This window comes from Streptomyces sp. NPDC088194, assembly GCF_040702025.1.
Taxonomy (GTDB): Bacteria; Actinomycetota; Actinomycetes; order Streptomycetales; family Streptomycetaceae; genus Actinacidiphila.
The window spans coordinates 1-50,204 of sequence record NZ_JBFBIV010000065.1; the positions used below are offsets into that span (position 1 = coordinate 1).

General features: G+C 73.8%; 42 protein-coding genes and 2 pseudogenes. 29 read left to right on the top strand and 15 right to left on the bottom strand.

What is annotated here, in order from left to right; all coding sequences use genetic code 11:
• Positions 1 to 99 precede the first annotated feature (99 nt).
• Entirely contained in the window at positions 100 to 747 is a 648-nt protein-coding gene (locus AB0399_RS28845) for an NAD(P)H-dependent oxidoreductase (protein ID WP_329366928.1), read from the bottom strand.
• Positions 748 to 922: 175 nt separating this feature from the next.
• Between AB0399_RS28845 and AB0399_RS28850 the strand changes: the two are divergent.
• Positions 923 to 1,261: pseudogene (locus tag AB0399_RS28850) on the top strand (helix-turn-helix domain-containing protein); the annotation flags it as partial.
• Between the two features lie 159 nt (positions 1,262 to 1,420).
• Here AB0399_RS28850 and AB0399_RS28855 read toward each other — a convergent pair.
• Positions 1,421 to 1,882: a MarR family transcriptional regulator gene (locus tag AB0399_RS28855; RefSeq protein WP_328466715.1), complete on the bottom strand. Its 462-nt coding sequence runs from the start codon at positions 1,880 to 1,882 to the stop codon at positions 1,421 to 1,423.
• Positions 1,883 to 1,957: 75 nt separating this feature from the next.
• On the bottom strand, positions 1,958 to 4,906 hold the full coding sequence (locus AB0399_RS28860) for a SpoIIE family protein phosphatase (protein WP_366413342.1): 2,949 nt from the start codon (positions 4,904 to 4,906) through the stop codon (positions 1,958 to 1,960).
• A gap of 523 nt (positions 4,907 to 5,429) precedes the next feature.
• Here AB0399_RS28860 and AB0399_RS28865 point away from each other — a divergent pair.
• The 5 genes from AB0399_RS28865 to AB0399_RS28885 all read left to right on the top strand — a co-directional run bounded on the left by AB0399_RS28865 (position 5,430) and on the right by AB0399_RS28885 (position 9,965).
• Positions 5,430 to 6,209, top strand: a complete 780-nt coding sequence (locus AB0399_RS28865) for a J domain-containing protein (protein ID WP_328474297.1) — start codon at positions 5,430 to 5,432, stop codon at positions 6,207 to 6,209.
• Between the two features lie 127 nt (positions 6,210 to 6,336).
• On the top strand, positions 6,337 to 6,669 hold the full coding sequence (locus AB0399_RS28870) for a rhodanese-like domain-containing protein (RefSeq protein WP_329366923.1): 333 nt from the start codon (positions 6,337 to 6,339) through the stop codon (positions 6,667 to 6,669).
• Positions 6,670 to 6,899: 230 nt separating this feature from the next.
• Positions 6,900 to 7,682, top strand: a complete 783-nt coding sequence (locus AB0399_RS28875; protein ID WP_366413343.1) for a DUF5819 family protein — start codon at positions 6,900 to 6,902, stop codon at positions 7,680 to 7,682.
• Positions 7,679 to 9,070 (top strand): HTTM domain-containing protein, encoded by a 1,392-nt coding sequence (locus AB0399_RS28880; protein WP_366413344.1) that lies wholly within the window; start codon positions 7,679 to 7,681, stop codon positions 9,068 to 9,070. The genes AB0399_RS28875 and AB0399_RS28880 overlap by 4 nt, the downstream gene beginning before the upstream one ends.
• Positions 9,071 to 9,149: 79 nt before the next feature.
• Positions 9,150 to 9,965 carry a TrmH family RNA methyltransferase gene (locus tag AB0399_RS28885; protein WP_366413345.1) on the top strand — a complete coding sequence of 272 codons (816 nt, stop codon included), beginning with the start codon at positions 9,150 to 9,152 and terminating at the stop codon, positions 9,963 to 9,965.
• 54 nt (positions 9,966 to 10,019) lie between these two features.
• Here AB0399_RS28885 and paaN read toward each other — a convergent pair whose 3' ends face one another.
• On the bottom strand, positions 10,020 to 11,696 hold the full coding sequence (gene paaN / locus AB0399_RS28890; protein WP_366413346.1) for a phenylacetic acid degradation protein PaaN: 1,677 nt from the start codon (positions 11,694 to 11,696) through the stop codon (positions 10,020 to 10,022).
• A gap of 154 nt (positions 11,697 to 11,850) precedes the next feature.
• Here paaN and AB0399_RS28895 point away from each other — a divergent pair, with 154 nt between their 5' ends.
• Entirely contained in the window at positions 11,851 to 13,383 is a 1,533-nt protein-coding gene (locus tag AB0399_RS28895; protein ID WP_366413362.1) for a 3-hydroxyacyl-CoA dehydrogenase, read from the top strand.
• Positions 13,380 to 13,985: a TetR/AcrR family transcriptional regulator gene (locus AB0399_RS28900; RefSeq protein WP_329366912.1), complete on the top strand. Its 606-nt coding sequence runs from the start codon at positions 13,380 to 13,382 to the stop codon at positions 13,983 to 13,985. Before AB0399_RS28895 ends, AB0399_RS28900 begins: the two co-directional genes overlap by 4 nt.
• A gap of 88 nt (positions 13,986 to 14,073) precedes the next feature.
• On the opposite strand, the gene AB0399_RS28905 is transcribed toward AB0399_RS28900, so the two are convergent.
• Positions 14,074 to 14,598, bottom strand: a complete 525-nt coding sequence (locus AB0399_RS28905; protein ID WP_366413347.1) for an Lrp/AsnC family transcriptional regulator — start codon at positions 14,596 to 14,598, stop codon at positions 14,074 to 14,076.
• A gap of 183 nt (positions 14,599 to 14,781) precedes the next feature.
• Here AB0399_RS28905 and pdhA (AB0399_RS28910) point away from each other — a divergent pair, with 183 nt between their 5' ends.
• The 6 genes and pseudogenes from pdhA (AB0399_RS28910) (at position 14,782) to AB0399_RS28935 (ending at position 22,236) form a co-directional block, all read left to right on the top strand.
• Positions 14,782 to 15,882, top strand: a complete 1,101-nt coding sequence (pdhA, locus tag AB0399_RS28910; RefSeq protein WP_366413348.1) for a pyruvate dehydrogenase (acetyl-transferring) E1 component subunit alpha — start codon at positions 14,782 to 14,784, stop codon at positions 15,880 to 15,882.
• Between the two features lie 77 nt (positions 15,883 to 15,959).
• Entirely contained in the window at positions 15,960 to 16,931 is a 972-nt protein-coding gene (locus AB0399_RS28915; RefSeq protein ID WP_329374122.1) for an alpha-ketoacid dehydrogenase subunit beta, read from the top strand.
• Positions 16,931 to 18,361, top strand: coding sequence for a dihydrolipoamide acetyltransferase family protein (locus tag AB0399_RS28920; RefSeq protein ID WP_366413349.1), 1,431 nt, complete (start codon positions 16,931 to 16,933; stop codon positions 18,359 to 18,361). Before AB0399_RS28915 ends, AB0399_RS28920 begins: the two co-directional genes overlap by 1 nt.
• A 17-nt stretch (positions 18,362 to 18,378) precedes the next feature.
• Positions 18,379 to 19,415, top strand: a pseudogene (locus tag AB0399_RS28925) (DUF6457 domain-containing protein).
• A complete protein-coding gene (locus tag AB0399_RS28930) occupies positions 19,412 to 21,094 on the top strand; it encodes a molybdopterin molybdotransferase MoeA (protein ID WP_366413350.1) in 1,683 nt (560 codons plus the stop codon). The pseudogene AB0399_RS28925 and the gene AB0399_RS28930 overlap by 4 nt, the downstream one beginning before the upstream one ends.
• A gap of 155 nt (positions 21,095 to 21,249) precedes the next feature.
• Positions 21,250 to 22,236: a potassium channel family protein gene (locus AB0399_RS28935; RefSeq protein ID WP_329374120.1), complete on the top strand. Its 987-nt coding sequence runs from the start codon at positions 21,250 to 21,252 to the stop codon at positions 22,234 to 22,236.
• A gap of 74 nt (positions 22,237 to 22,310) precedes the next feature.
• On the opposite strand, the gene AB0399_RS28940 is transcribed toward AB0399_RS28935, so the two are convergent.
• Positions 22,311 to 23,849 (bottom strand): MFS transporter, encoded by a 1,539-nt coding sequence (locus AB0399_RS28940; RefSeq protein ID WP_366413351.1) that lies wholly within the window; start codon positions 23,847 to 23,849, stop codon positions 22,311 to 22,313.
• Between the two features lie 95 nt (positions 23,850 to 23,944).
• On the opposite strand from AB0399_RS28940, the gene AB0399_RS28945 reads away from it, so the two are divergent.
• Positions 23,945 to 24,877, top strand: a complete 933-nt coding sequence (locus AB0399_RS28945; RefSeq protein ID WP_366413352.1) for a LysR family transcriptional regulator — start codon at positions 23,945 to 23,947, stop codon at positions 24,875 to 24,877.
• An 11-nt stretch (positions 24,878 to 24,888) separates the two neighbouring features.
• Positions 24,889 to 25,854: an NAD(P)H-quinone oxidoreductase gene (locus AB0399_RS28950; RefSeq protein WP_366413353.1), complete on the top strand. Its 966-nt coding sequence runs from the start codon at positions 24,889 to 24,891 to the stop codon at positions 25,852 to 25,854.
• Positions 25,855 to 25,901: 47 nt separating this feature from the next.
• Here the strand turns inward: AB0399_RS28950 and AB0399_RS28955 are convergent, their stop codons facing one another.
• Complete coding sequence (locus AB0399_RS28955; protein ID WP_366413354.1) at positions 25,902 to 26,507, bottom strand: hypothetical protein; 606 nt, start codon at positions 26,505 to 26,507, stop codon at positions 25,902 to 25,904.
• A gap of 608 nt (positions 26,508 to 27,115) precedes the next feature.
• Between AB0399_RS28955 and AB0399_RS28960 the strand changes: the two genes are divergently transcribed.
• Positions 27,116 to 27,718 (top strand): hypothetical protein, encoded by a 603-nt coding sequence (locus AB0399_RS28960; protein ID WP_366413355.1) that lies wholly within the window; start codon positions 27,116 to 27,118, stop codon positions 27,716 to 27,718.
• Between the two features lie 125 nt (positions 27,719 to 27,843).
• The gene (locus tag AB0399_RS28965; protein WP_329366894.1) at positions 27,844 to 28,398 is read left to right on the top strand and encodes a bacterial proteasome activator family protein; all 555 of its coding nucleotides are present in this window, start codon (positions 27,844 to 27,846) and stop codon (positions 28,396 to 28,398) included.
• A gap of 100 nt (positions 28,399 to 28,498) precedes the next feature.
• Here the strand turns inward: AB0399_RS28965 and AB0399_RS28970 are convergent, their stop codons facing one another.
• Complete coding sequence (locus AB0399_RS28970) at positions 28,499 to 30,208, bottom strand: protein kinase (RefSeq protein WP_366413356.1); 1,710 nt, start codon at positions 30,206 to 30,208, stop codon at positions 28,499 to 28,501.
• Positions 30,209 to 30,487: 279 nt separating this feature from the next.
• Between AB0399_RS28970 and AB0399_RS28975 the strand changes: the two genes are divergently transcribed.
• Positions 30,488 to 32,098: a protein kinase gene (locus tag AB0399_RS28975; RefSeq protein ID WP_366413363.1), complete on the top strand. Its 1,611-nt coding sequence runs from the start codon at positions 30,488 to 30,490 to the stop codon at positions 32,096 to 32,098.
• A gap of 95 nt (positions 32,099 to 32,193) precedes the next feature.
• Here AB0399_RS28975 and AB0399_RS28980 read toward each other — a convergent pair whose 3' ends face one another.
• The gene (locus AB0399_RS28980; RefSeq protein WP_328474307.1) at positions 32,194 to 33,210 is read right to left on the bottom strand and encodes a phosphotransferase; all 1,017 of its coding nucleotides are present in this window, start codon (positions 33,208 to 33,210) and stop codon (positions 32,194 to 32,196) included.
• 416 nt (positions 33,211 to 33,626) lie between these two features.
• Here AB0399_RS28980 and pdhA (AB0399_RS28985) point away from each other — a divergent pair, with 416 nt between their 5' ends.
• The 8 genes from pdhA (AB0399_RS28985) (at position 33,627) to AB0399_RS29020 (ending at position 41,475) form a co-directional block, all read left to right on the top strand.
• Entirely contained in the window at positions 33,627 to 34,814 is a 1,188-nt protein-coding gene (pdhA, locus tag AB0399_RS28985) for a pyruvate dehydrogenase (acetyl-transferring) E1 component subunit alpha (RefSeq protein WP_328466753.1), read from the top strand.
• 1 nt (position 34,815) lies between these two features.
• Complete coding sequence (locus tag AB0399_RS28990) at positions 34,816 to 35,790, top strand: alpha-ketoacid dehydrogenase subunit beta (protein WP_329366891.1); 975 nt, start codon at positions 34,816 to 34,818, stop codon at positions 35,788 to 35,790.
• Between the two features lie 19 nt (positions 35,791 to 35,809).
• Positions 35,810 to 37,273 (top strand): dihydrolipoamide acetyltransferase family protein, encoded by a 1,464-nt coding sequence (locus AB0399_RS28995; protein WP_366413364.1) that lies wholly within the window; start codon positions 35,810 to 35,812, stop codon positions 37,271 to 37,273.
• Between the two features lie 107 nt (positions 37,274 to 37,380).
• Positions 37,381 to 37,575 (top strand): hypothetical protein, encoded by a 195-nt coding sequence (locus tag AB0399_RS29000; protein ID WP_329366889.1) that lies wholly within the window; start codon positions 37,381 to 37,383, stop codon positions 37,573 to 37,575.
• Positions 37,576 to 37,734: 159 nt separating this feature from the next.
• Positions 37,735 to 38,397 (top strand): hypothetical protein, encoded by a 663-nt coding sequence (locus AB0399_RS29005; RefSeq protein ID WP_329366887.1) that lies wholly within the window; start codon positions 37,735 to 37,737, stop codon positions 38,395 to 38,397.
• The gene (locus AB0399_RS29010; protein WP_329366885.1) at positions 38,382 to 39,407 is read left to right on the top strand and encodes a hypothetical protein; all 1,026 of its coding nucleotides are present in this window, start codon (positions 38,382 to 38,384) and stop codon (positions 39,405 to 39,407) included. Before AB0399_RS29005 ends, AB0399_RS29010 begins: the two co-directional genes overlap by 16 nt.
• Before the next feature lie 113 nt (positions 39,408 to 39,520).
• Positions 39,521 to 40,165, top strand: a complete 645-nt coding sequence (locus tag AB0399_RS29015; RefSeq protein WP_328466763.1) for a GntR family transcriptional regulator — start codon at positions 39,521 to 39,523, stop codon at positions 40,163 to 40,165.
• Positions 40,162 to 41,475, top strand: coding sequence for an MFS transporter (locus AB0399_RS29020; RefSeq protein WP_329366883.1), 1,314 nt, complete (start codon positions 40,162 to 40,164; stop codon positions 41,473 to 41,475). Before AB0399_RS29015 ends, AB0399_RS29020 begins: the two co-directional genes overlap by 4 nt.
• Positions 41,476 to 41,715: 240 nt before the next feature.
• On the opposite strand, the gene AB0399_RS29025 is transcribed toward AB0399_RS29020, so the two are convergent.
• The 5 genes from AB0399_RS29025 to AB0399_RS29045 all read right to left on the bottom strand — a co-directional run bounded on the left by AB0399_RS29025 (position 41,716) and on the right by AB0399_RS29045 (position 47,204).
• Complete coding sequence (locus tag AB0399_RS29025) at positions 41,716 to 43,317, bottom strand: cytochrome P450 (protein WP_366413357.1); 1,602 nt, start codon at positions 43,315 to 43,317, stop codon at positions 41,716 to 41,718.
• 102 nt (positions 43,318 to 43,419) lie between these two features.
• Positions 43,420 to 43,773 carry a DUF742 domain-containing protein gene (locus AB0399_RS29030; RefSeq protein ID WP_329366880.1) on the bottom strand — a complete coding sequence of 118 codons (354 nt, stop codon included), beginning with the start codon at positions 43,771 to 43,773 and terminating at the stop codon, positions 43,420 to 43,422.
• On the bottom strand, positions 43,770 to 44,201 hold the full coding sequence (locus tag AB0399_RS29035; RefSeq protein WP_328466770.1) for a roadblock/LC7 domain-containing protein: 432 nt from the start codon (positions 44,199 to 44,201) through the stop codon (positions 43,770 to 43,772). Before AB0399_RS29035 ends, AB0399_RS29030 begins: the two co-directional genes overlap by 4 nt.
• Positions 44,201 to 45,931 (bottom strand): ATP-binding protein, encoded by a 1,731-nt coding sequence (locus tag AB0399_RS29040; protein WP_366413358.1) that lies wholly within the window; start codon positions 45,929 to 45,931, stop codon positions 44,201 to 44,203. The genes AB0399_RS29035 and AB0399_RS29040 overlap by 1 nt, the downstream gene beginning before the upstream one ends.
• Before the next feature lie 445 nt (positions 45,932 to 46,376).
• On the bottom strand, positions 46,377 to 47,204 hold the full coding sequence (locus AB0399_RS29045; protein ID WP_366413359.1) for a maleylpyruvate isomerase family mycothiol-dependent enzyme: 828 nt from the start codon (positions 47,202 to 47,204) through the stop codon (positions 46,377 to 46,379).
• A gap of 135 nt (positions 47,205 to 47,339) precedes the next feature.
• Here AB0399_RS29045 and AB0399_RS29050 point away from each other — a divergent pair, with 135 nt between their 5' ends.
• A complete protein-coding gene (locus AB0399_RS29050; protein ID WP_366413360.1) occupies positions 47,340 to 48,116 on the top strand; it encodes a carbon-nitrogen family hydrolase in 777 nt (258 codons plus the stop codon).
• A 174-nt stretch (positions 48,117 to 48,290) separates the two neighbouring features.
• Here AB0399_RS29050 and AB0399_RS29055 read toward each other — a convergent pair whose 3' ends face one another.
• Positions 48,291 to 48,785 carry an LURP-one-related family protein gene (locus AB0399_RS29055; protein WP_329366872.1) on the bottom strand — a complete coding sequence of 165 codons (495 nt, stop codon included), beginning with the start codon at positions 48,783 to 48,785 and terminating at the stop codon, positions 48,291 to 48,293.
• 65 nt (positions 48,786 to 48,850) lie between these two features.
• Between AB0399_RS29055 and AB0399_RS29060 the strand changes: the two genes are divergently transcribed.
• Positions 48,851 to 50,204, top strand: a 1,354-nt coding sequence (locus tag AB0399_RS29060; RefSeq protein WP_366413361.1) for an NHL domain-containing thioredoxin family protein, incomplete at its 3' end; no start/stop codon positions are given.

A 50,204-nucleotide genomic window follows, 5' to 3' on the forward strand; every position in this document is an offset into this window, starting at 1 on the left:
CCCTTCGGGGGCCCCGTGTTGCCCCCCACCCGGCCCCCCGCGACCCCGCTTGCGCGTGGCGCCCACCGCCCCTGACGGCGCGGGCACCCCGGCCGCGAGCTACGCCGCGAAGCGCGCCGCGAGCGCCTTCGCCTTCTCGGTCGCGTCCTCGTGCGCCTTGGCCCGCGAGGCGTCGGCCGCGTCGACGAGCGAGGCCATCGCCGGGTTGACCCGGGCCAGGGTCAGCTCGGGGATGATGAAGTCGACGTCCAGCGAGAGCATCCCGGTCAGCACCTTCTCCAGGTACGTGGTCAGGAACTCGTAGCTCTCGCGCGGCGTGCCCGGCCCGTAGCCGCCACCGCGCGCGGCCACCACCGTGGTGGGCTTGCCGGCCACCGAGCCGCCCTCGCCCGCGGTCCTGCCGACCATGATCACCTGGTCCAGCCACGCCTTGAGGCTGGACGGGATCGTGAAGTTGTACATCGGGGTGCCGATGAGGATCGCGTCCGCCTGCTCCAGCTCGTCCGCGAGTTCGGCGCGCAGCGCGGCCGCGGCGGCCTGCTCCGGCGTGTGCGACTCGGCCGGGACGTTGGTGCTGATGATGCCGTCGGCGGTCAGGTGCGGAAGCGGGTGGGCGGCGAGGTCGCGGTAGACGACGGTGCCGCCGGGGTGCTGGGCCTCCCACTCCTTGCGGAAGGTCGCGGTGACCTCGCGGGATATGGAGGAGTCCTGGAAGGCGGACGAGTCGATGTGCAGCAGAGTGGCCATGGGGGTTGAGCCTCTTCGTCGTAAAGGGGGGACAGGGGCGGGGGAGTAGCACGCAGCACGGCGCTCCGACGACGTTCTCCGACGTCAGCAGCGCCGCAAGTTCGTACGTAGCTATTTTTAACACAGAGACTTACTTTTTTGCAGCACTACCCCGCCGACGGAGTACGCTGTGTTCATGGAACGGGGACAGCAAGTGCGCCCGGGTACTCCCTGTCGGGGCGTGGATGTGGCCCTGACCAGGGTTTTCGAGCTGTTCGGCAAGCGATGGACCGGCTTGATCGTGGCCGTGCTCACACACCGCCCCGCGTACTTCGCCGAGATCCGCCGTGCCATTCCCCGGATCAGCGAGCGCATGCTCTCCGACCGGTTGACCGAACTCGCCGACGCGGGCCTGGTGGTCCGCGAGGTCGATCCGGGTCCGCCGCTGCGGGTCAGCTACGGGCTGACCGAGGCGGGGCTGGCCATCCGCCCGGCGCTGGGCGAGCTGACCCGGTGGGCCGAGAAGTACCTGCCGGACGTGCCCTGCACCGAGCCGGACCCGGTCGCCGCGGATGCGGTGGACGGGGTGGGCGCCGTGGGCACGGTCGGCGCGGTGGCGGACTCGGGCGAGTGCGCCGCGGGGTGAACCCGGGCCGATGTGCCGCCGCGTGAACGCGGGGCGCCGCCGGGTCGGCTACGACTGCGTCGCCGCGTCCTCGTTGTAACGCACCAGGTAGTCGGCGAACCGGGCCAGGTCCGCCGGGTCCCACGCCGACAGGCGCTCCTTGAACGTCTCCTGCCGCCGTACCCGTGCCGCTGCCAGGGTCTCCACGCCGTGCGGTGCGAGGTGCAGCACCTGGACCCGGTGGTCGGTCGGGTCGGTCCGCCGTTCCAGGAAGCCGTCCCGCTCCAGGGCCGCCACCTGGCGGCTGACCGTCGACTTGTCCAGCAGGTAGTGCGCGGCGAGGTCGGTCGCCCGGCAGCCCTGCTGCTCCTCCAGGTGCGCGAGGATGGTGTACGCCACCAGGGACAGTTCGGGGTGCATGCGCGCGGCGGTGGCGCGCGCCCGCCGGGCGAACGCGGTCAGCTCGCGCTGGATGGTCTCCAGCGACGCGACGGCCTCGGCCGGCCGGGCGGGGGTCGCTGCTGCTGACATCGCGGTCACGCTCCTGCCTGGTACGGCCGCGATCGCGAGTGATCGGCAGCGCAAGAGTTGTATATTACAACGATATCAGGAGGGCAGCGGCAGCTCGAACCACACCACCTTGCCGACCGCCTTCCGGCTGGTCCCCCAGCGCCGCGACAGGTTCGAGACCAGCGCCAGCCCGCGCCCCCGCACGTCGTCCGCCTCGGCGCGGCGCAGTTGCGGCAGGTTGTGGTTGTCGTCGCTCACCTCGACCAGCAGCTTGCCGACCCGCATCAGGCGCAGCTCGACCTCGTAGGAGGCGGCCTTGATCGCATTGGTCACCAGCTCGCTGACCAGCAGTTCCGCCACGTCGCCGAGGTGTTCCAGGCCCCACTCGGCGAGTTGGCGGCGGGTCAGCTCGCGGGCCCTGGCCACCTCGGTGTAGTCGATCAGCAGGGTCCAGCGGACCACGTCGCGCGGGGCGACGCCCTCGAAGCGGGCGACGAGCAGGGCCACGTCGTCCCTGCGGTCGTCGGAGTGCACCCGGGCGAGTATCTGCGCGCACACCTCCTCGGGGGACTGCTGCGGCTCGATCACGTTGGCGCACAGGGCCGCGAGCCCGGCGTCGATGCCCTGCCCGCGCACCTCGACCAGCCCGTCCGTGCACAGCACCAGCCAACTGCCGTCCGGCGCCGGGATCTCCACGGTCTCGAACGGCACCCCGCCCACCCCGATGGGCGCTCCGCCGGGGATGCGCAGCAGTTCGCCGTGGCCGTCGGAGCCGGCCAGCACCGGCGGGATGTGGCCGGCGTTGGCGAGGGTGAGGGTGCGGTGGATCGGGTCGTACACCGCGTAGACGCAGGTGGCGAGGTGTTCGGTGCCCAGGCGGTGGGCGAGGTTGTCGAGGTGGCGCAGCAGCTGCGCGGGCGGCAGGTCGAGCCCGGCCATGGTGATCACGGCGGTACGGAACTGGCCCATCACGGCGGCCGCCTGGAGCCCGTGGCCCATCACGTCGCCGACGATGAGCGCCACCCGGCCGCCGGGCAGCTGGATCGCGTCGAACCAGTCGCCGCCGACCTGTGCCTGCCGGTCCCCCGGCATGTAGTGGTGCGCGATGCGCACGCCGGGGATGCGGGGCGGCCGGGTCGGCATCATCGAGCGTTGCAGGGTGGCGGCGGCGCGCGACTCCTGGCGGTGCAGCCGGGCGTTGTCGATGTGCACGGCGCCGCGCGCGACCACCTCGCCGGCGGTGGCCGCGTCCCGGGCGTCGAAGGGGCGGCGGCCGGGCCCCCGCAGGAAGTAGACCCGGCCGAGCACGGTGCCGCGGGCGGTCAGCGGCGCCACGATCAGGGAGTGGCCGGCCATCAGCGGGCCGAGCGCCGGAACCCCGAAGTCGAGTGCGATGTCCGGGGAGAGCGCGGGGTCGACCACGGGCACCAGGACGGGGTCGCCGAGCCGGGGCACCATGTCGCCGGCGGGCAGCGCGATCAACTCGCCTTCGGGGATCGCCGTCTCCCAGGCGCCGGGCGGCCCGGGCAGAGCGGTGGCGACCCGGCGGACGAGCACGGTGTCGGACGGGCGGTCGTCCTTGGGCGGCTCGGTGTCGGAGAAGAGTTGGTCGACCACGAGCACCGAGGCGAGGTCCGCGAAGCGCGGCACGGTGACGGAGCAGAGTTCGCGTGCGGTGGTGTCCAGGTCGAGGGTGGAGCCGACGATCGAGCCGGCGGCCCGGAGCAGGGCGAGTTGCTCGTCGAGGGCGTTGCCGGCGGGGTGGGGGATCGCGGCGGTGGGGTCGGGGCGGGCGGTGCCGGCGGGGTCGGCGGCCTGGTCTCCGGTCCGATGATCGGACGGTACGGATGCGTCCGTCGGTCCAGCCGCGCCTTCCGGTCTTCCCGGTCCTGCCGGTCCTCCCGGTACTGCCGTGTCCGTCGGGGCGCCGTCGTCCGCCGGCGCCCCGACCGTGGACAGCGGGTAGGACGCGTACGACGTGAGGGACGGCAGCGGCACCGCAGTCAGCGCCGACGCGCTGGACAGGTCGCCGGCCCCCGTGGCCGTACCGCTGGTGGTGGGCCCGGCCGGGTGCGGCGCGGCGCCCGCCCGGTGGTCGCCCGGCAGCAGTTCCCTGCGTACGGCGGTCTCGGCGCGGGCGGCCGCGGCGAGCCGGGCGCGTTCGTGCGGCACCACCGGCAGCCGGGCGCCGTCCTCGACGTCGAGCGCGGGGTGGCCGAGGGCCGCGATCTGCCGGACGATCCGGTCCAGCCGACCCGGGCTGGCGCCCGGCAGCACGTCGGCGAGCCGCCCGGCGAGCGCCTGGCCCACGGCCGGATCGGCGCTCGGCGCCAGCACGGCGGCGACCGCGATGTCCTGGCGCTGCGGACCCTCCGCGCCGTACGGCAGCAGTCGCCCGCCGAGCGCGATCCGCAGCCCGCCGGTGCGCAGCGGCTTGGCGTGGGTGGCGATGGCGAGCATGCTCCGGCCGCCCGGCTCCACCAGCCGGTACGTCCACCACAGGACGTCCTTCACGGTGCCGTCGCGGTCGGTGGCGGCCAGTGCCCCGGCCCAGGAGGAGACGGTGAGGTCGTCCAGCAGTTCCAGGGTGTCCTGGCGGGCCGCGGCGGGACGCTTGTCCGTATGCCCGGCGGCCGGGCGGGTCGTGCTCAGCAGACCGGCCGCGCGGTGGCCGAAGACGTGCTCCCAGCGGTGGCCGAACAGTTCCTCGGCACCGCGGTTCCAGTACGAGATCCGGCCGTCGGGGTCCACGCAGAGCACGGCGAGCCGCAGCAGGGCGGCCAGACCCGGGGTGACCGGTGCGGCCGCGGTGATCGGCGCGGCGACGGGCGCGGTCACCGGTGCCGGGACAGGCGTGGGTGCGGGCACGGTCACCGGTGCCGGGACGGGCACGGGTACGGACGCGGCCGTGCGGGCGGACGGCAGCGGCGCGGGCCGTATCGCGGGCACCGCTGTGCCGGGGCCCGGCAAGGGCTCGGTGCGGTCGGAGCGGTCGGTGTGATGGTCCGGCTCGGTGGCATCGGGATGCCCGGTGATCTCGTCCAACGTCGTGCACCTGCGGTCCGGCGCTGAGGTTCCGCGCTGAGTAGGGTCGGCTTTCAAGGCAAGCACGAAACGTCCGGCCTGGTCGACCGATTGGCCGGATTGGCGCCCGCTCGCGGGATGCTGACGGTCCGTTCGCTGACGGCGATCGGCCGCGGGCGGACGGCGGCGGGCGCGGTGGCGACGCCGGGGGCCCGGGCCCCGTGAGCCCACCCGCACACCGGTGCCCGGCCGGGCCCGCTTCCCGCGGTCTGCCTGGGCCGTCGCCGCCGGCGCCCCGACCGGTTGACTCGTACGGGCGACCCGCGCGGCCGGCTCTTCCGCCCGGGAAGTCCCCGCCCACCGCCCCGGCAGGTGCGTAGCCCGCGGTCGCCCGTGACCGCACTCCAGCGAAGATCGACCGTAGAGGGCCTACGCTATCCGGGTGACGAACACCTCCGGACCCGGACCGTCCGCCGCCCCGTCCGCCGCCTCCGCCGATCCGTCCGCCGCCGCAGCGGCGGCTGCCGCGGCCGCGGACGGCGCCGTGCATGTGGACCCGGAGGGCCAGGAGCGGCTGGCGAAGGCGGTGCGCGCCGCCGAGCAGGCGCTGATCGAGTTCGAGATCGCGGTGGAGACCTTCCGGGTCGAGGTGGAGAACTTCTCCCGGCTGCACCACCAGCGGCTCGGCCCGATGTACGCGCGGCTGGACGAGCTGGACGCACTGATCGCGGAGGCCGTCGCCGCGCACAGCGGTGACCGGGCCGACATCGAGCGGGCCTGGGAGGCGCGCGCCCTGGTGATGCCGATGCCCGGGGTCGAGGAGCTGTTCGGCGGCCTGCTCGGCGCCGACGGGGTGCGGCCGGTGGAGGACCCCAACCCGCCGCGCCGGGTGCGCCCGGGCAAGGAGGCCCAGCGGCTCTACCGCGAACTGGTCCGCAAGGCCCACCCCGACCTCGCCCAGGACGACGCCGAGAAGGAGCGCCGCAGCGGCTTCATCGCCCGGGTCAACGAGGCGTACGCGTACGCCGACGAGGAGGGGTTGCGGGAACTGGCCGCGGAGTGGGAGGCCGGTCCGGTGCCGGTGGCGGACCTGCCGAGCGAGGCCGAGGTGCTCTACGCCCGGCTGGAGTGGCTCGCCGAGCGCAAGGAGAAGCTGGCGGCGCTGGCCGCGGAGCTCGACGACAGCGCCATCGGGCAGATGATGAAGCTCGCCCCCGACGACCCCGACGCGCTGCTCAACGAGATCGCCGAGCAGTTGCTCACCCAGGTCTCGCAGCGCGAGGCCCGGCTCGCCGAACTGGTCCACGGGGCTTCCGGCGGCTGAGGTAGCTTTCCCGTAGGCCGCACCGTTCCCGTGGCCCGCACCAATCGCACAGTTCGCACCATTCGCACAGTTCGCAGATTCCGTACTTCGTACGTCCGTACGCCCGTGTCCCAGGAGGCCGCGTCCGATGTTCCGCTCCCAGCTCCCCGCGGTGGATGCCTCCGCGGTACCGGCCGACGCGACCCTCCTCGATGTCCGGGAGGACGACGAGTGGGCCGCCGGGCACGCCGAGGGCGCCCTGCACATCCCGATGGGTGAGGTCGTCGCGCGGCTTTCCGAACTGCCCGAGGGCGGCACGGTCCACGTGCTCTGCCGGGTCGGTGGCCGCTCCGCGCAGGTCACGCAGTACCTGATCGGGCAGGGCGTGGACGCGGTGAACGTCAGCGGCGGCATGCTCGACTGGGAGTCGGCCGGGCGTCCGGTCGTCGACGACAGCGGCGCCGAGGGCTACGTCCTGTAGTACCGCCTGTGGTACCGCGCTCCGTAGCACCGGCTGCTACCGCCCGCGCTCGCGCCTTTCCTCTTTCGCAGAGCCGTTCCTGCGCCTGTGGATAACTCGGTAAGGTCACCGCCGGGGCCCCGGGTGGCTAGGGTCTGACGTCCAGGCCCCCGCGGATACCCGAACGTCGGACCCTGGGCGTTCAGGGCCGTGGTCGGATGCGTCGCGTGCAGCGGAGAGCGGAGAGACGGATGGGGCCAACGGACGGGCCGCCGCCCAATGTGGCGGCGCTGTCGCTGCCCGGGCGGATAGTCGTGGCGGTGACGGTCGGCGCGGTCGCGGTCGGCGCGCTGCTCCACCTGGGGATGGTGTTCCTGTACGTGGCGCCTTCGAACACGCTCAGCAAGGAGCACGCGGCCGCCGTCAACGACTACATCTACCCGGAGTTCGAGCAGAACTGGAAGCTGTTCGCCCCCGACCCGCTCCAGCAGAACGTGCACATCCAGGCCCGCGCCGAGCTGAGCAAGCCCGGCGGCGGCACCGAGACCACCGGTTGGGTGGACCTGACCGGCATGGACATCGCGGCGATGCGGCACGACCCGCTGCCCAGCCACACCCAGCAGAACGAACTGCGCCGCGCCTGGGGCTACTACACGGACACCCATGACGCCCAGGAGCAGGCGACCAGCTCCGGCGGCGACCTGAGCCGCACCTACCTCCAGCGCATCATCCAGGGGCGGCTCGGCAAGAAGCTGAACGGCGGCACGGTGGTCCGCATCCAGGCCCGCGCGGCCACCACCCCGGTGGCGCAGCCGTCCTGGAGCGTCGGGGCGTCCTCGCCCACCACCCAGTACCGGACCCTGCCGTGGTGGGGCGTCGACTCCGCCGCCCCCGGCGCGACGCCCGACCCGGGTACGACCGCCGCTCCCGGTACGACCGCTGCTCCCGGCGCGACGCCGAGCAGCCCCGGCCCGAGCACCACTGCTCCGGCGCCGACCACCACCACTCCCGGGCAGCAGGGGGCCTCCTCATGACCGCGCCCCGCAGCCACGCCGAGACCCCGGCCGGGCGGCACGTCCCGGCCACGCCCACGTATGCCGGTGTGACCGCCGCACTCGACCGCGGTGTCACCCGCGGCCTGGCCCGGATCACCAGCGGCGCCATCGGCCCGTACCAGAGCGCGGTGGTCCGGATCGGGATGTCGCTGACCTGGCTGCTGTACCTGCTGCGGGAGTTCCCGCACCGCGGTGCGCTCTACGGCCCGCACAGCGCCTGGGGGTTCGACCTCGCGCAGCGGCTGCTGGCCGGCAACCACGCGTTCAGCGTTCTGATGTGGAGCGACAGCCGGGCCTGGTTCGAGATCGGCTACGCCTTCGCGATCCTGGCGAGCGCGGCGCTGATGCTGGGCTGGCGGACGCGGACGTCCGCGCTGATGTTCATGGTCGGGGTGCTGTCGCTCCAGAACCGCAGCGTCTTCATGGGCGACGGCGGCGACAACGTGGTCCACATCATCGCGATCTACCTCGCCTTCACCCGCTGCGGCCAGGTCTGGTCGCTCGACAGCCGCAGGGCGCGGCGCCGGGCGGAGAAGGAGGAGGCCGAGGCCGAGGTGTCCTCGGCAGCGGTGGAAGCCGGCGATCAGGGTTCTGGCGCCGGCGTGGACGCGGCCGGCGACGTGAGCACGGAGCCGGCGCCCGGCGCCCGGGCGGCGCGCGCCGGGGTCGATCCGGTCGGCGTGGCGCTGTGGACGGTCTTCGGCGCGGTGCTGCTCGCCGCGTCGTTCGGGGACAAGCTCAGCACCGGCTGGGACCTGGTCTTCTGGGCCTGCTGGGTCGGGCACGCGGTGTGGTGGGCGGTCCGCCGCTACGCGCCCGGCGAGCCGCGCACGGTGCTCGACATCATCGCCAACGTGGTCCACAACGGCGCGATGCTCGTGATCGTGGTCGAGGTGTGCCTGATCTACTCCACCGCCGGCTGGTACAAGATCCAGGGCAGCCGCTGGCAGGACGGCACCGCGCTGTACTACCCGCTGCACCTGGACGACTTCACGCCCTGGCCGGCGCTGTCCCACACGCTGGCGAGCCACGCCGTCATGGTCATGCTGATCACCTACGGCACGGTGATCGTCCAGGTCGCCTTCCCCTTCACCCTCTTCAACCGCCGGGTGAAGAACGTGCTGCTGGTCGGGATGATCATCGAGCACGCCTCGATCGCCGTGGTGCTGGGGCTGCCCTTCTTCTCGCTGGCGATGATCTCCGCCGACGCGGTCTTCCTGCCGACCGGTTTCCTGCTCTGGGCCGAGCAGCGGATCACCGGCCGCCGGCGCGGCCGGGAGCGCGCCACCGGGGCCCTGCCGGGCCAGCGCGCCGACGACCTGGCCGAGCCCGCCGTGGGCCCGCCGCCACCGTCGGCCGTCACCTGAGGGGACTCGCCGCCCGCGGTGCCGCACCGGACGGGCCTGCCCCGGCGGGGCACCGGGGCCCGGCCCGTAGGGTGAGCGCATGACCGAGGACGAGGCCGCGCGGCCAGGGAGCGGCGCGGCCGCGGCGCACCGCTGGCAGGCGGCGACCGATGCGCGGTGCGTGTTGCTCGACGGCTTCCACGCGCTCAAGCACGCGCTGCGTTTCGGCGCCGACGTACGGGTCGCCGTGACCGCGGACCGGCCCGGGCTGCTGCGGCTGGCCGCCGAGTTGGCACCCGACCTCACCGCGGAACTGGCCGGGCGGGTCGCCGAGGTGCCGGGCCCGGTGCTGCGCGAACTGGTGCCCCGGGTGCATCCGACCGGCGTGGCCGCGCTCGCCGCCCGCCCGGACCGCGCGGCGAACCTGGCCGACCTGCACCGCATACCCCGGCTCGCCCCGCTGGTCGTGTTGGACTCCCCGCGCAACCTCGGCAACGTCGGTGCCGTCATCCGCCTCGCCGCCGGCTTCGCCGCCACCGGGGTGGTGACCACCGGCGACCTCGACCCCTGGCACCCCAACGCCGTACGGTCCGGCGCCGGGCTGCACTACGCCACCGCGGTCGAGCGCGCGGACCCGGACGCACTGCCGCCGGGTCCCCGCTATGTCCTGGACCCCGAGGGCGAGGACATCCGCGACACCGGCCTGCCCGACGACGCGCTCGTGGTCTTCGGGTCCGAGCGGCACGGCGTCTCCGCCGCGCTGCGCGACCGGGCCGACGCGCTGGTGTCGCTGCCGATGCGGGCGCAGGTCTCCAGCTACAACCTCGCCACCAGCGTGGGCATGGCGCTCTACCACTGGGCGGCCACCTCCCGCTCGCCGCTGGTGCCGGGGCGGGGCGGGCCGGGCGGGCACTGAGCCGGGGGCCGGCCCGGCCCGCCCCGGCCCACTCGGGGCAGGACGGCCCGCCTGTCAGGCCGGGCGGCGCACCTCCACCACCCGGAAGCGGTTGGCGACGAAGGCTCCGTCGCACAGGGCGGAGTTCGCCGCCGGGTTGCCGCCCGAACCGTGGAAGTCGGAGAACGCGGCGGTCTGGTTGACGTACACCCCGCCGGTGAGGTTCAAGGAGAGCTGGGCGCACTCCTCGAAGCAGACCTCTTCCAACTCCCGCTCGACCTGCGGGGACGTGGTGTAGCCGGCGACGGTCATGGCGCCCTTGTCCCGGATGGTGCGGCGCAGCAGCTCCAGCGCGTCGGCGGTGGAGTCCACGGCGACGGCGAAGGAGACCGGCCCGAAGCACTCCGTCAGGTAGGCGGACTCGGCGTCCGGCTTCGCGCCGTCGAGCGAGACGAGCGCGGGGGTGCGGACCACGGCGTCCGGGAAGTCGGGGTGGGTGACCGCCCGGGAGGCCAGCGCCACGCCGCCGATGCCGGGGGCGGCGTCGAGCCGGGACTTCACGTCGGCGTTGACCAGGGCGCCGAGCAGGGCGTTGGCCCGCGCGTCGTCACCGAGGAGCTTGTCGACCGCGGCCGCGAGGTCGGCGACCACCTCGTCGTAACTCCGGGGGCCCTGGTCGGTGCTGATGCCGTCGCGGGGGATCAGCAGGTTCTGCGGGGTGGTGCACATCTGGCCGCTGTAGAGGGACAGCGAGAAGGCCAGGTTGGCGAGCATGCCGCGGTAGTCGTCGGTGGAGTCGATCACCACGGTGTTGACGCCGGCCTTCTCGGTGTAGACCTGGGCCTGCCGCGCGTTCGCCTCCAGCCAGTCGCCGAAGGAGGTGGACCCGGTGTAGTCGATGAGGCGGATCTCGGGGCGCAGCGCGAGGGTCTTGGCGAGCCCTTCACCCGGACGGTCCACCGCCAGGCAGACCAGATCCTGCGGATAGCCCGCCTCGGCGAGCACCTCGCGGGCGATCTCGACGGTCAGCGCGAGTGGCAGCACGGCCCGCGGGTGCGGCTTGACCAGCACCGCGTTCCCGGTCGCGAGGGAGGCGAACAGGCCCGGGTAGCCGTTCCACGTCGGGAAGGTGTTGCAGCCGATGACCAGGCCGATGCCGCGCGGCACCGCCGTGAACGTCTTGCGCAGGCCGATCGGGTCCCGCTTGCCCTGCGGCTTGGTCCACTCCGCGGTCTCCGGGGTGCGGACCTGCTCCACGTACGCGTACGCGACCGCCTCCACGCCGCGGTCCTGCGCGTGCGGGCCGCCGGCCTGGAGCGCCATGGTGAACGCCTGGCCGGTGGTGTGCATCACGGCGTGCGCGAACTCCTGGGTCCGCGCGTTGATCCGCGCGATGATCTCCAGGCAGACCAGGGCGCGGATCTCGGGACCTGCCTCGCGCCAGGCGGGCATCGCCGCGCGCATGGCGGGCAGCAGCACGTCGGGATCGGGGTGCGGGTACTGGATGCCGAGGTCGATGCCGTACGGCGAGTGCTCGTCGCCGGTCCACTCGTCGGTGCCCGGCTGGTCGAGCGGGAAACGGCCGCCGAGGCGCGCCTCGAAGGCGGCGCGGCCGGCCTCGGGGTCGGGATACGCCTTGGGGTGTTCGGGGTGCGGCGACCAGAACGCGCGGGTCCTGACGGCCTCCAGTGCCTGGTCGAGGGTGCCGCGGTGGCGGTCGACCAGGAGCACGGTGGAGAGATCGGCGGACATGGGACCAACTCCTCGTCGAGCTGGGCTGAGTGGCGGGGACACCGCTAGATTAACCGAATGTTCGGTCGGGACAAGAGGAGCTTCTCGGCCTGTGGATAACTTCGCGGACCACCCCGCGGACGACGTCGACGACCTCGGCGAGGAGAGAGCAACCGTGACCGCACCAGATCTGACCAGCACCGTCGCCGTCGTCGGCGCGGGCACCATGGGCCAGGGCATCGCGCAGGTCGCGCTGGTGGCCGGCCATCGCGTGCTGATCCACGACGCCGTGCCGGGCCGGGCCCGCGCGGCCGTGGAAGCGGTCACCGCCCGGCTGGACCGGCTGGTCGAGAAGAGCCGGCTCGGCACCGAGGAGCGCGCGTCGGCGCTGGCCCGGCTCGCGGCGGCCGAGACCATTGCGGACCTGGTGCCCGCCCGGCTCGTCGTGGAGGCCGTGGTCGAGGACCTCGCCGTCAAGCAGGGGCTCTTCGCCGAACTGGAGCGGGTGGTCGCCGACGACTGCCTGCTGGCGACGAACACCTCCTCGCTGTCGGTGACCGCCGTGGCGAGCGGCCTGCGCCGCCCGGGCCGGCTGGTCGGGCTGCACTTCTTCAACCCGGCGCCGCTGCTGCCGCTGGTCGAGGTGGTCGCCGGCGCGGCCGGCGACCCGGCCGCCGTGACCGCCGCGTTCGACCTCGCCGCCGCCTGGGGCAAGACCCCGGTGCGCTGCACCGACACCCCGGGCTTCCTGGTCAACCGGATCGCCCGCCCCTACTACGCCGAGGCGCTGCGCGTGTACGAGGAGCGGGCCGCCGACCCCGCCACCATCGACGCCCTGCTGCGCGAGAGCGGCGGCTTCGCGATGGGCGCGTTCGAGCTGACCGACCTGATCGGGCAGGACGTCAACGAGGCGGTCACCCGCTCGGTGTGGGAGGCGTACGGCCGCGATCCGAAGTTCGGGCCCTCGCTGGCGCAGCGCCGGCTGGTGGAGTCCGGCCGGCTGGGCCGCAAGGCGGGGCGCGGCTGGTTCCCGTACGGCCCGGGCCACAGCGCGGCCGAGGTGGCGGCGGCCACCGAGCCGCACACCGCCGACGCGGCCCTGGCGCCGGAGTTCGTCACCGTCCGCGGGGAGCTCGGCCCGGCCGCGGAACTGGCCGCGCTCGCCGAGGAGGCGCGGGTGGAGGTGCGCAGGGGACCCGCGGCGCACGGGACGACGGGCGGCGCGTTCGTCCTGCCCGGCGGCGTCCGCCTGCACCTGGCCGACGGGCGGCTGCCGGGCGAACCGTCGATCCAGTTCGACCTCGCGCTGGACTACCGGGCCGCCACCAGGGTGGCGATCGCGCCGGCCGCCGGGGTGCACGCCGACGCCGTCGCCGAGGCGACCGGCCTGTTCCAGGCCATGGGCAAGGAGGTCAGCGTCATCCGGGACGTGCCCGGCATGGTGGTCGCCCGCACCGTGGCGATGCTGGTGGACTTCGCGCTGGACGCCGTCGCCCGGGAGGTGGCGACCGCGCACGACGTGGACACCGCGATGCGGCTGGGCGTGAACTACCCGCTGGGGCCGCTGGAGTGGGGCGAGCGGATCTCGCTGCCCTACGTGCGGGACCTGCTGGACGGCCTGCACGCCTGGTACCCGACCGGACGGTACGCACCCGGTCCTGAACTGAGGCGGCGTGCGGCGGCGGCCCGGGATGTGGTCTGCTCATGACCATGCCCAAGCGCGACACCTACACACCGGACTCGCTGCTCGCCGTGGCCGTCGAGGTCTTCAACGAGCGCGGTTACGACGGCACGTCCATGGAGCACCTGTCGCAGGCGGCGGGCATCTCCAAGTCCTCGATCTACCACCATGTGCGCGGCAAGGAGGAACTGCTCGAACGGGCGGTCGGCCGCGCCCTGGAGAGCCTGTTCGGCATCTTCGAGGAGACCGGCGCGACCGCGGGCCGCGCGGTGGACCGGCTGGAGTACGTCACCCGGCGCACCACCGACATGCTGGTCGAGGAGCTGCCCTACGTCACCTTGCTGCTGCGGGTGCGCGGCAACACCGGCACCGAGCGGCGGGCGATGGAGCGGCGCAGGGAGTTCGACCAGCGGGTGGCGGAGCTGCTCAAGGCCGCCGTCGCCGAGGGCGACCTGCGCGCCGACGTCGAGCCCCGGCTTGCCACCCGGCTGCTGTTCGGCATGATCAACTCGGTGGTGGAGTGGTACCGCCCGGACGGCCGCGGCTCCGTGCAGGCCGAGCAGGTCGCGGACGCGGTGGTGCGGCTGGCCTTCGACGGGCTGCGGATACCGCCGGGCACAGACTCCTGACGGCCGCCGATCGCGCGGGTCGATCCAGCCGGCCGACCGGGTCGGCCGACGCACCTGGTCGGCACACCGGCCCGGTCGGTGGACCGCCCTAGATCGTCGGGTACCCGTCCGGGCCGATCTCCTGCCGCGGCCAGTCCCCGACCACCAGGTCGGTCTCCTCGAAGACCAGCAGCGTGCGGCTGCTGAGCACCTCCTCGATCGCCTGTAGCCGGGTGAGCACCAGTTCGCGCAGGCTGCGGTTGTCGACCGTGTGCACCAGCAGCAGGACGTCGAAGTCCCCGCTGACCAGTGCGATATGGACGACACCCGGAAGAGTGACGAGTTTCTGCCGGACGGTCCGCCACGAGTTCTGGACGATCCTGAGCGTGATGTACGCGGAGGCGCCGTGCCCGGCGCGTTCGTGGTCGATCCGGGCGCTGAATCCTCGGATGACTCCGTCCTCGACCAGCCGGTTGATCCGGGCGTACGCGTTGGCCCGGGAGACGTGTACACGCTCGGCCACGGAGCGTATCGACGCCCTGCCGTCCTCCTGGAGCAGCCGCAGGATCGTGCGGTCGATCGCGTCCAGAGGTCGGACCCCTTGTGCGTCTTCGGCCATCTGTTCTCTCGCCATCCCCCCGGGACTCCTTAGCATGGACGTACTGGCTCCATCTCAGGCTGTGCAGAACCGTTTGTCCACAGGCCGAACCACCCCGTAGCCAAAATGCCTCCGGCGACCGAACAATCGGTTGGGAGAGCGAGACCCGCTCTCGCCGCCCCGACCACACCGGTCACCGATTCCAAGGAGGTGCTCGCGATGACTGTCCTGGACACCCCCGCCTGGCGCCCGCGCACCGAAGCCGGGCCGCTGTTGCCCGACCAGGAGCCGTTCCGGCTGCTCGGCACCCCCGAGGCCGCCCGGCTCGCCCCCGCGCTGCTCACCGAGCTGTACGCCCAGCTCGTCCGCGGCCGCCGGTTCAACCGGCAGGCGACTGCTCTGACCAAGCAGGGCCGGCTCGCGGTCTACCCGTCGAGCACCGGCCAGGAGGCGTGCGAGATCGCCGCCGCGCTCGCGCTCGGCCCGCGCGACTGGCTCTTCCCCAGCTACCGCGACACCCTCGCGGTGGTCGCCCGCGGCGTGGACCCGGTCGAGGCGCTGACGCTGCTGCGCGGCGACTGGCACACCGGATACGACCCGCGCGAGACCCGGGTGGCCCCGCTCAGCACCCCGCTGGCCACCCAGCTGCCGCACGCGGTCGGCCTCGCGCACGCCGCCCGGCTCAGCGGTGACGACGTGGCGGCGCTGGCCATGGTCGGCGACGGCGGCACCAGCGAGGGCGACTTCCACGAGGCGCTGAACTTCGCGGCGGTGTGGAAGGCCCCGGTGGTCTTCCTGGTGCAGAACAACGGCTTCGCGATCTCCGTGCCGCTGTCCAAGCAGAGTGCCGCGCCGTCCTTCGCCCACAAGGCGGTCGGCTACGGCATGCCCGGCCGCCTCGTGGACGGCAACGACGCGGCGGCCGTCCACCAGGTGCTCACCGAAGCGGTGGACCGGGCCCGCGCGGGCCGCGGCCCCACCCTGGTCGAGGCGGTCACCTACCGGATCGACGCGCACACCAACGCCGACGACGCGACGCGCTACCGCGACGAGGACGAGGTCGCCGCCTGGCGCGCGCACGACCCGGTCACCCTGCTGGAGCGCGAGCTGACCGGCCGCGGCCTGCTCGACGACGCGCTGCGGCAGCGCACCACCGACGACGCGGAGGCGCTCGCCGCCGCCCTGCGCGAGCGCATGCACGACGACCCGCGGCTGGACCCGATGGAGCTGTTCGCACACGTCTACGCGGAGCCCACGCACCAACTGCGCGAGCAGGAGGCCATGCTGCGCGCCGAGCTGGAAGCGGAGCAGCGCTCATGAGCCCCACCTCCTCGGCCGCCGCCCAGGCCGCGGCGCCCGCTTCCCCCGCCGGGAAGCCTGCCGGGAAGCCCGCCACCATGGCACAGGCGCTCAACCAGGCGCTGCGGGACGCGCTCAGCTTCGACCCGACCGTCCATGTGCTCGGTGAGGACGTCGGCACCCTCGGCGGCGTCTTCCGGATCACCGACGGACTGGCCCGCGACTTCGGCGACGACCGCTGCACCGACACCCCGCTCGCCGAGGCCGGCATCCTCGGCGCCGCGGTCGGCATGGCGATGTACGGGCTGCGGCCGGTGGTCGAGATGCAGTTCGACGCCTTCGCCTACCCGTCGTTCGAGCAGCTCGTCAGCCATGTGGCCAAGATGCGCAACCGCACCCGGGGCGCGCTGCCGCTGCCGATCACCGTCCGCATCCCGTACGGCGGCGGCATCGGCGGCGTCGAGCACCACAGCGACTCCTCCGAGGCGTATTACCTGCACACCCCGGGGCTGCACGTGGTGACGCCGGCGACCGTCGAGGATGCCTACGGGCTGCTGCGGGCCGCCATCGCCTCCGACGACCCGGTGGTGTTCCTGGAGCCCAAGCGGCTGTACTGGTCGAAGGCCGACTGGTCGCCGCAGGCGCCGCGCGAGGTCCCGCCGATCGGGCGCGCGGTGGTGCGCCGCCCCGGGCGCAGCGCCACCCTGATCACCTACGGTCCCTCGCTGCCGGTCTGCCTGGAGGCCGCCGAGGCGGCGAAGGAGGAGGGCTGGGACCTGGGCGTGGTGGACCTGCGCAGTCTGGTGCCGTTCGACGAGGAGACGGTGGCGCGGGTGGTGCGCGGCACCGGGCGGGCGGTCGTGGTGCACGAGTCGTCCGGGTTCGGCGGCGCGGGCGCGGAGATCGCCGCGCGGATCACCGAGCGCTGCTTCCACCACCTCGAGGCGCCGGTGCTGCGGGTGGCCGGGTTCGACATCCCCTACCCGCCGCCGATGCTGGAACGGCACCATCTGCCCGGGGTCGACCGGATTCTGGACGCCGTGGGCCGGTTGCAGTGGGAGGAGGGGTGATGGCCGCGGTCAAGGAGTTCACCCTGCCCGACCTCGGCGAAGGGCTCACCGAGGCCGAGATCGTGCGCTGGCTGGTCGAGGTCGGCGAGGTCGTCGCGGTGGACCAGCCGGTGGTGGAGGTGGAGACGGCGAAGGCCGTGGTGGAGGTGCCCTGCCCCTACGGCGGGGTGGTCACCGCGCGGTTCGGGGCGGAGGGCGACACCCTGGCGGTCGGCCGCCCGCTGGTGACGGTCGCGGTCGGCGCGGACCCGGGCCCGGGCGGCGGTGACGGCGGGGGCTCTGCCGGCGGGAGCGGCGACGGCGGGCCCGAGGGCTCGGGGAACGTCCTGGTCGGCTACGGCACCCAGGCGGCGGTCGCCCGTCGGCGCAGCCGGGTCAGGGCGGTCGGCGCGGCGGTCGGCCACGAGCCGGTGGCCGGTGCCGCGAGGACCGCGCGCGGCGATGCCGGTCACCCGGACGGCGGACCGGTCGCGGTGATCTCGCCGCTGGTGCGCCGGCTCGCCCGGGAGAAGGGCCTGGACCTGCGGTCGCTGACCGGCACCGGCCCCGACGGGCTGATCCTGCGGGCCGACGTGGATCGGGCGGCGGGCACCACGACAGGTGCGGTGGCTGATGTCGGGGCTGATGTCGGGGCGGAGGTCGCGGCGGAGGTCCCGACCGCCCAGGCCGAGCCGGCGGCGGCCCGGCAGCCCGTCGACGGAGAGGTGCGCGTCCCGCTGCGCGGGATACGCGGCGCGGTCGCGGAGAAACTGGCGCGCAGCAGGCGGGAGATCCCCGACGCCACCTGCTGGGTCGACGCGGACGCCACCGAACTGCTCGCGGTGCGCGCGGCGATGAACGCCGCGTCGGCCACGGCGGGCACATCGGCCACCGCGGGCACGGGCGGTGAGGGCACGCGGATATCGGTGCTGGCGCTGATGGCCCGGATCGTGACGGCCGCGCTGGCCCGGCACCCGGAGCTGAACGCGTCGGTGGACACCGCGCGGGGCGAGATCGTACGGCTGCCGGCCGTGCACCTCGGCTTCGCCGCGCAGACCGAGCGCGGCCTGGTCGTGCCGGTGGTGCGGGACGCGCAGGCCAGGACCACCGCCCAGCTGTCGGCGGAGATCGGCCGGCTGACGGAGGCGGCCAGGACCGGGTCGCTGACGCCCGCCGACCTCACCGGCGGGACCTTCACGCTCAACAACTACGGCGTGTTCGGGGTGGACGGCTCGACGCCGATCCTCAACCACCCAGAGGCGGGCATGCTCGGGGTGGGCCGGATCGCGGCCAAGCCGTGGGTGCACCAAGGGGAGTTGGCGGTGCGGCAGGTGGTGCAGCTGTCGTTCACCTTCGACCACCGGGTGTGCGACGGCGGCACGGCGGGCGGCTTCCTGCGGTTCGTCGCCGACTGCGTGCAGGACCCGGCGGTGCTGCTGGCCTCGGTCTGAGCGGCATACTCGCGGGCATGACGACGCGCTACGACGCGGTGGTGCTCGCCGGTGGCGCGGCCCGCCGGCTCGGCGGCACCGACAAGCCCGCGCTGCCGGTCGGCGGCCTGATGCTGCTCGACCGGGTGCTCGCGGCCTGCGCGGCGGCGGACGGGACCGTGGTGGTCGGCCCGCGCCGGCCGACCGTACGGCCGGTGCGCTGGGCCCGCGAGGAGCCGCCCGGCGGTGGACCGGTGCCGGCGCTGGCCGCCGGGCTCGCCGCGCTGTCCGCGATCGGGCCGCCTGCGGCCGGCCCCGCGGGCGGTTCGGGCGGTTCGGGTGCGCCCGTCGCGGACGTGGTCGTGGTGCTCGCCGCCGACCTGCCGTTCCTGACGGCGGCGACGGTCGGCGCGCTGGCGGACGCGGCGGCCGGCGCCGGCAGCGCCGTGGAGGGTGTGGTGCTCACCGACGCGGACGGGCGGGACCAGCCGCTCGCCGCCGCCTACCGGTGGGAGCCGCTGCGCCGCGAACTGGCCCTGCTCGCGGGGGAGTACGGCGGTCTGGCCGGGCTGCCGCTGCGCCTGCTCACCGGCGAACTGGCGCTGCGCAGGATGGCCGATCCGACGGGCGAGGCGTCGTTCGACTGCGACACCTGGGAGGACGTGGCGGCGGCCCGGGCCCGGCTGGAGCGCCGGCCCGAGGGGTGAGCCTGCGTGTCGCCCGGGCCGGGATCGGGGACGATGGGCCTGTGTTGGACGAATGGATCGCAGCAGCCAAGACCGAACTGGGCATCGACCTGGACGTGGACACCCGCGTCCTGCTCGACCTCGCCCGCGACGCGGCACACGGGGTGGCGCGGCCGGCCGCGCCACTGACCACGTTCCTCGTGGGGTACGCCGCGGGGCGTGCGGGCGGCGGTCCGGACGAGGTGCGGGCGGCGGCGGAGAAGGCCGCGGCGCTGGCTCGGCGTTGGGCCGAACAGGCGGAACAGGCCGCGGCGTCCGGCCAGGATGGCACCGGCGCAGGCACCGGCGGCCCCTCGGGTACCTCGGGCACCGCGGGCGCCCCGGAATGAGCGCCCCAGGTCCCGGCTCCGCACCCGGCGACTGCGAACCCGTCCGCTCCGGCGGCCTGTCCGCCCCTGCCCCCGCCGCCGGACCCGCGCCCGCCCGCGAATCCGCCCCCGAATCCACCCCCGGCTCCGACCGTTCCGACCGCTGCGACCCCGTGGACGTCGACCCCGTGGACGTCGACCCCGCCCTCCTGGCCCTTGCCGCCGACCCCCTGGCGAAGGCGTACATGGACGGGCTCGGCCTCACCGAGTACCTGCGCCGCCGCGCCCACCCGGCCGTCGCCGCCCCCGACCCCGGCGGCCCACCCGAGTCCGGCGGCCCGCTCCCCTCCGACCCCGGCCGCCCCGTCGTCCACCGGCTGGACACCCCTTGGCTCAGGGCCCGCCACACCGCGCTGGCCGCCGCCCGCCAACTGGACGCGGAGCGCGTGCCGTTGGGCGAGCAGGCGCTGGGCGCGGCGCTGGCGCGCGGGCTGGCGGCGCTGACGGACCTGCCGCCGTTCGACTCCTCGGCGATGGACGGCTGGGCGGTCGCCGGTCCCGGGCCGTGGCGGCTGGCGGGCCAGGTGTTCGCCGGTCAGCAGACCGCGGCCCGACTCGCGGACGGGCACGCCGTGCGGGTGGCGACCGGCGCCGAACTGCCCGCGGGCGCGACGGCCGTGCTGCGCGACGAACACGGCGTGACCGAACCGCGCCCGGACGGCGAGTGGTTGAAGGTGGCCGCGCCGCACCCGGCGCCCGTGTCCGGCCAAGAGGTGCGCAGGCGCGGTCAGGAGTGCCGGGCGGGTGAGGAGTTGCTGCCCGCGGGTGTCACGGTGACGCCGGCGGTGCTGGGCCTGGCGGCGGCGTCCGGGTACGACGAGCTGGCGGTCGTGGCCCGGCCGAGGGTCGAAGTGCTGGTGCTCGGGGACGAGTTGCTCGCCGAGGGGCAGCCGGGGAAGGGCCGGGTCCGGGACGCACTGGGCCCGATGCTGCCCCCGTGGCTGCGCGCGCTGGGCGCGGACGTGGTCGCGGTGCGGGCGCTGCCGGACGACGCGGAGGCGCTGCGGGCCGCGGTCGCCGATTCCGTCGCGACCCGGGGTGCCGACCTGGTGGTCACCACCGGTGGCACCGCGAGCGGCCCGCGCGACCACGTGCACGGCGCGCTGGTCCGGGTCGGCGCGCGGCTGCTGGTGGACGGGGTGACGGTACGCCCCGGGCATCCGATGCTGTTCGCGGAGTTCCCGTGCGGACCGTACGAGACGCCGCGCCCGGCGGAGGGGTCCGGGCCGAAGCCCTCCGCCCCGCCGCGCCGGCCGGATGGCGGCGCGGGGGCCGAACCGCCGCCCAGGAGAAGCTACTTCGTCGGGCTGCCGGGCAACCCGCTCGCCGCGGTCGCCGGCGTGCTGACGCTCGTCGCGCCCCTGCTGCGGACGCTCGGCGGCCACCCGGCCCCGGCGTCGTACACCGCGCCGCTCACCGAGGACGTCGGCGGGCACCGCGAGGACACCCGGCTGGTGCCGGTCGTGTTCGACGCCCACGCGGCCGCCCGGCCGCTGCACCACACCGGTTCGGCGATGCTGCGCGGGCTGGCCGCCGCCCACGGGATGGCGGTGGTCCCGCCGGGTGGGGCGAAGGCGGGCGACGAGGTCAAGGTGCTGGACCTCGGGATGCCCGGTTCGGCTTGGGGGAGCGCGCGGTGAGACTGCCCCGTGCCGCCCGCGGAGGTGCCGACGACGACCCGGTGCCGTACCCGCCGCCCACCGAGGGCGACTCCCCCGGCCCCGACGACTCCCCCGACTCCTCCGACTCCCGCCGCAGCGGCGGCGGGTCGGGACCGTCCGGCAGTGCCTACCGGGTGCTCTTCCCGCGCCCGGCGGCCGGCCCGCTCAGGCAGGTGGTCCGCCGGCTGCTGCTGGCGCTGCTGGTGCTCATGATCACCGTGCTCATCGTCTACGCCGACCGCGGCGGCTACCACGACAGCGCCAACGGCACGGTGTCGTTCCTCGACGCGCTCTACTACGCGACGGTGACGCTGTCCACGACCGGTTACGGCGACATCGTCCCGTACAGCACCGGGGCGCGGCTGACCAATACGCTGCTGGTGACGCCGCTGCGGGTGATCTTCCTGATCATCCTGGTCGGTACCACCCTGGAGGTGCTGACCGAGCGCACCCGGGAGCAGTACCGGCTCAAGCGCTGGAGGAGCACCTTGCACGACCATGTGGTGATCGTCGGGTTCGGGACGAAGGGGCGGTCCGCCGCGCAGACGCTGATCGGGCGAGGGGTGCGGCAGGACCGGATCGTGGTGGTGGACCCGGTGCCGAAGGTGGTGCAGGCCGCGGCCGACGAGGGGTTCGTGGCGGTCACCGGGGACGCGACCCGCAACGACGTGCTGCTGCGGGCCGAGGTCGGGCGGGCCCGGCAGATCGTGATCGCCGCCCAGCGCGACGACACGGCGGTCCTGGTCACGCTCACCGCGCGGCAACTCAACGGTACGGCGCGGATCGTCGCGTCCGTGCGCGAGGAGGAGAACGCGCCGCTGCTGCGGCAGTCCGGGGCGGACGCGGTGATCACGAGTTCGAGTGCGGCGGGGCGGTTGCTCGGGCTGTCGATGCTCAGCCCGAGTGCCGGGCGGGTGATGGACGACCTCATCACGTACGGAAGCGGGCTCGATCTGATCGAGCGCGCGGTGGAGCCGTCGGAAGTCGGGCGGGCGCCGAGGGAGTTGGGGGACCTGGTGGTGTCGGTCCGGCGGGGGGAGGCGCTTCTCGACCACGACGACAACGAGTTGGGGGCGCTGCGTGAGGGGGACCGGCTGATCGCGATCCACCGGGCGATGTGAAGCCGTGCGCGCGGCGCCCTGGTCCGCCCGGGCGGCCGCGCCCGGGGAGCGCCCGCCCCGCCCCGCCACCGGCGCTACCGGCGGGACCTCAGGATGTCGCCGGTGCCCGCGGGCAGGCGGACGGCGCCGGTGGTGGCGGCGAGGGCGGGCAGGGCGAGCAGGGTGAAGGCGGCGCCGTAGGAGAGCGCGGGGGATGTGTGGCCCAGCAGGTGGTGGGTGAGGGGGTCGCCGAGGCGCAGGGCGACGGGGGCGGCGGCGACCCCGAGGCCGGCGGCGGTCTGCGTGGCGGTGGCGTTGAGCGTGTTGGCGTCGCGCATCCGGTCCTGCGGGACATCGGCGAACGCGAGGGTGTTGTAGCCGGTCAGGCCGGTGGAGCGGGCGGCGCCGCTGAGGGTGACGAGCGCGCCGATCACCCACAGCGGGGTGCCCGCGGTGAGGAAGGCGCAGCCGGCCATGGTCCCGGCGAGGACGACACCGGAGGCGGCCAGCACCGCGCGGTAGCCGAAGCGGCCGAAGAGGAAGCCGGTCGCGGGCTTGATGCCGATGTTGCCGACGAAGACGAAGAGCACCAGGGCGCCGGAGCGTACGGCGCTCCACCCGAAGACCTCCTGGAAGAGCAGCGGCAGCAGGAAGGGCACCGCGGAGACGGAGATCCAGAAGACCGAGCCGCCGGAGACCGAGGCGCGGAAGGAGTGGGTGCGCAGGGTGCCGAGGTCGATCAACGGGCGTTCGGCCCGCCGCAGATGGCGTAGCGCGAGGGCGAGCAGCAGCAGGGAGACCGCGCCGAGCCCGGCGGCGCGCGGCCACGGCGCGTGCGCGTCGGACAGCAGGTGCCCGGTGTAGGTGAGCGCGCCCAGCCCCACCGACGTCCACACCAGCCCGAGCCAGTCCAGCGCGCCCACCCCGGCGACCGGGCCGCCCTCGATCAGCCGCCAGGCGACGGCGAACGCGACCAGCCCGAGCGGGATGTTGATCAGGAAGAGCCAGTGCCAGCTCGCGTAGGTGGTGATCACCCCGCCCAGCAGCGGCGCGGCGACCGGCGCGATCAGCGCCGGCCAGACGATGTACGACACGAGCCGCGGGATGTCGGGCTTGGCGATCCCCGACAGCGCGACCAGCCGCCCGACCGGCACCATCATCGCGCCGCCCGCGCCCTGGAGGACGCGCAGCGCGACCAGTTCGCCGAGGCTGGACGCTGCGGCGCAGGCCAGCGAGGCGACGGTGAACAGCACGATCGCCGTGAGGAAGATCCGCCGGGCGCCGAAGCGCGCGGTCAGCCAGCCGCTCAGCGGGACGAGTACGGCGAGGGTGAGGACGTACGCCGTGACGACCAGGCCGACCGCGGTGGCGGAGACGCCGAGGGACGCGCCGATCCGGGGTGCGGCGGTGGACACGATGGTGCCGTCGAGGTTCTCCATGAAGAAGCACCCCGCCACGAGCAGGGCGACGGCGCGCTGCCGAGGGCTGATCCGGTGTGCCGGGCCGCCGTCCGCACTCGCGGAGGCGGTCGTCGTGGCCGCGGTCGCGGTCGGCCGCGGTGGGGATACGGCCGCTGGGGTGCTGCCGGGTGGGGGCTGCCGCTCGGGTCGCGGCGGCTGCGGGGCGTCGATCATGTGATCAGCGTGCAAGCCGACCATGGTTGATCACAAGGTCCTGGTTGTCAGATGACCGTTGCACGGGATGCAAGAGTCGGTGCGACACTGAAGCCGTGCTCCTGCCGGACATGAATCTGCTGCCCGCTCTGGACGCGCTGCTCCGCGAGGGCAGCGTCACGGGCGCCGCGACCGTGATGAACGTCTCACCGTCCGCGATGAGCCGGACCCTGGCCCGGTTGCGCCGGGTGGTCGGCGATCCGCTGCTGGTGCCCTCGGGCCGCGGGCTGACCCTCACCCCGCGCGCCCGCGAGCTGCGGCCCCAGGCGGCTGCCGCGCTCGGCCAGGCGCTGGCCGCGCTGCGCCCCCCGCCGCCGGTCGATCTCGCCGACGTCCGGCGGGACTTCGTGATCCGTACGAACGACGGGGTGGCCGTGGTGCTCGGCGCCGCCCTGCTCGCCCGGGCCGCCCGCGAGGCGCCGGGCGTACGGCTGCGCATCCTGCCCGAGGGCGACGAGGACCCCGCCGACCTGCGCGACCGGGTGGACCTCGACCTCGGCGCCCTGCCCGAGACCCCGCCGGACGTCCGCACCACCCACCTGGCCGACTTCCGGTACATGGCGGTCGTACGGTCGGCGGAGCGTGGCCCCGGCGCCTGCGCTCCCCTCACGCCGGCGGACTTCGCCGCACTCCCCCACATCACCGCCTCCCGGCACGGCCGCGCCCGCAGCGTGATCGATGACCGGCTCGCCGAACTCGGCCTGGAACGAAGGGTGCTGGCCACCGTGCCGACCTTCGGCGCGGCCTGCTTCCTCGCGCTGGACACCCACGCGTTCGCGATCGTGCCCTCCGGCTTCGCCGAACGCGCCGCCCGGGCGCTGCGCCTGACCGTGCACGAGATCCCGCTGCGGCTGCCCCCGGTGGCGTTCGACATGACCTGGCACGTACGGCACGACGCCGATCCCGCGCACCGCTGGCTGCGGCAGACGCTGGTCGAGCTGACCGGTGACGGCGAGGTGCTCGGCGGGATGCGGCCGGCCGCGGAGTAGCCTCCCGTTGCATGTACGCGATGACGATTCCCCAGCCGGGCGGCCCCGACGCGCTGACCTGGGCGGACGTACCCGATCCGGTGGCCGCGGACGGCGAGGTCGTGGTCGAGGTCGCGGCCGCCGCGGTGAACCGCGCCGACCTCCTGCAGCGGATGGGCCTTTACGACCCGCCGGCCGGCTCCGTGCCCTACCCCGGCCTCGAGTGCTCCGGCCGGATCGTGGAGGTCGGCCCGGGCGTGGCCGGGTGGTCGGTCGGCGACGAGGTGTGCGCGCTGCTGGCGGGCGGCGGCTACGCCGAGAAGGTGGCGGTGCCCGCCGGGCAACTGCTCCCCGTGCCCGAGGGCGTCGACCTCGTGACGGCGGCCGCGCTGCCCGAAGTCGCCGCCACCGTCTGGTCGAACGTCTTCATGGTGGCCCATCTGCGGCCCACCGAGACGCTGTTGGTGCACGGCGGGTCCAGCGGGATCGGCACGATGGCGATCCAGCTCGGCAAGGCGGTCGGAGCGCGGGTCGCGGTCACCGCGGGCAGTGCGGAAAAGCTCGACGCCTGCCGGGAGTTGGGCGCGGACGTGCTGATCAACTACCGCGAGCAGGACTTCGTGGCGGAGCTGGGCGAGGACGGCGCGGACGTCATTCTCGACCTGATCGGCGCGAAGTACCTGGACCGCAACATCGACGCGCTCGCGGTCAACGGCCGGCTGGTGGTGATCGGCATGCAGGGCGGGGTGCAGGCCGAGCTGAACCTCGCCAAGCTGATGGCCAAGCGCGGCGCCGTCGCCGCCACCACGCTCCGCTCCCGCCCGCCGGCCGAGAAGGCGGCGATCGTCGCGGCGGTCCGCGAGCACGTCTGGCCGCTGATCGAGGCGGGCACCGTCCGCCCGGTGGTCGACCGCGCGCTCCCGCTCGTCCAGGCGGCCGAGGCCCACCGCCTGATGGAGTCCAGCACCCACATCGGCAAGATCCTGCTCACCGTCTGACCGCCTCTTCGCCCCGCGCGGCCGGGCGGACCTGCCCGGCCGCGCACTCAGGGCAGGTCGGGGACGTACTCCGCCGGCGGCGGGAGCGGGGAGTAGCGCGCGCCCTTGGCGTTGAAGTGGGCGAGGTGGAAGGTGCGGCCCTCGTGCTCGATCTCCATCGGGGGCGGGTTGCCGACGTAGCGGTACGGGTGGGCCTCGCCGTCGATACGCGCCGGGACGCGGTGCTGCCACGTGGCCCAGGCGTCGGCGTACTCCTGGGCGTGCGCGCGGGAGTTCCAGGGGCGCTCGGCGGGGAGCGGGGCGGCCGGGTCCCGGCGCAGCCCGAGCAGGACGCGGAGCAGGCGGGCGCTGTGGATGCCGCGGACCCGGAAGTTCTCCAGGTCGTCGAGGGCGACCACCATCCGGACGTACCGCCCGGAGCGCCCGCGGTGCCGGCCGACCGCGTGGGTGCGGCCGTGCCCCGGGTCCCATCGGGCCCGGGTGACCCACAGGCGGGCGCCGGGCGGGAAGTGCTTGATGCCGCGCCGGATGTCGAGCCCGGCCTCGCCGTTCGCGGTCTCGGCGCTCACGTTGGCGACCACGCACCAGCCCAGCGGGTCGCCGTCGGGCGGGCCGGCGTCGTCGGAAGCGCCGTCCGCGGGTGTCCCGGTCATGCGGTGATGGTGCCGGGCGGACGGGGCGGGGCGCACCCGGTTTCTCCAGCGGCCCGGTTTCTCCGGCGGCCCGCTGTGCCGGCGACGGGCGCCCGAAAGATGCCCGGGATGCCGTATTTGTCGCCTCATGTGACGCTGGGGCGTACACACGGTTGGGTGCGGGAGGCGCGGACGTGCGGTGGGCTGCGGCGGACAGGCGGGGCGAGGCGCGACGGGCGGCCGCGGGCACGATGGCCGCGGGCACGGCGGTGCTGGCCGCGGCGCTGCTCGGAGCGGCGGCGCCGGCGTGGGCGGCCGGGGACACGGCGCCCTCGGCGGCACAGCAGCGACGGCCGCCTGGCCCCTCCGCCACGGCGCCGGGGGCTCAGGACGCGCCATCGGGCGCTTCGTCGGGCACCTCGTCGGGCGCGGCGCAGGGCACGCAGCAGCCGCCTGCCGGTCGCCCCCGACCGTCCGCTCCCGCCGCCTCGCAGCCGAAGCCGCTGCCGCAGCCGCTGCCCCTGCCCGGGGTCGGCCCCGTGCTCACGCTGCCGGTCCTCCCCCCGACCGTGCCGCCCCTCGCCCCTCCCGCCGTCCCGTCACGGCCGAGCCGTCCTGCCCGGCCGCCCGTGCCCGCTCCGCCTGCGGCCCCCGCGGCCCCCGTACCCAGCGATCCTCCCGCGTCCGGCGCCCCCGCGCCGAGCTCTCCCACCCACTCCGGCGGCTCGGCCGGCCAGGCACCGTCCACCGGCTCGCCGCCCGCGGCCCTGGCACCGGACCGCCCGAACCGTCCGGACCGCCCGGCCCCCGAGTCCTCCGCCGGGCCCCTGCCCGGCACCGGCTCGCCGCGGCCCGGTCACCCCGGCAGCCGCCCCGCGCCCCCCACCCGCGGCGCACCCGCCGCCAAGACCCCGGCCCGGTCCCCGCACGCGGCTTCGCACGCGCCCCTGCGGCCGTACGTCCCGCTCGGGCACCGAAGCGGCCACCCGGGCGCGGCCTCGGCGCCGCTGCTGCTGGGCGCGGACGGCGGGCAGGCCGCTGCCACGCCCGTGCCGTCGTTCGAGGCGGGCGGGTCGCACGCACCGGCCGGGGCCGAGGAGGAGCAGGACGACCAGGCGCTGCCGTTCGTGACCGCGGGCCGCCCGGTGCCGCGGGTGCTGCCGCTGGGCGCCGGGCTGGTGCTGGTCGGGCTGGGACTGGGGTTCCTCGGGTTGCGGCTGCGCCGGCCCTGACCGCGCCGCTCGTGACCGCGCCGCCACCGATCGCGCCGCCACCGACCGCGCCGCTCGTGACCGCGCCAGCCCGCCCGCGACTCCCGGTGTCGAGGCTCGCGGGGCCGCTGCGGGACAATGGACGCATGGAGATGCCGATGAACGAACGGTCGACGGAGAACTCACAGAATCCGCAGGTCCTGGTCGTCGGGCCGGACGGGATGGCGCTCGGCGGTGGAGCGCTGGGCGAGGGCGAGGAGCCCCGCGAGATCCCGGTGACGGAGATGGTCGAGCAGCCGGCGAAGGTGATGCGGATCGGCAGCATGATCAAGCAGCTCCTGGAGGAGGTGCGGGCGGCTCCTCTCGACGAGGCCAGCCGGGTGCGGCTGAAGGAGATCCACGCCAGTTCCGTCAAGGAGCTGGAGGCCGGGCTCGCCCCCGAGCTGGTCGAGGAACTGGAGCGGCTGTCACTGCCGTTCACCAACGAGAGCGTGCCGAGCGAGGCCGAGCTGCGGATCGCCCAGGCCCAGCTCGTGGGCTGGCTCGAAGGGCTCTTCCACGGCATCCAGACCGCGCTGTTCGCCCAGCAGATGGCCGCGCGCGCCCAGCTGGAGCAGATGCGCCGTGCCCTGCCGCCCGGCGCGGCCGGCCACGACGAGGAGCCGCAGGGCCCGACGGGCCGCTCCGGCCCCTACCTCTAGCCGACCCCGAGACACGCGAAAGGGCCGGACCTCCGCGGTGGACGCCGCCGAGGTCCGGCCCTTTCGTACAAGTCATACGAGCGCCGAGGCACGCAAGCGCTCAGTCCGTGCCCTTGCCCGTCGACACCCAGATGGTGACCGGGCCGTCCGTCTTCGGGTTGTAGTCGGCGTCGGCGGACGGCGACTGGCTCGTCACCGAGCCCTTGCCCCACAACTGCTCGTTGGTGTGCTTGATGGTGTACTTCCAGCCCGCGGCCTTCATGCAGGCGACCACGGAGTCGACGTAGTCCGTGTGGAAGTCCGGCATCGTGGCGACGTCGGGCTTGTCGGGGTTGATGAAGTCGTTGTGGGCGTCGGTGCACTGGTCGGTGTCGATGGTGCGGGTCTGGTCGCCCTGGACCACGCTGTCCGTCGCGGACGCGCTGGCGCTCGCCGAGGTGGTGGCGCTGCCGGTCGGGGTGTCGGTGTGGTCCGCGCTGGGGCTGCCACCGCCGCTGTTGGTCATCGCGACGATCACGCCCACGATCACGGCGATCGCGACCACGGCCACCACCACGCCCACGACCAGCGGGGTGTTGGACTTGCCGCCGCGACGCGGGCCGTTCGGCCCGCCGGTGCCGCCGGCCATGCCGCCGCCTGGACCGCCGGTGCCGTTCATGGCGTACTGCTGCGGCACCTGGCTGGGCGGGAGGTTGTACGCGGGGGTGGGCGGCGGGGTCGGCGCGCCCTGCTGCGGGTAGCCGTACGCCGACGGCGGCGGGGTGGTGGGTCCGTAGCCCTGCGGCGGCGGGGTCGGCGCGTACGGGGTCTGGACCTGCTGCGCCGGGGGCGGCACCTGGCCGGGCTGGACCGGGAAGACCGACGCGGCGACGCCCTCGCCGCGGCTGCCGGTGACGGCGTTGCCGGTGATCACCGGCATGCCGCCGCTCTGCGTGGCGGAGAGCACCCGCTCGATCTCGTCGTGCATCGTGTCGGCGGTCGGGAAGCGCTCGGCCGGGTTCTTGCGCAGCGCGCGGGCCACCAGCGCGTCGATGGCGGGGCCGAGCGCCTGGTTCACCGCGGAGGGGGCCGGCGGGGTCTCCTGGACGTGCTGGTAGGCCATCGCCAGCGGCGAGTCCGCGTCGAACGGCAGCCGACCGGTGAGGAGTTCGAAGAGCATGCAGCCGACCGAGTACAGGTCGGAGCGCTCGTCCACGCCGCGCCCGAGCGCCTGCTCGGGCGAGAGGTACTGCGGGGTGCCGACCACCATGCCGGTCTGGGTCATCGAGGTCACGCCGGACTGCATGGCCCGCGCGATGCCGAAGTCCATCACCTTGACCACGCCGCGCCGGGTGACCATCACGTTGCCCGGCTTGATGTCCCGGTGCACCAGGCCCATCTCGTGGCTGACCGCCAGCGCGGCCAGCACGTCGCCGGTGACCCTCAGCGCCTTGTCGGCGGGCATCGCGCCGAACTGGGCGATGTCCGCGGCCAGTACGTCGCCGAGCGGCTTGCCCTCGACGTACTCCATCACGATGTACGGCACCATCTGGCCGTCGATCACGTCTTCACCGGAGTCGAAGACGGAGACGATGTTGGTGTGGTTGAGCTTGGCGACGGACTGTGCCTCGCGGCGGAAGCGCTCCCGGAACGACTGCTCGTTGCCCAGGTTGGTGTGGAGGGTCTTGACGGCCACCGGCCGGTCCAGCACCGTGTCATGTGCCAGATGCACGGACGCCATGCCACCCTGGCCCAGCAGATCCCGCAGCACGTACCGCCCGCCGCCGACCGAGCGCCCCGCGTACCCGCCCTGTGTGGCGTCCCCGCTCATCTGTACCGCTACCCCCTGATGGTGAACCGGGACGGGACAGACCAGTCCCCCGAGCTTGCCCGCCAAGTCTCGCTTATCGCACGTGCACGTCAAGTTCGTTGACCATCTCGTCACCTGATACGCATCGTCCGCGCACAAAGCGGTGACCTTCGTACGGCAGTCGGACGGCGTCCGATCGCGGCAACCGAAAAGCGGTACGGTGGCGCACCAAGACAGCGATGCGCGTACGACAGGCTCGCACCACATGGCTCGCACGACATGGACGGACGACGAGGACTGATGGTCGACCCGAACGAGACGGCCGCCGGCATCGGAGCGTCGGAGGCCAACGGTCCTTGGGGCCCCGGGGCCGTGGTCGGCGACGGCCGCTACCGGCTGACCGGACGGCTGGGCCGAGGCGGCATGGCCGAGGTCTTCGCGGCGGAGGACGTCCGGCTCGGCCGGATCGTCGCCGTCAAGCTGCTGCGCACCGACCTCGCCGAGGACCAGGTGGCCCGGGCCCGCTTCACCCGCGAGGCCCAGTCGGTGGCCGGCCTCAACCACCACGCGGTGGTCGCGGTCTACGACTCCGGCGAGGACGTCACCCGTACGGGCACGGTCCCCTACATCGTGATGGAACTGGTCGAGGGCCACACCATCAAGGACCTGCTCACCGGGCCCACCCCGCCGCCGGTCGACCAGGCGCTGGTGATCGTCTCCGGCGTGCTGGACGCGCTCGCCTACAGCCACGAGCACGGCATCGTGCACCGCGACATCAAGCCCGCGAACGTCATCATCACCACCACGGGCGCGGTCAAGGTGATGGACTTCGGCATCGCCCGCGCGCTGCACGGCGCGGCGAGCACCATGACGCAGACCGGCATGGTGATGGGCACCCCGCAGTACCTCTCGCCCGAGCAGGCGCTCGGCAAGACCGTCGACCACCGCAGCGACCTGTACGCCACTGGCTGCCTGCTCTACGAACTGCTGGCGCTGCGGCCGCCCTTCGTCGGCGAGACCCCGCTGTCCGTGGTCTACCAGCACGTCCAGGACGAGCCGCAGCTGCCGTCGCAGATCAGCGACCGGGTGCCGCCGGAGCTCGACGGCCTGGTGCTGCGCTCGCTCGCCAAGCAGCCCGAGGACCGGTTCCAGAACGCCGAGGAGATGCGGGCGCTGGTCGGGTACGCCCACCACACGCTGATGCAGCAGGGCGGCTGGACCGGGGGGATGTGGAACACCGGCGCGGTCACCGCGGTCACGCCCCGCCAGACCGGCGCCGCGCCCACCGTGGTGGCCCAGAGCGGCCGGCCCGGGCAGAGCGGCAACACCGCGGAGATCGGTCCGCTGCTCGGCGGGATCTCCGGGGTCGGCGGCAGCGACGACGTGCACGGGTACGGCGAGAAGCCGCCGTCCTCCGGGAGCCACTGGGTCAAGCCGGTGCTCTTCGTGATCGCCGCGGTGCTCGCCATCACGCTCGGGGTCTACCTCGCGACCAGGGACACCGGTGGGAGCGGCCCGAGCACCGACCACACCACCGCGCCGACCAGCGCGCAGTCCTCCGACCAGCCGTCCGACGACGCCACGGACCAGCCGTCCGACGACACCTCGGGCGCGGTGAACGACGAGCCGACCGACTCCGGCGAGTCCAGCGACACCCCCACCGACACCTCGACGTCCACGTCTCCCACCGACGACACCACGGCGCCCACGACACCGCCCACCCACACGACGAAGCCGACGAAACCGACGAAGCCGACGACGCCGCCCACCAAGCCGACCACCCCGCCGCCCACGGGCGGCACCTCCGCCGGCGGTGACGACGGCGGCACCAGCACCGGTGGGACCGCCGGCAGTAGCGGTGGCGACAATGGCGGCGACACTGACGGCGGGATCACGGGAAGCAACGGCTGACGCTCACCTGAAGCGGCGCGGGGAACTGCGCGACCAGCCACCCACGCGCCGCAAGGTCCCGGAACTCCGGGGACGCACCGCCCCGGAGGGTCCGGTCACCCCGTGAACGCGTCGCGGACCCGGGCGTACTCCTCGGTCCACCACACCGCCAGGGCGGACGCGGCCGGGAAGAGCGGGTCGGACCGGGGATCGCGGTGCTGGTAGCGCCAGTGCAGCATCCAGAAGTCGTTGAGCCGCTCCCACCACACGCGGTGCACGGCCGCGGCCACCTCGGACACGGCGATCCCGGCGGCCCGCCGGTACGCCCGGGCGTAGCCGCGGATCTTGGCGAGGTCGAGCCGTCCGTCGGCGGGGTGGACGAAGAAGATGACGGCGGCCCGGACCGCCTCCTCGGCCCGCGGGTGGACGCCCAGCCGGTCCCAGTCGATGATCGCGGCCGGCTCCTCGCCGCGGTAGAGCAGGTTGAGCGGGTGGAAGTCGCCGTGCACCCAGCCGCTGGCCCGGTCGTCCGCGGCCGGCGGCCGGCGGTGGGCGTGCCGGCGCAGCAGCGCGCGGCGTTCGAGCAGGCGGTGCTCGGCGAGCCGGTCGAACGCGTCGAAGGGGCGGTGGCCGCGGACCAGGGTGAGCAGGTGGTCGATCTGCTCGTGGGTGTGGTCGGGGTCGGCGCTGGGGTGCGGTTCGGCCGGGGGCGGCGGCTGGGTGTCGGCCAGTCCGGTGTGGACCCGCCCGAGCAGGGTGCCGAGCCGGTGGGACTGGCTCTGGGAGAGCTCGGTGCCCTCGCGGTGGCGGCCCTCGACCCACCGGAACAGGGCGTACCGGTGGCCGTGGTGGACCGTGACGGTGGTCCCGTCGCGGTCCGGCAGCGGCGCGGCCGCGGGCAGCCCGAGCCGGGCGAGCCGTCGGGTCGCGTGGTGCTGTCGGGCGATCACCGCGGGTGCCGCGGTGTCCGCCGAGATGTACTGCTTCAGGAAGTAGCGGCCGCTGCCCGTGGTGATCCGCCAGCCCCGGTTGAGTAACCCGCGTGGTACGGGTTCGCAGGTCAGCAGGGTCGCCGCACAGTCGTAGCGGCGCAGCAGGGCGGTCAGTGCGGGCGGCCGCTGTGCCGTGCCCATCACGCGGCTCAGCGTAGATCAACGGGCGGTTCGGGCATATGCGAGTGGCGTGAGGGGCCTTGCGTCTGCTATGTCCGGCTGGTCGGATTCGGGCGATGGCCGGAACCGGACGGCACTCCGGGCCGTTCACCCCTTACGGACTTTTCCCGATCGGGATACGGTGCCGGTGTCCCGGTCATGGCCTGCGGTAACGCGGACTACTAGGAAATCCAAGCAAAACCGCAGGTCAGAAAGTGTGCCCTCGGTGTACGCGAAGGCTTCCCGATGTAGGTAACGTCTGCTTTGCAGGCCATTCGCCGGGGCGTTGTCACGCCTGGCCCGGCCATGCCGCACATACCCCGTGCGTCACGCCGGACCAGGTGAGCCGCACTGGCTCTCCGGCAGATCCCGGGGGCCGGACAGACGGAGGAGCGAACGTGAGCGTGAAGAGCACTGCCGCTGGGGGTCCCCCCGCCTCGGGCGGGCGCACCAGCCGCGGCCGCGCGAAGCGCCGTGGGGGCGAGCCCGAGCTCGTACAGCTACTGACCCCCGCGGGCGAGCGCGTCGAGCACGGCGAGTACTCCATCGACCTGACCCCGGACGAGCTGCGTGGCCTGTACCGGGACATGGTGCTGACCCGGCGGTTCGACGCCGAGGCGATCACCCTGCAGCGGCAGGGCGAGCTGGGGCTGTGGGCCTCGCTGCTCGGCCAGGAGGCCGCCCAGATCGGCTCCGGGCGGGCCACCCGCCCGGACGACTACATCTTCCCGACCTACCGCGAGCACGGCGTGGCCTGGACCCGTGACGTGGACCCGTTGAACCTGCTGGGCATGTTCCGCGGGGTCAACAACGGCGGCTGGGACCCCAACGAGAACAACTTCCAGCTCTACACCATCGTCATCGGCTCGCAGACGCTGCACGCGACCGGCTACGCGATGGGCGTGGCCAAGGACGGCGCGGACGCCGCGGTGATCGCGTACTTCGGCGACGGCGCCTCCAGCCAGGGCGACGTGGCGGAGTCCTTCACCTTCGCGGCGGTCTACAACGCGCCGGTGGTGTTCTTCTGCCAGAACAACCAGTGGGCGATCTCCGAGCCGACCGAGAAGCAGTCCCGGGTGCCGATCTACCAGCGCGCGGCCGGCTACGGCTTCCCGGGCGTCCGGGTGGACGGCAACGACGTGCTGGCGGTGCTCGCGGTCACCCGGGCGGCCCTGGAGCACGCCCGCAGCGGACAGGGCCCGATGCTGGTGGAGGCGTTCACGTACCGGATGGGCGCGCACACCACCACCGACGACCCGACCCGCTACCGCAGCGACGAGGAGCGCGAGGAGTGGGCGTCGAAGGACCCGATCGCCCGGCTGCGCACGTACCTCGACAAGCAGGGCCTGGCCGACGAGGAGTTCTACGCGGGCCTGGACACCGAGAGCGACGCGCTGGCGAAGCGGGTCCGCGACGGCGTGCGGAGCATGCCGAACCCCGACACGATGGCGATCTTCGAGAACATCTACGCCGACGGGCACGCGCTGGTGGACGAGGAGCGCGCCCGGTTCGCCGAGTACCTGGCCTCCTTCGAGGACGCGCCCGCCGGGGCCCATGGGGCGGCCGGCTCCGGAAAGGGGCACTGACATGACGCAGATGGCCATCGCGAAGGCGCTCAACGAGTCGCTGCGCACGTCGTTGGAGAACGACCCGAAGGTCCTGGTGATGGGCGAGGACGTGGGCCGGCTCGGCGGCGTCTTCCGGATCACCGACGGCCTGTTCAAGGACTTCGGCGAGGGCCGGGTGATCGACACCCCGCTCGCCGAGTCCGGCATCGTGGGCACCGCGATCGGCCTGGCGCTGCGCGGCTACCGCCCGGTGGTGGAGATCCAGTTCGACGGTTTCGTCTTCCCGGCCTACGACCAGATCGTCACGCAGCTGGCGAAGATGCACGCGCGGGCGCTGGGCAAGATCAAGCTGCCGATCGTCATCCGCATCCCCTACGGCGGCGGCATCGGCGCGGTGGAGCACCACAGCGAGTCCCCGGAGACGCTCTTCGCGCACATCGCCGGGTTGAAGGTGGTCTCGCCGTCGAACGCCTCGGACGCGTACTGGATGATGCGGCAGTCCATCGAGTGCGACGACCCGGTGATCTTCTTCGAGCCGAAGCGCCGCTACTGGGACAAGGGCGAGGTGGCCGTCTCGGCCGTGCCCGCGGGGCTGCACAAGGCGGCGGTGGCCCAGGCCGGCACCGACGTCACGCTGGTGGCGTACGGTCCGATGGTGAAGGTGTGCCTGGAGGCGGCGGCCGCGGCGGCGAACGAGGGCCGCAGCATCGAGGTGGTGGACCTGCGCTCGATCTCGCCGATCGACTTCGACACCGTGCAGACTTCGGTGGAGAAGACCGGGCGGCTGGTCGTGGTGCACGAGGCCCCGGTCTTCTTCGGTTCCGGCGCGGAGATCGCGGCCCGCATCACCGAGCGTTGCTTCTACGCCATGGAGGCGCCGGTGCTGCGGGTGGGCGGTTTCCACGCGCCGTACCCGCCGGCCCGGCTGGAGGAGGAGTACCTGCCCGGTCTGGACCGCGTACTCGACGCCGTCGACCGCGTGCTGGCGTACTGAGGAGAGGGTTGTGACGATCATGGCCGTACAGGCACAGCGCTTTCGCGAGTTCAGGATGCCGGATGTCGGCGAGGGCCTGACCGAGGCGGAGATCCTCAAGTGGTACGTGGGCGTCGGGGACACGGTCACCGACGGGCAGGTGGTCTGCGAGGTCGAGACGGCGAAGGCGGCCGTGGAGCTGCCGATCCCGTTCGACGGGGTGGTCAGCGAGATCCGCTTCGACGAGGGCACCACGGTGGATGTGGGCACCCCGATCATCGTGGTGGACGCGGGGGGCGAGGACGCGCCGGGCGGTGACGAGGCCGGTGCGGCCGCTGCCGTCGCCGCGGAGGCGGTCGAGGCGGTGGAACCCGCGCCGGAGCCGGCCGCGAAGCGGACGGCGGTGCTGGTCGGTTACGGGGTCGCGCCGTCGTCGACGACCAGGCGGCCCCGTAAGCAGAAGCCGGGTGGGCCGGTGCCGGGGGAGCCGTTGAACGGGCACGCGGCGCCCGCCGCACCTGCCGCACCTGCCGCACCTGCCGCGCCCGAGGCGCCCGTTGCTCCTGAGGTGCCCGCGGCCGGTGCTCCCGCGGCCGGTGCTCCCGTGGCCGGTGCGTTGCGGCCGCTGGCCAAGCCGCCGGTGCGCAAGCTCGCCAAGGAGCTGGGCATCGACCTGGCCACCGTGGTGCCCACCGGGCCGCAGGGCGAGGTGACCCGGGAGGACATCAGGGCCGCCGCCGCGCCCCCGGCCCGGCTGCCGCTGCCGGCGGCCGACGACGTCGCCGGCGTCACCTCGACGGGCGCGCGCGAGACGCGGGTCCCGATCAAGGGCGTCCGCAAGGCCATCGCGCAGGCGATGGTCACCAGCGCCTTCACCGCGCCCCACGTCACCGAGTTCGTGACCTTCGACATCACGAAGTCGATGAAGCTGGTGCAGGAGCTGAAGGCCGATCCGGCGTTCGCGGGGCTCAAGGTCAGCCCGCTGCTGCTGGTCGCCAAGGCGCTGCTGGTCGCGCTCCGCCGCAACCCGGAGGCCAACTCGGCCTGGGACGAGGCGAACCAGGAGATCGTCCGGAAGTCCTACGTCAACCTGGGGATCGCCGCGGCCACCCCGCGCGGTCTGGTGGTGCCCAACATCAAGGACGCCCACGACAAGACGCTGCCCGAACTGGCGGCCGCGCTGGGCGACTTGGTCACCACCGCCCGGGAGGGGAAGACCTCGCCCGCCGCGATGCAGGGCGGCACCGCCACCATCACCAACGTCGGCGTCTTCGGCATCGACACCGGCACCCCGATCCTCAACCCCGGCGAGTCCGCGATCCTCGCGTTCGGCGCGGTCAAGCTCCAACCGTGGGTGCACAAGGGCAAGGTGAAGGCGCGGCACGTCACCACCCTCGCGCTCTCCTTCGACCACCGGCTGGTCGACGGCGAGCTCGGCTCGAAGGTGCTGGGTGACATCGCGGCGATCCTGGAGCAGCCCAAGCGGCTGCTCACCTGGTCATGACCGGCTGAACCCTTTCCACAGCGGCGGGCCCGGGCGGATGGACGCCCGGGCCCGCCGCTGTGCGTGTCTCCCGCACTTCCCGTCCGTTTTGTGCTGCCATCGACCGTATGGTCGTCTCTGTCTCCGTCGTCCTGCTGCTCCTCGTCCTCGCCGGGATGCAGATGCACAACCGGTCCCTCAAGCCCAGCCACGCCATCACCTGCGTCCTGCTGGGCTTCTGCCTCGCGTCCTCCAGCCTGGCCCCCACCATCCAGTCCACCCTCACCTCCACCGCCTCCCTGGTCGGCACCATCCATCCCTAGGGCCGCCTTCTCCCGCGGTGCCGGCGGTGCATGATCCGTGGGGCCCGTGTGCCGGGCGGGTCACAGTCCTGGGGGAACGCTTCCGGTCCCGTGCGCGGCGCCGGTAGCGTCGGGGTGCCAATTCTCTTTACGTACAGGTACTTCACGGGGGATGCCATCGTGACCCGCTCTTCTCTGCCCGTCGCCGCGGTCACCGCGGCCGCGGCCGTGCTCCTGCTGGCCGCGTGCGGCGGCGGTTCCAACGGTTCGGACAAGATCGACGCGTCGGACTCCCCGACCGCGAGCGCCACGGCGTCGGCGACGACCGCGTCCCCGACGCAGGCGGCGGGGCCGGGCGCGCCGAGTTTCGACCTGCCGTCGGACATCAAGGTCAACTTCGACGGGTTCGACAGCAGTGACCCGACCAAGAAGGCCGCGCTGAAGGACGCCACGTACGCGGCGACGGCGGTGGTCGCGTTCACGGCGAAGACGTACACGAAGGAACCGGCGTTCTTCAAGCGGTTCTGGACCGGCGAGCACGGTGCCGAGTTCGCCGATTCGCTCATCTCGCAAGGCAAGGGCGGCAGTGTCGTCACCGGGACCTTCGACTACTACAAGCCGGTGGTCAAGAAGCTCGTGACCGGAAACCTGTCGGTCCAGTACTGCGAGGACCAGCGGAAGGCATACGGCAAGGACGCCAAGACGGGCAAGGTCAACGTGACCACACCGTCCTTGGCGGACTTCAACCTGTGGACCCTGACCATGACCAAGAGTTCGACGGGGGAATGGCAGGCATACGATCACACGTGGCAGAACGGGGCAAAGCAGTGTCAGATCGCCTGATACGTCGCCTGTCGCGCGGCGTTGTCGTCATCCTCACCTGCGTCTCCGCGCTGGCTGCCGCCGACGGAGCTTGGGCCAATACCGGCAAGGGCTACGGCGATTCGGGTTCGTCCAGCAGCAGTGACAGCGGGGCCAGCGGCGGCGGCAGCTCCTACCAGGTGCACGTGAAGTACACGCATCGCGGGACCTCGGACGGGGACGGGGCGGCCCCCGTCACATCGTCCGACGCGAACTTCTCGCCGCCGGTGTGCTGGTACACGAGCTTCACGCCGGACCAGTTCCACGCGGAGATCGACCGGCGGTACGACGAGGCCGGTCAGGAAGGCGCGGGGACGGTCTCCGACTACTACAACCAGGTCCAGTCGGACATGAACGACATCAAGTACCACAAGGGCGACAAGGGCAGTTGGTGGGTGCTCACCTGGGACGACAACGCCCTGAACGAGCCCGGGGCCACCTGCCCGTACAGCACCGGGTGGATATGGGAGCCGCCGGCGGACCCGCCGGAGGGCGCCATTTCCCCGCAGGTGCTCGCCCAGGCCGCGTACGGACAGTTGAAGCTGCCCACGAAGGGCGTCGAGCTCAGCCCGAAGCCGGGGAACCAGAAGGTGAACCTGCCCACGTACGTGGACTTCAAGGAGGCCGACGCGCAGGTGTCCGTCACGGCGCAGCTCACCGAGCCGAACGGCGACACGGTCGCGGCGACGGTGGTGGCGCGGCCGTACAGCCTGCATGTCGAGGCGGGGACGCAGTACGCGAGCCCGGAGAGCTGTGACTACCGGCTCGGTCAGTCCGGGGAGGGTGCCTCGCTGGACTCGTCCGGCGCGGCCTGCAACATCACGTACACGAAGGCGAGCGCGGGGACGTACACGTTCACCGCGGCCATGACGTGGCGGGTGTCGTGGACCCCGACCGCGGAGGTGCGGCCCGGCGGGACCCCGCTGCCCGACGGGCGGTCCGACTCCGACCAGCCGGTCACCGTCGAGGAGATCCAGACCGTCAACCGTTGAGCCCGGTTCGTCGTCGGCCGCGGACCAACGGGTCCGCGGCCGCGGCGTGAACGGGGTGCCGTGCTGCCCGGGGGTATCGTCTGGTTGTGTGTTGTATCTATGATGTGCGCATTATGGATACGAAGTCGCCGCCCGCCGCCGAGCGGGTCTACCTGCATGTGAAGAGCGGGGTGCTGGACCGGTCGTACGAGGGCGGGACGCTGCTGACCGAGGGGGACCTCGCCGAGGCGGTGGGGGTGTCGCGGACGCCGGTGCGGGAGGCGCTGCTGAAGCTGGAGGCGGAGGGGCTGCTCAAGCTGTATCCGAAGAAGGGCGCCCTGGTGCTGCCGGTCTCCGCGCAGGAGATCGCGGACGTGGTGGAGACCCGGCTGCTGGTGGAGCAGCACGCGGTCGCGAAAGTGGTGCACGCGGTGCCGGCGCGGCTGATCGAGCGGTTGGAGGAGTCGCTCGCCGAGCAGTGCGAGCACGCCGCCGCCGGCGACCTGTCCGCCTTCGCCGCCGCGGACCGCAGCTTCCACGCGGAGATCGTCCGCGCGGCGGGCAACCGTATCCTCGCGCACCTCTACGACCAGTTGCGGGACCGGCAGTTGCGGATGGGGGTGGCGACGATGCATGCCGAGCCGAGCCGGGTGGCGAAGAACATCGCCGAACACACGGAGATCCTCCAGGCGTTGCGGAACGGCGACGAGCGGACCGCGGCGGAGGTCGTGGACCGGCACGTGTCCTGGGTCAACACGCTGGCCCGGGGCGAGTCGTGACCGGGAAGCCACTGCCGGGGGACCCTCCGGGCGGCCGCCGGGCCGCGCTCGTCTGGGGTGTGGGCACCCTGGTCTACCTCGTCGCCGTCGTGCACCGCACCAGCCTCGGCGTCGCCGGGATCGACGCCGCCGCCCGCTTCCACATCGGCGCCTCCGCGCTGTCGTCGTTCTCCATCCTCCAGGTGCTGGTCTACGCGGGCATGCAGATACCCGTCGGCCTGATGGTGGACTCGCTCGGCACGAAGCGGGTGCTGATGCTCGGCGCGGTCCTCTTCACCGTCGGTCAGGGCGCGTTCGCGCTGTCGCACTCCTACGGGATGGCGCTCGCCGCCCGCGCGGTACTCGGCTGCGGCGACGCGATGACCTTCGTGAGCGTGCTGCGGCTCGGCTCGCGCTGGTTCCCCGCGCGGCGCGGGCCGATGATCGCCCAGGGTGCGGCGCTCTTCGGGGTCGCGGGCAACCTCGTCTCCACGGTGGCGCTTTCGCGGGTACTGCACTCCGCCGGCTGGACCCCCACGTTCCTCGGCACCGCGATCGGCGGTGCCTTCGTCCTCGTCCTGGTCGCCCTCTTCCTCAAGGACCACCCCGACGGGTACGTCCCCGCTCCCGCCGAGCACGCCGGACTCGCCTACGTACGGCGGCAGATCGCCGATGCCTGGCGGGAACCCGGTACCCGGCTGGGCATGTGGACGCACTTCACCACGCAGTTCTCCGGGATGGTGTTCCTGCTGCTGTGGGGGATGCCGTTCCTCGTCGAGGACCAGGGGATGTCGCGAGGCGGCGCGGGTGGGCTGCTCACGCTGGTGGTCCTCGCGAACATGGTGTTCGGGATGGTCTTCGGGCAGTTGATCGGGCGGCATCACGGGGCTCGGATGCCGTTGACGCTCGGCGTCATCGCGGCGACCGCGGTCGCCTGGGCGGCGGTTCTCGGGTGGCCCGGCGGGCACGATCCGCTCTGGCTGCTCGTGGTGTTGTGCGTCGTGCTCGGGGCCTGCGGCCCGGGCTCCATGATCGGGTTCGACTTCGCCCGGCCGGCGAACCCGCCGGAGCGCTTCGGTACGGCGTCCGGGATCGTCAATATCGGGGGGTTCACCGCGTCCATGGTGACCCTTCTCGCGATCGGCTTGCTGCTCGACGCCACCGGCGATGACTATCAGGTGGCCTGGAGCAGCGTGTTCGTCCTCCAACTGCTCGGGACCGTGCAGATCCTGCGGCTGCGGCGGCGGACGGCTCAGCTCGAACGGGAGCGGATCGCGGTGAGCCGGGTGGAAAGCGTCCACCGCGGCCACGCCGCAGCGATCCGCGACTAGGGCCTGGCGGGGAGGCGCGGCCGCGGGTCCGCCCGGGCCGCGTGGTGCTGTCGGCTCCCGGACCACGCGCCGCTGAGAACGCGCGGCTCCTTCCGCGGAAGGAGGGTCACCTGCCCAGGGGCGCGGGGAACTGCGCGCTCAGCAGGCCACCGGCCCGCGGTCGGGAAACGAACCGGCACCACAACGGTGCTTGGCCGAGGGGCGCCCCGGCGGGCCGTGGGCAACCGGGGGTTCAGGGGCTCACAAGGGAGTGAACGTCACCGGGAGGGCCGCGGGGCCGCGTTGCCAGAGGGAGGGGCGCCAGGGGAGCTGGTCCGGGGGGAGTGTGGGGACGAGATCGGGGATGCGGTCGAGGAGGATCTCCAGCGCCGTGGTCGCGACGACCTCCGCGAGCTGGGGCGCGGGCGCGGGACAGCGATGGGCGCCGTGGCTGAACGACAGATGCGCGTGGTTGCCGACGGCGGCCCCGGGAAGTGCCGGGCGGACCTGGGGGTCCGCGTTGGCCGCGGCCAGCCCGAGCACGAGGCAGTCGCCGCGCCGGATGTACCGCCCGCCGAGCTGGGTGTCGCGGGTGGCCCACCGCCCGATGACGTTCTGCACGGGCGGATCGGTCCACAACACCTCCGCGAGCGCCTGGGAGATGCTGCGCCGCCCCCCGGACAGGGTGAGCGCGAACCGCTCGTCGGTGAGCAGCAGCCGCAGCGTGTTGCCGATCCAGTCCGCGGTGGGCCGCCGCCCGGCCGCCATGATCGTGAGCAGGTCCTGCACGACCTCCTCGTCGGTGAGGCCCGCCGGATGCGCGAGCAGCCGGGACGGGATGTCGGCCCCGGGCGCGGGGGCCCGCCGGGCCCGCGCGAGCACCGCTTCCAGCGTGGCCCGCAGCCGCGCGGCGGACGCGGCGGGTCCGGCCGGCGCTGCCAGGTGGGTCGGGTGGGCCGGGTGCGAGGGCTCCGCGGCCGGCCCGGGCGCGGCGGTGCCGTAGCCGTACTGGCCGGCCAAGTCCCGTTCCAGCGCCGCTGTTTCGGCCGGCTGCAACCCGAACAGCCCGGCCATGACGTGCAACGGCACCTGCTCGGCGTACTGCGCCACCAACTCCGCCCGCCCGGCCCCCGCGAACGCGTCCACCGCGGCGTCCGCGGCCCGCTCGGCGCGCTGCCGCAGCTCGAACGGGTCGACCCCGCCGAGCACGTCGGCGACCGCGCCCGCGCGCCGTACGTGCTCCTCCCCCTCGGTGAACCGGACCGACGGGGTGTGCGCCACGTGCGGCAGCAGCGGCCAGCCGGCGGGGACGCGGTCCCACGCGTGCCAGCGGCGCGGGTCCCGCCCGAACAACTCCGGGTTCCCGGCCACGACATGCACCTCGTGGTAGCCCAGGACGAGCCACGCGGGCATCCCGCCGTCCAGCAGCACGGGTGCGACCGGCCCGTACGCCTCCCGCAGCGCCCGGTAGTACGCCCCCGGGTCGGCGTGGTCGAACGCGGGCCCGGCCGGCTGCGGCACGTGGGCGACCTGGTGGTGCGCCTGTGCTTGCGCCTGCTCCCGGGCCTGCGGCGGGTGCCCCTGTTCCGGCCCGGGCCGCAGGGCCCGCTCCGGTTCCGCGGCCCCTTCCGCACCCGACCCGGGCCCCTGCACGTGTCCCTGCCCCTGCACGTGCCCCTGCCCCTGCGCCGCGGCCGGGCCCCACGGCGGCACCGGCTGCGGCCCGGGTATCTCCGCGAGCTTCTGCCGTGCCGCAGCACCCACTTGGGGCACCCGCCGCTCCGGTGCGAGCCCGCGCGGCGGCACCACCTCGTCCGCCCGGTCGCGCCGCGCCTCCGGTTCCCGCTCCTGTGACGATGTCATGTGCCCGTTCTCTCTCCTGCGTTCACGCGGGTGCCCACCGCGACGCGCCCCGCCCGGCGCCCCGTCCCGTGACCGGCTCCGCGCCCTGCCGCGGTTCCCGGCTCAGAGGTTGTGCAGCGCACGGAGGACCTTCCTCAGCATGTCGGAAGGGGGCAGCAACTCCGCCGCGGTGGTGGGCGCATGGGCGCTGATGTGCTGCGCGTTGAGGAGGTCGGCGAGCAGCACCCGGACCACGCCGACCGGCAGGGCCAGGCGGGAGGCGAGTTCGAGTACGGCGATGGGGCGGCGGCACAGCCGCAGGATGCGGACGTGTTCCGAGGGCATTCCGGGGAGCGGTTCGGCGCGTGCGGCGATGACCGTGGCCAGGTCGAACCCCTTGGTGCCGGCGCTGCTCCGCCCACCGGTGAGGGTGTAGAGCCGGTCCGGGGCGCCGCTGTCGACCGGCACGCCCATCATGCCGGGAGCTTCCCGCGTATGCCCGCCGCGGGCAGGGTGCCGAGCTGGTCGCGGACCGCCTCGACGATGTCGTTCATGCCGCGCCCGACCGCGCGGGCGTCCGCCGACTCCTCCCCCACCACGGCCAGATGGGCGCCCGCGCCGGCCTCGACGAGGAACAGCGCGCCGCCGTGGAAGTCGGTCATCGACTGCCGTACGCCGCCGCTGCCGTCGCCGAACTCGACGCACGCGCCGTGCACCAGGCTCTGGATGCCGGAGGCGATCGCGGCGAGCTGGTCGGCGCGGTCCACGGACAGCTCGGGCGACCAGTGCAGCTTCAGCCCGTCGGCGGAGAGCAGCAGCGCGTGGCGGGCGCCGGGCGTCAGTGCCACGAACCGTTCGAGCAGTAACGCGACCCCGCCTCCGCCGCCACCGGTTCCGTTCGTCATCACTGGCCACCCTCCCCTTCGCTGTCGGCGGTTCCGCGGTCCCGGCCGGTCGCGGCGTCCCGGAAGGCGCCGAACCGGGCGCCCGCGTCGGCGCCGCCGGGCGGCGCCTCCCGCGCCGGAGCCCACGGGGGAGAGTCGTACCCGGGCGCGGTATCGGGCATGCCCCGCCCCCGGGTCCGCCGCGGCAGCGGCATGTGTACGGCCGAGGCAGGGCCCGGCGCCGCTCCGGGGTCCCCGACCGTGCCCGCGCCCGCGTCCGGGCCCGTAGGGGGCCGTACACCGCTTCCTGGGCCGCCTGCCGAGCCGCGCTCGGCCGGTCCCGCGTGACCGATCTCCTCGGGCCGCCCGGGTTCGGGGAAGCCGTCGTACCCGGCGCCGATGTCGGCCCCGGGCGCCCCCGTGGACCCCTGGGCGCCGCCGTATCCACCGCCGCGGCCCAACTGCCCTTCCCCCGGGCCGGGTTGCGCGTCGTACCGCCCGCCGACCGCCGGCGTGCCGTACGACGCGGGGCCGTACGACTCCGCCGTGCGCGTGACGATCCTCGACGGGATCAGGACGACCACGCCGGTGCCGCCGCGCGAGGACGGCCGGAAGGAGATCCGCAGGCCGTGCTTGCGGGCCAGCCGGCCGACCACGGTGAGGCCGATCCGGGTGCCGGACAGGCCGGGCAGCAGGTCGTTAGCGGCCTCGGCCGGGTCGCCGGAGACGAGGCGTTCGATCCGGGCGAGGTCGCCGGCGGGCATCGCGAGCCCGGCGTCCTCCACGGTGACGACGACGCCCGAGTGCGACTCCTGGACGTAGACGTGGACTTCCTCGGACGGCGGCGAGAAATTGCAGGCGTTGTCCATGAGTTCGGCCAGCACGTGCATGACGCCCTCGGCGGCGTGCCCGGCGACGGCCGCGCCGGCCGTGGTGTGCAGCCGCACCCGGCGGTAGGCGTGGATACGACCCATCGCGCCGCGCAGCACGCTCTCCATCGCGATCGGCCGGGTCCAACGGCGGCCGGAGCGCGAGCCGCTGAGCACCGCGACGCTGTCGGCGAGCCGGCCGGTCTGCGCGGCGCAGTGGTCCAGCCGCAGCAGGTCGTCCAGGACGCTCTCGTCGTGCCGCTGCTCCATCTCGCGCAGGTCGGCGAGCATGGTGGTGGTGAGGGCTTGCACGCGGGCGGCGGCGCTGGCGCAGGCGGCCATCCCGGCGGCCTTGGCGCGCTCGCTCGTGCCCAGCTCGCGGACCGTCAGTTCCAGCAGCCGCTGGTGCACCTCACCGACCGGGCGCGGCAGTTGGGCCAGCACGGTGCTGGTGGAGCCGCCCTCGCGCATCCGCTCGACGGCGAGCGGGATCGTCACCTCGGCCATCCGCGCGGCCTCGTCCTCCAGGGCGGCGGCCCGCGCGGTCTCGGTGTGCAGCGCGGCCCGCAGCGCTGCCTCGGTCTCGGCCCAGGCGCGCCGCCGCGCCTCCGTCTCCCGCACCGTCCGCCGGGCCGCGTCGAGTTCGGCGGCGGCCTGCCGGGTGGCTTCCGCGTGCAGCGCGACCGTACGGGCGGTGTCGTTCCGTAACTCCGCTGCCTCGGCGCGGAGTCGGCGCACCGTGCGGCGGCGGGAGGCGGCCAGCGCGACCACCGTGCCGAGCAGCAGGGCGGCCAGCGCACCGGTCACGGCCACCAGCGGGCGGTCCTGGTGGCTCGCGCGGCGCACCGCCCAGCCGCCGGCCGCGGCGCCGGCGACCACCACGGCGAGCGGGAGCGGCGCGGCGCGGACGACGGCACGGAACCCGCCGCCGGAGTCTCGCGGCGGCTGAAAAGGTAACGGGGAGCCTTGAGTTGACATCAATCGATACCCCATGGCCGGGCCGGAAGCCGACCGCCGTGCCGGGTCACGCTGACGTTACGGGCGGCAACAGGATGAGTTCGCCTCACCCTACTCGCCCAACTCGCCTTCAACGCCCGAAACGCGAGGGATTGGTCGCCGTACCGTTACTGGATCATCACCGCCCGTGCAAGAATTCACTTTCGGCCACCGATTCGCCCTGTTCCAGGGGCAGTTGGGCAACTCGCCCGGCCCTGCGGTGCATTGTGCGACGGCCGGACCCCGTGCAGCCGGAACCGGATCGGCCGGCACCTTGATGTGACCGGCACCCTGATGCGACCGGCCCCTGTGATGCGACCGGCCGCCGCCGCTACGGCGTGACCGCGAGCTGCGCCAGGATCTGCTGGGCCAACTCCGGGTCGCCCTCGACCTTCAGCCGGTCCTCGGACACCGAGGTCGCCTTCACCCGGCCGGTGAGCAGCCGCAGGAACGTCTCCCAGTCGACCACGAAGGTGACCGCCGGGCCGAGCGAGACCGCGGAGTCGATGCTGCCGCGCCCCTCGGCGTTGACCCGGACGGTGCGCATGAACTCCAGCGGGCCGTGCACGTCGAAGACCACCGCGGAGCCGGGCTTGGCGCCCGCATCGTGCGCGACCACCTTCGGCAGCGCGCGCAGGACGAACTCGCGGGACAGCACCGCGGCGGCCGACGCGAGGTTGCCGGGCTTGTCCAGGGCCCGGCGCAGGTCCTGTTCGTGCACCCACACGTCGAACACCCGCGACCAGAGCTGCTCTTCGAGGGTGGTCTCGCCGCCGCCGATCGCGCGCACGTCGGCGTCGGGCTGCCGCGACTCGTTCCGCAGCTGGCGGGAGCGCCGGATGATGGTGTACTCCAGTTCGGAGGTCATCTCGGGCGCGGTGTGGTGGCGGCGGATGTCGACCGGGACCTCGGTGTAGCGGGCGGTCTCGCTGGTGATGTGCCGCAGGTCGCTGGGCAGGCTGTGTATCGGCCGCGGGTCGCCGAGCAGTTCGCACTCGAAGCCGATGACGTGCGAGACCACGTCGCGAACGGACCAGTACGGGCACTCGGTGGGGCGGTTCCACTCACCCTCGGCGAGTGGCGAGACCAGCTCGTTGATGGACTCTATGGAGTGGGTCCAGGCGTCGATATACGGCTGGATCTTGCTGTGGACGGTCACGGGACCCCTCGACGGTCGGTGCGCGGTCGTGGCGGTTTGGCGCCTAAGTTAGTCTTCGCGCGGGCGCCCACGCAGTGCTTTCGAGTGACGATGGTAGGCCCGACTATGACGACCCAACGTAGGGGCGGTGTCCGGATGCGCGCAACGCTTCTCCAGATCGACGTGGACCCCGCCGAGCAGCCCGCCGCGCGGCGGGCCCGGGTGGCGGCGCTGGTGCGGGCGCAGGCCGGGGCGGATCTTGTCGTACTGCCCGAATTGTGGCCGGTCGGCGCGTTCGCCTCGGACCTGTTCCCGGCGGAGGCGGAACCGGTCGAGAGCGGGCCGACCGTCGAGGCGATGGCCGCGGCCGCGCGCGACGCCGGGGTGTGGCTGCACGCGGGCTCCGTCGTCGAGCGCGACCCCGAGGGGCCGCTCTACAACACCTCGCTGGTCTTCTCACCCGACGGTGAGCTGCGCGGCGCCTACCGCAAGATCCACCGGTTCGGCTTCGACCGGGGCGAGGCCGCGCTGATGGCTCCGGGTGAGTCCGTCGTCACCGTGCGGCACCCCGAGGCCGTGCTCGGCCTCGCGACCTGTTACGACCTCCGCTTTCCCGAACTCTTCCGGCTGCTGGTCGACGCCGGGTCGGAGATCGTCGTCCTCCCCGCCGGCTGGCCCGCCCGCCGCCTCGCCCACTGGCGGGTCCTGGTGCAGGCCCGCGCGGTGGAGTGCCAGGCGTACGTCCTCGCGTGCGGGACCGCGGGGACCCACGCGGGGGTCGAGCAGGCCGGGCACAGCATGGTCGTCGACCCCTGGGGCGAGATCCTCTGCGAGGCCGGCCCCGGCGAACAGGCCCTCTCCGTGGACCTCGACCCCGCCCTCGTCGCCTCCACCCGGGCGGATTTCCCCGTCCTCCGGGACCGCCGCCTGTGACGGTGCCCTGACCCGCCCGGCTGCCCCCTCCTGTGGACGCCGGGACCTCGCGGTCCGCGCCGGCCGGTCGCGCGACCGGCCGCCGGGCCGCACCCGGCAGTGCACCGGAACCGTCGCGGCGGAGAGCCGTACGGCGGAGAGCCGTACATCCGTGCCTCCGCCGCGGAAAGCGGCTCAGTGGGAGTCGTGCTCCTTGGCGATGATGTGGTCCACGCACACCGCGATCGCGAGGAGCATGCCCGCGTCGGCGTCCTCGCGTTCGACGTCGATGGCGTAGGCGTCCCGCAGGGTGAACCAGCGGCGGGAGATGCGGGCGAGCCGCTCCCCGTCGTACTCGATGTCGTACTCCTTGTCGATGAGGTCGCCGCGGATCTCCAGTTCCTCGCCGGAGGCGAGTTCCGCGCGGAAGACCTCGCGCACCAGGGCGAGCCGCTTCTTCTTGACGGTGACCAGGGTCTGCCCGCCGCGCTCGATGGTCATGGCGTCACGCAGGCTGAGCAGCTTCTGGTGGATGACCGCCACCTCGTTGCCGTCGGCGTCCTGGATCTCCAGGGTGTCCCTGATCCGCAGCACCTTGCCGTCCACGTAGAAGGCGCGCCGCCCGTGCTCGTCCTCCACCCAGTAGTCGTCGCCGATCGCGAACATCTTCTCTCGCACCACGTATTTCATGGGGCATGTGTACCCCGGCCGGGGACCGGAATGTGTTCGGTGCCGTGATGCGGTTTGATGGGGATATGACTGCACGCGCACGCGTTCGAGCGCCCGAGCTGGTCGGCAAGGGCGGCTGGCTGAACACAGGTGATCGCCAACCCACCCTCGCTGACCTGCGTGGATCGATCGTGATCCTGGACTTCTGGACGTTCTGCTGCGTGAACTGCCTGCACGTCTTGGACGAGCTGCGCGAGCTGGAGGAGCGGCACCGCGACACCGTGGTGATCGTGGGGGTGCACTCGCCGAAGTTCGTGCACGAGGCGGAGCACCAGGCCGTGGTCGACGCGGTGGAGCGGTACGGCGTGCACCACCCGGTGCTGGACGACCCGGAGCTCGCCACGTGGCGGCAGTACGCGGTGCGGGCGTGGCCGACGCTGGTGGTGATCGACCCGGAGGGCTACGTGGTCGCGCAGCACGCCGGGGAGGGGCACGCGCACGCGCTGGAGAAGCTGGTGAACCGGCTGGAGCAGGAGCACGCCGCCAAGGGCACCCTGCGCCGGGGCGACGACCTGTACGTACCGCCGGAGCCGGTCTCGACGAACCTGCGCTTCCCCGCGAAGGTGCTGTCGCTGCCGGGCAGCGGCCACTACCTGGTGTCGGACTCCACCCGGCACGCGCTGGTGGAGCTGGCGGCCGACGGCGAGACCGTGGTGCGCCGGATCGGCACCGGCGAGCGCGGACTGGCCGACGGCGGCCCGCAGGCCGCCATGTTCAGCGAGCCGCAGGGCCTCGCCCTGCTGCCCGACCGCACCGTCATCGTCGCCGACACCGTGAACCACGCGCTGCGCCGGCTCGACCTGGACACCGGCGAGGTCACCACGGTCGCGGGCACCGGCCGGCAGTGGTGGCAGGGCTCCCCCACCTCCGGGCCGGCCCTGGAGGTGGACCTGTCCTCGCCGTGGGACGTGGCCTGGTTCGACGACCGGGTGTGGATCGCGATGGCCGGCGTGCACCAGCTGTGGACGTACGACCCCGCCACCGAGCGGGTCGAGGTCGCGGCGGGCACCACCAACGAGGGCCTGGTCGACGGGCACGCCGGCGACGCCTGGTTCGCCCAGCCGTCCGGGCTGTCGGCGGCCGACGGCCGGCTGTGGATCGCCGACGCCGAGACGTCCGCGCTGCGCTGGGCCGAGCGGGCGGCCGACGGCGACGGGTACGTGATCCGTACGGCGGTCGGCACCGGGCTCTTCGACTTCGGGCACCGTGACGGCCCGGCCGGGCAGGCGCTGCTCCAGCACCCGCTGGGCGTCACCGCACTCCCGGACGGCTCCGTCGCGGTGAGTGACACGTACAACAACGCGCTGCGCCGGTACGACCCGGTGAGCGGCGAGGTGACCACGCTCGCGGGCGATCTGCGCGAGCCGTCGGACGCGGCCG

What these genes read in the sequence shown, in the direction of transcription:
- AB0399_RS28950 (WP_366413353.1), top strand. Translation starts at nt 24,889, where the DNA reads ATGTACGCGATGACGATTCCCCAGCCGGGCGGCCCCGACGCGCTGACC.
- AB0399_RS28965 (WP_329366894.1), top strand. Translation starts at nt 27,844, where the DNA reads ATGGAGATGCCGATGAACGAACGGTCGACGGAGAACTCACAGAATCCG.
- AB0399_RS28940 (WP_366413351.1), bottom strand. Translation starts at nt 23,849, where the DNA reads ATGATCGACGCCCCGCAGCCGCCGCGACCCGAGCGGCAGCCCCCACCC.
- AB0399_RS28870 (WP_329366923.1), top strand. Translation starts at nt 6,337, where the DNA reads ATGTTCCGCTCCCAGCTCCCCGCGGTGGATGCCTCCGCGGTACCGGCC.
- AB0399_RS28900 (WP_329366912.1), top strand. Translation starts at nt 13,380, where the DNA reads ATGACCATGCCCAAGCGCGACACCTACACACCGGACTCGCTGCTCGCC.
- AB0399_RS28930 (WP_366413350.1), top strand. Translation starts at nt 19,412, where the DNA reads ATGAGCGCCCCAGGTCCCGGCTCCGCACCCGGCGACTGCGAACCCGTC.
- AB0399_RS28905 (WP_366413347.1), bottom strand. Translation starts at nt 14,598, where the DNA reads ATGGCGAGAGAACAGATGGCCGAAGACGCACAAGGGGTCCGACCTCTG.
- AB0399_RS29055 (WP_329366872.1), bottom strand. Translation starts at nt 48,785, where the DNA reads ATGAAATACGTGGTGCGAGAGAAGATGTTCGCGATCGGCGACGACTAC.
- AB0399_RS28915 (WP_329374122.1), top strand. Translation starts at nt 15,960, where the DNA reads ATGGCACAGGCGCTCAACCAGGCGCTGCGGGACGCGCTCAGCTTCGAC.
- AB0399_RS28855 (WP_328466715.1), bottom strand. Translation starts at nt 1,882, where the DNA reads ATGTCAGCAGCAGCGACCCCCGCCCGGCCGGCCGAGGCCGTCGCGTCG.
- AB0399_RS29030 (WP_329366880.1), bottom strand. Translation starts at nt 43,773, where the DNA reads ATGATGGGCGTGCCGGTCGACAGCGGCGCCCCGGACCGGCTCTACACC.
- AB0399_RS28955 (WP_366413354.1), bottom strand. Translation starts at nt 26,507, where the DNA reads ATGACCGGGACACCCGCGGACGGCGCTTCCGACGACGCCGGCCCGCCC.
- AB0399_RS29000 (WP_329366889.1), top strand. Translation starts at nt 37,381, where the DNA reads ATGGTCGTCTCTGTCTCCGTCGTCCTGCTGCTCCTCGTCCTCGCCGGG.
- AB0399_RS28970 (WP_366413356.1), bottom strand. Translation starts at nt 30,208, where the DNA reads ATGAGCGGGGACGCCACACAGGGCGGGTACGCGGGGCGCTCGGTCGGC.
- AB0399_RS28990 (WP_329366891.1), top strand. Translation starts at nt 34,816, where the DNA reads ATGACGCAGATGGCCATCGCGAAGGCGCTCAACGAGTCGCTGCGCACG.
- AB0399_RS28920 (WP_366413349.1), top strand. Translation starts at nt 16,931, where the DNA reads ATGGCCGCGGTCAAGGAGTTCACCCTGCCCGACCTCGGCGAAGGGCTC.
- AB0399_RS29035 (WP_328466770.1), bottom strand. Translation starts at nt 44,201, where the DNA reads ATGACGAACGGAACCGGTGGCGGCGGAGGCGGGGTCGCGTTACTGCTC.
- AB0399_RS29025 (WP_366413357.1), bottom strand. Translation starts at nt 43,317, where the DNA reads ATGACATCGTCACAGGAGCGGGAACCGGAGGCGCGGCGCGACCGGGCG.
- AB0399_RS28875 (WP_366413343.1), top strand. Translation starts at nt 6,900, where the DNA reads ATGGGGCCAACGGACGGGCCGCCGCCCAATGTGGCGGCGCTGTCGCTG.
- AB0399_RS28880 (WP_366413344.1), top strand. Translation starts at nt 7,679, where the DNA reads ATGACCGCGCCCCGCAGCCACGCCGAGACCCCGGCCGGGCGGCACGTC.
- AB0399_RS28995 (WP_366413364.1), top strand. Translation starts at nt 35,810, where the DNA reads ATGGCCGTACAGGCACAGCGCTTTCGCGAGTTCAGGATGCCGGATGTC.
- AB0399_RS29050 (WP_366413360.1), top strand. Translation starts at nt 47,340, where the DNA reads ATGCGCGCAACGCTTCTCCAGATCGACGTGGACCCCGCCGAGCAGCCC.
- pdhA (WP_366413348.1), top strand. Translation starts at nt 14,782, where the DNA reads ATGACTGTCCTGGACACCCCCGCCTGGCGCCCGCGCACCGAAGCCGGG.
- AB0399_RS28975 (WP_366413363.1), top strand. Translation starts at nt 30,488, where the DNA reads ATGGTCGACCCGAACGAGACGGCCGCCGGCATCGGAGCGTCGGAGGCC.
- AB0399_RS28885 (WP_366413345.1), top strand. Translation starts at nt 9,150, where the DNA reads ATGACCGAGGACGAGGCCGCGCGGCCAGGGAGCGGCGCGGCCGCGGCG.
- paaN (WP_366413346.1), bottom strand. Translation starts at nt 11,696, where the DNA reads ATGTCCGCCGATCTCTCCACCGTGCTCCTGGTCGACCGCCACCGCGGC.
- AB0399_RS28980 (WP_328474307.1), bottom strand. Translation starts at nt 33,210, where the DNA reads ATGGGCACGGCACAGCGGCCGCCCGCACTGACCGCCCTGCTGCGCCGC.
- AB0399_RS29015 (WP_328466763.1), top strand. Translation starts at nt 39,521, where the DNA reads ATGGATACGAAGTCGCCGCCCGCCGCCGAGCGGGTCTACCTGCATGTG.
- AB0399_RS28845 (WP_329366928.1), bottom strand. Translation starts at nt 747, where the DNA reads ATGGCCACTCTGCTGCACATCGACTCGTCCGCCTTCCAGGACTCCTCC.